This window comes from Pseudoalteromonas sp. S1727 (assembly GCF_005886375.1).
Taxonomy (GTDB): domain Bacteria; phylum Pseudomonadota; class Gammaproteobacteria; order Enterobacterales; family Alteromonadaceae; genus Pseudoalteromonas; species Pseudoalteromonas haloplanktis.
Genome location: NZ_PNDT01000033.1, coordinates 1 through 40,986, shown reverse-complemented (window position 1 = coordinate 40,986; position 40,986 = coordinate 1). Strand labels below are relative to the sequence as shown.

Below are 40,986 nucleotides of genomic sequence, written 5' to 3'. Positions count from 1 at the left end.
AATAATACAACTTATAACAATCGTGTTAAGTTACTGACCATTTATAGCGACAGATAAATGGAGTGATAACAAGGCATAAATTTTGACATGTAGTTGTTCTACATGAAAATTTATAACGCAGTTAGCGCTTTATTTAGCCCGCTAGAATGGTTAAATATTTAAGTCGATTGGTATAACATAGGGGTTTAACGTTATACTAGGTATTTCTTCTTGGTTAATGAGGTATAGTCCTGAGATCTCATCATCAATCATAAAATCAACACGTTTGGCTTTTAATATATGCAATCGATGAGTAAGTAAAGAGACTCGTGCAATTAATTCTTTATAGTGAGTATCTTGACTTAACCGCTCAAACTCTGCGCCATAATACCCGCCACTATTAACTACAATGGTTTTTTATAGCCAGTAAATCCGATAAGCTATGCATTAAATAGCTGGTATTTTCATACCAAAACAATCGCATTCGTTCGCGCCTATAGGGGGTTGAAAAATAACTGTATGCGCCCTTGAGTCAGTGTAACTAGCCGCTGTAAGTAAGTCTACTCGGCCATTCTCAAGTTCCAACAAGCCCCGAGAAGATGATGGAAAACGTACAAATTCACTACAAAAACCTGCTTCAGTCAGTACTAAGCGGCTAATATCCACATCTATTCCTGCAAGTACGTGTTCGCCATCAAAACGAAAGGCGGCCAGGGTGACACAACGCCTACACGCAACGTTTTTTCCCAGCTAAATGCACCAGCGCTCAATAGTACGAGTAATAAATACATTAATTTGATAAATACAACCTGATCAGCGAGTAAAAGGTACTATTACAGTATTGAGTATCTCTATCAAAAAACAAAAAAAGCAGCTCGAAAGCTGCTTTAAAATCGGATTGTCACTTTAACTTATAACCTAAGAGTAGGCTTAGGCTACACATTAAATTAAAGTGCTTTCCATACATCCGCTACGCCTGGCTCATTTCCTTGAGTCCACCACTTAGCTTGGTATTTAGCACCTTGATGCGTTACTTCATCACCGCTATTGTAAACAGCTGCTGATTGCCATACCGCACTTCCTGTTTCATCTGTAGGTTGAGTAGTTGCTTCCCATACACCACCTAAATCAGGACGGTTACCCTGTGTCCACCACTTAGCTTTGTAAGTTACGCCATTGTAAACAACCGTATCGCCACCAACATATACTTTACTTGCATCCCATGTACCTGTAGGAGGCGTTGTAGTATCTGTGTTAGTTACTGTAACTGTAAAGCTTTGTGTCGTCGTAAGTTGACCATCACTTACCGCAACAGAGACTGTAAGATTAGTATCGGCATCTACCGTGCCGCCAGTTAGGGTCACATTAGCACCGCTGCCAGTTAATGTAAGGCCTGCCGGTACACTCCATGAGTAAGTTAATGCATCATTTTGCGCATCTGCGGCAACAACCGCAACGCTCGCTGATGTACTTTCTTCTAAGGTGATATCTGCAATTGCATCAACAACAGGAGCTGTGTTGTCCTCTCCAGATGTAGCAGCAATCACATTTACTACTACGTTTTTGCTTACCGTCGCTTTGCCATCGCTAACACTAACTGTTGCCGTAAATTGGGTGTCTTGCGTTACAGCTGGCGCTGTAATTGACAAGGTGTTTGTTGCTTCGCCTGATACGGTTAGCTCTGCTGATGCAGCCCACGAGAATGTAAGTGCGTCATTATCTGCATCTGTAGCAGATGCACTTACTGATGCAGACTCACCTGCATTAATGGTTACTGAGTTTTGTACGCTCAGTACTGGTTTTTGATTTATTGGTTGAACAACACCACCTAAACCATCGTGCATTGCATTTAAAATATCACCGTTGTCAGCATCAATTTCCCAAGCAAATAAACCACCTAGATTATACTGATTAACATATGCACCTTTAGCAAGTACAGAGTCACGGTTATCGTAAGTGATTAATTTACCAGTCGAACGATTCCATACATATGCAGCTTGTGCTTGATGATCATAGCCAACCTCAAAGCCATTAATACCAGTGCCAGATGCACCAATCATGTGGGCTTTAATACCTTTATAATCAATTACACCATCTTCCCACACACCTTGTGCTGTAGTGCCCGTTAATTTGCCATTGCCTGGCGCCGTCATTGGGTTACCATCAATTGTCGCGTTTTGCGGGTATACACCTTCCCAACCACGGCCATACATAGCAGCACCAACAACTATTTTCTTCGATGGTACGTTTTGCGCTAATAACAGCTGAACTGCATTGTCGGTTGTGTATGCTGGCCCTTTGCGTGGCTCGCCATTTTCATCAAGGCCGGTACCATTACATTGGCCTGCGCTCATGTGTTCACCACAATAAAGTGCTGTTTGATGGCCAGTAACATTGCTCCATGCACCGTAGAAGTCATACGTCATAGCAAAAATGTAATCCATATACTGACTAGCAGCTTGGTAGTCTACATCTTCAATTTTATCGTAACCGGCACCAATTGCTGATGTTAGCTCATAAGTACGCCCTGTTTCAGCTTCGAGTTTATCTAGCATGGCGCGTAGCTCTTGCATTAATGCAACATATGCAGGACCATCATTTACCGGATCGCCAATGTTTGGGTTCGGGCCGTCACCACCAGGGAATTCCCAGTCGATATCAACACCATCGTAGAACTTCCAGGTTCTTAAAAATTCTTCCATTGAGGCTACAAACGTGTCGCGGTTAGCTTTATTAGTAAAGCCGCCAAATGGGTCTGATAATGTCCAACCACCCACTGATGGTAAAATTTTCAGATCAGGATAACGTTGTTTAAGTGCCATTAACTGTGAATAAGTACCACGAATTGGATCTTTAGCATCAACACCTGGTAGCGCTTTTTGTACTGCAGCCCACGGATCATGAATAACCACTTCATAATCAGCAGAGCCCGCACATGCAGTTTCAAGTGCACGTTTAGGCCCCCCCGTCAGTGATGCATTTTCACCACAAATTGGAATAAAACCATACAAAATATGACTTAAGTTTTGTGCTGGCACATTGGTTACATCGTAATCACGGCCATAAATGCCCCACTCAACAAAATACGCACCCGTTACTAAGCCCTGTTTGATACCAATATCACGGTTGTTAGGATCAACATCCATAGGCAATGGTGCTAAATGACCACCGTCAGTATCGGCAATTACAATTGGCTTACCAGCACTGCGCGCACAAGTAGTACCGCCTTCACACAACTCAACATACAATGTATGACGACCCGCTTTATCATACGGGAATGAGATGGTTCCAGTCTTAGTACCCGCTGCAAGTGGCCCTTCATTGACCAGCATGTCATCGAAGTAAACTTTATAGCTGTCACCGCCATCACCACTCCATGCACTCCATTCAATGTTGATATTTACTTGCTCAACACGTGTTACAAGTTGCTTATATGAGCCATTACCTTCAAGGTCCACTTCAACAAACGAATATTGCTGTGGCTCCCAGTTGATGCTTGGTGTAGATGGCGCAGCAGACACTGTGCCTGCAAATAAAGCAACACCAATGGCTGCGGTTAACTGTTTGATATTCATATTTCTCTCTTATCCATTATTAATGTAATTATTTAATAAGTTTGAACTACAAAACTTAAGCTTTTATTTAAAGTTGAGTCCATACATTGGCTTGCCCAGGAGTATCCCCCTGAGTCCACCATTTAGCGCTATAGCGCTGTCCTTGATAGATTACTTCGGCACCAGCTTGATACGCTTTGCCTGCATTCCAGTCACTGTTTACATCAGAGGTCGATGTCCCTTGCCACGCACTTGAGTTATCAGGTTGTTCACCTTGATTCCACCATTTAGCGGTATAAACAACACCTTGGAAACTTGCTTGATCACCCGTTTGATAAATAGCACTACTGCTCCATGGCGTCACAACAGGATCCGTGATAGCGCTGTCATTAACGGTGACAGTAAAACTTGTTTGAGTGCTCAACTGGCCATCAGAAACCGACACAGAAACACTGTAATTTGTGTTTAGAGAAACTTCTGGCGCTGTGATCACAATGTTTGCATCGCCACCGGTGAAGCTAAGTGGCGCTGGCACTGACCAGTTGTAAGTCAATTGTGTTTGCTCATCATCAAATGCATGAAGGTGTAACGTAGTACTGGTATTTTCATCCAGCACTACATCATCTGGTGTATGAACAATTGGAGCCGTATTACTAGGTGCACTTTGCACACTTAATGTATAGGTGTAGTTCGCATTGCTGCTATAAACGTGATTGGTGAGTACATCACTGTTATTAAATACCACTTCACCAGCTTGATTTTGCACACCAATTTGTACTAAATGGGCATAGTCTAAGTTCAGCTGTGCTGCCAATGCTTGTTGCCAGTCGGCTTGGTTTTCAGCGGTTATTTTTAACTGCTGATTAATCACTTCTTGGCCATTTTCGTCAAACAAACGAGCCCATACGGTCTCACCTGCAATCGCATCTTGTCCTTGACGAACAAAATAACCGACACTCGTCCAAACACTCGGATCAGTTGGGCCAGCATCAGTCACAATGGTAATATCGCTACAGTTATAAAAACCTTCGCCTACAACATCGTTACGTTGCCAGCGGCTATATAAAATAGCATCGCCGCTACGCCCTTGCGGGATAGCAACGCTCATTTCGTAATAACGTTTACCATCGGTATCTTTGATCACTTCAATATTGTCATGATCTTGCACCAATTCTAGATCAGCCCATGTCAAAACATCGGTCGCAGTATTAAAACCAGGCTTAGTTAAATAAAACTTCCAAAAGCTTGGGTTATGCGGCGTTGCTGCAAGGTAACGAATTTGAATATCACCATTAGCATTAGGCACTACATCACTGCGCTGCCAATGTGGCGAAGGTAAATCCATACCGCGTTTAGCATTGTCGCCACCGGCGCACAAAGAGCCATTTGGTACGCTCGTTTCTACCGCAGCTTGATTTAAGTAATCCGGTGTATTTACAGAAAACTCAATATCTTGCACAAACTGCACCGTGCCAGATTCTAAAAATGCAGCACGACAAGCAAGGTTTGGAATATTAGTGCCATCTTCGGGCCACCAATAACCGCCATCGGTTTGGCAAATAGCTTGGCGTGCTTTAGGGCTGTCCATATAGCCGTGTGCGCTAACATTCGTAGGCAGCAAGGTAAGTAATACGCTACTTGCTACTGCTGATAGCGATAATGTTTTCAATTTAATTGATGTCATTGTGTTGTCCTTTAAAAAGACGCAAGTTTAGGGGTAAATAATTACCCCTTATTGTTATTGTGATTTACAAGCTACAACTCTTTGTCCAATCAGCCGTTGTACCCGGCTCTGAACTTGTCCACCACTTCGCTTTATAAACAGCGTTGTTATGAACCATTAAGTCGCCACCTGTGGCATGACTTGGATTGCCAGCCCAATCTGTTTGTGGGAAGTGTGGATAAACAGCAATTGCAGTAACTGCTACGCCTTCACATGTGCCTGACGTGTCGCCACCACCAGTACCTGGATCCGTAGTATTACCACCACCAGTTGTACCCTCAGGTAATTGCGGATACTCAGATTTGAATGCGTAAACTTTGCCATCTTTTTCAATAGTGAAGTTACTTGGGCCGGTAATTGGCATGTAGTACATCACTTGTGCATTTACTGTTTTACCAGCACTGAAGTCTTTTGGCTGACCGCCCCACTCATTGTTAAGTGTGATTGAGAAGCGATGGAACTCATTCTCAAAACCACCAATGTTGTTACCTGCCGCATTCGAACCACTTACTTCCACCGCCATACCCAGTTTTTCTTGCGCATTCCAATTTGATTTAAAAATAGCCGAGGTTGATACAGGCACATCAAATGAGATTTTCGCACCGCTTAAATCAAGGCCTGAGTTATTTGTAAACGCAAAGGTTGGGCTAATTGGGTAGTTATCATCGCCAATTGGGAAGTCTTTCGCTTCAAAGGTAATATCAACCGCTTCAGCTGGAACAACAAAGTTAGGATTGCCGCCATGCACATCATACGCCACACCACTTTGGTTAAACTTGTCATAAGCAAGTGAGGTTAAAGTAGAACCCATGAAGTACTCGCCTTTAACAGAGTCATAATCAAAATCACCAGCAAGCTCCCAGAACATGATACCGCCAAGGCCATTGTTAATGACGTAATCAACTTTAGTTGCCATCGATTCTTCATCTTCAATTGATAAGAATACTTTTTTCTGTGCATTCCATAACCAAGGTGCAACGGCAACGCTGTCATAATGACGCGTATAAGTGCCTGTAAGCTGATCATCAGGATCTGTATCTGGCGTTAAACCATAAACCCCCAAATACGAACCAACAATACCGTTTTCAAGGTTCTTCACATGCCATAATGGATTAGAACCCGCAGGCATTTCTTGACCAGCATCGTTTTTATCGTGCCAAAGGTTATCAATACCGAGTGCGCCATTGCCGCATTTATTCTTCTCACCAACGCCTGTACCTTTAGCACAATCTGCTTGATTTGGTAATGCAGCTTGCCCCCACAGACCATTAGTACCGCCACTTACATCTTTAAAACCACGCGTGTAATAAGGTAAGCCGATATTGATTCGACCCGCAGACATCGCACCACGGAAGTAGCGCACAGCCCAATCAGTATTTAAATAACCAATCCCTTCAAACTCTTTAGTACCGTATACGTTCCACTGAGCAAGCTCTGAATCTAAGCCGGTATCAAATAAAGCTGCATTGTGGCCAACATGTGAGTTCCATGCACCGTGTAAGTCGTAAGACATAATGTTGACGTAATCTAGGTACTTAACTGTTTGGAATGTTTCCATACCACGGAGTAAATAACCTGATGACGGAGACGCAATCGTTAATAAATAGTGTTTACCAGCTGCTTCGCCGGCAATATCTAATTCTTCACGAAGCTTTTTCATTAATACTTGATACGATGCATTCAAGCCTGCACGACGTGCATTTGAAATAGGAAAATCATCAGGATGGCCTGAGTCATTCATTGACGACGGGTATTCATAATCAATATCAACACCGTCAAAACCATACTTTTCTATAAACTCAACCGAGCTTTTTGCAAAAGCATTAATACCGGCATGGTTAACAGAGCCATCAGCGTTAGTGGTCATGGTATAAAAACCACCGCTTTCAACACGGCCAGTTTCATCAAAATATCCGCCAGTTTCAGCCCAGCCACCAACAGATACCAATGTTTTTACATGCGGATGCTGTTTTTTATATTTATTTAATAGGTTGAAGTGACCTTTATAGGCAAACTCAGGGTCCATTTCTGCGCCAACAACACTAGGCCATTCCATATTTGTAGCAGGGTTGTTCGCCGCATTTGGATCCCCGATTGACACTTTATTATTGGCATCAACATGAGCAAACGCATAATTAATATGAGTAATTTTATCCCATGGAATATCATTCACTAAGTAACTAGGTTGACCATTTGCGCCATTTCGCCAGCTAGTGAAGTAACCAATAACACGACGCGGATGATCTGCACCCATGATCTCACGACCATCAGCATCATATACTGTACAATACGGAGTATTCACACCCGGAGTTTGATAAAGTCCTTGCGGGCGACAGTCAGTGCCAGTGATAGGACCGGTATTTTCTTCAATTACAGTCAATACCTTGGTCGTTTGCGCTGTTGCACCTTCGTTATCCGTTACCGTTAACGTAAAGGTTGCCTGACCTAAAGCAGTTGCTTGCCACGCGTAACTACTTGATGCAGAGCTCGCTTGATGCACATCAACACCATTAGCAGCAAAGCTTAGTGATGTTACTTGTCCATCGCTATCACTGCCTGACAGTGCAAATACCACTTGTGAGCCAACAATAAGCTGATCAGGTAATGTGCTAAACGAAATTGATGCCACTGGCGCTTGATTAACAGGATCAACAACATCTGACACACTGATTGTATTGAGCACTGGTGTTGATGTCGCACCTTTATCATCCGTCGCAACAGCACTGATCTGATGTGACCCCGTCACAGCCTGCCAGTTAGTGCTAAACGGCGCACTGTTATCAATCGCAATAGAAGTACCGTCAACAAAAAACTCAACGGCTGCAACAGTACCATCGGCATCCGTTGCTTGCGCAGATATGACAACGCTGTCTTTATCGTTAAATAAAGAATTATTCGCTGGTGTCAACACAGTAACAACTGGTACTTGGTTTTCTGTGACAGCGCTGTCACAAACACCCAAAAGTTTCCACTCTTGGTATTGACCAGCATTGTCCACCGGATTTGATTGTGTCCACCACTTAGCCTCATACGCACTATTTTGTGCTTGTACTTGGCTACCACCTGTATGGGTTTGACCCGCCTGCCACTGCGTTAATACACTGCAATCTACAGCCGCATGCGCACTTAGGCCTACAAAACTAAGTGACAGAGCACTTAGTTTAAACGCATTTTTTATTATCATTTGTGAGCTCATCAGCTCCTCCGCCCAGGGTTAAAATATAACATTAATTTTACAATTCGTTTTTAAAACTACCATAGTTTCCATACACGTCAACTTAATTTAAACACTGACAGTATAAAAAACAGGTATTTCACTAATAAAAAACAACTAAAAACAAACAATTTAGTAGCTATTTATTATTAACAAAAATCACTTCCGTGTAAAGAATGGGTAATTTCGCATATAAAACATGAACGCAAGGTTAATTTATAGTTACAGCAATAAGGATGAGTATTTTAGCGCTACGCAGCCCTTTTACGGGAACGTAAAGTGCAGTGAAAATGAATGGAAATAAAAAATTTGTGGGCTATATAACTACAAAACCCCGCATAGAAAAAAATTATCTAAGCGAGGTTTTGTTAAAATTGACGAGCTTGCTATTTTTGTAAAAAACTCAAAAGCCCTATTTGATCACAGCTTGATTAAGCAGCAATTAAATAGGACTCTTGTCCTGAATGTTTTTGGTTACGCTTGTATGCGCCTTTCCCTTTTTTCGCCTTAACAACTTGTGGTTTAAAAATTTTAGATGTTACTAATGCAGCTAATGCATTATCACGGATCACCCCGCGACCCGTATCGATCGTAGTATGGTGAGACTGTTTGCCTCGGTGTTGTTTTTTCATAATGTTTCCTATTTAATAAAAAATTAATCAGCAAGTACGTTCATCGTACTTGCTGCGGATTGTAGGAGTTGTAGGCTAATTTGCAAGCTGTTTTTTATCGATTTAAGCGATTATTTTTAAACTCAAATCAATTTAAAATCGCCTTGCATTACGGCAAAGTGACCAGGGAAAGAGCAGAAAAATTTATAAGCTTTATCGGCACTTAATTGCGCGGTTGAAAATTCAATTGTGGTTGAGCCACCGCCCCCAACAACTTCAGTTGCAGCAAGTACTCTAGGATCGCCAGTTGGCACATAGCGATTTTCTACACCTGCTTGCATACCTGCAATTGCGATGTCTTTAACATCAGCGCTGGCTGTTAATACCCAGTTATGGCCCATTACATTAATTGGTAAGTTACCTGAATGAGTAAGGGTCAATTTAACGCTCTTGCAACTTTTATCAACTTCAAGAGACTGAGTTGAAAACTGCATTGCATCATTTGCAGAGATACTAAGCTCGCAATTGCTTGCGTTTGCAACAACAGAAAAAGCCAAAGAGCTAAGTAATAATAAAGATCTAAACATGAGAAAACCTTAAATGAGAATAATTAGCAATAGATTATATTGATATTAATTCTCATTCAAGGTTTATCGTACCGATTTAAAGCGAAAACTCAGTTTGGCATAATAAGTCATGCCATCAAAACCATAAGGCAGTGCCCTAACAGGGTATTTAATGTTTCAGACTAAATAGTATAAGAAATCAGCCCTCTTCTTCCCAAAGCGCTAACTTTTCATCTTCAAGCATCAATGCCATAGATGCAATACTCGTTAAGCTTTCATCCAATCCTTTATAAAGCAGAGGAAAGCCATCACTCAGTTGCGCTGGATCTGGGTGTTCTTTAATCGTATCAGGCCACATTGCAATGCTTGCCAATAAGTTTAAGGTGGCTTCAAAATTATCAATAAACAGCTGCCCATCCGCTTGATTTGCAACTTGCTGTTTATCTGCGGTTAATAAAAAGCCAAAATCACTTTGCCACACCTCTTGGTTAACCATATAGGCTGCTAAATACCCAACACACCATTGCTGCAACTGCTCACTCGGGGCTTTAGCATCATCGCCATGAGGATAAATCACGCTTAATAAATGCTGCTGCGCCACTTGTGCCTCGGTCACATTATCCAATAACGTGATCATCGCCTCATGTTCAGCTGAGCCTGTCATTAAGTGGGTATAAATAGGATCATTTTTATCAGCAATGTAATTTGCTATTTCTGACTCGCCATAAAACTCTGAGCACGCCAATAAACCACTAATAAAGCCAATTACACTGTCAGTGCTCACCACTTTTAATTCAGGGTGCTGACTTAAATAGTCACTCAAAACTAATATACTTTTTTCATTAAGCATTATTCACCCTCAGGTCGTTATTCAATTTGTTTATACACTAACCAACTATTGGTTTTTTTAAAAGCAAATTATTCGAGTCTTAGAATTGGGAAATGACACGCAATCTGTGTGCCTCGTCCTTGTTGGCTATCAATTTCAATCACCCCTTGATGATCATGAACCATGGCATACACTAAGGTCATGCCCATTCCTGTGCCCGTGCCAACTGGCTTTGTCGTAAAGAATGGATCAAAAATATGTGCTTTTACATGCTCACTCATGCCGCAACCATTATCCCCTACGGTAATACATATTTGTTGATTGATAAATGCCACTGTAACCATTATTTTTGATTGAATATCAATAAGGTCATCACATGCATGTTTGGCATTAATTAATAAATTGACCATCACTTGATTAATCGCGGCTAAGTTACACCACGTCATTGGTAATGGTTGATAGTCACAGTTAACCTCACAGTTACCTAATTGATTTGACAATAATTTCACTGCGTTTTTTACCGCATCTGTCATATCTGCTAGTTGCTTTTCATTATCTTTGGGTCGAGCAAAATCCAGCAAATTACGCACCGTTTGATTTATTCGCCTCAGCCCTTGACTGCTATCGGCTAATAATTCTTGAATATCATCACGCAAACCATGTAATGACTGCGATTCACTCAACACGTTTAACTGGGTCATTAACTCACGCTCACTTAAAGCGCCTTCTAAAAACAATTGATTAATTTCAAGTAAACGGTAAACCGTGCAATTACTGCTATGCAAACTTTCAATGTTGCTCATCGCATAAGCGAGTGGGTTATTGATCTCATGAGCAACTCCTGCACACAACGTGCCTAAAGTCGCCATTTTTTCAGCTTGCACAAACAATCCATGTTGATGCTCTAACGCCGCAACTTTTTTTTGCAGCTCTTGATTTAACGCAACCAGCACTCGGCTTTTATCTGCAAGTAATTGCTCCGCCTGCTGCCGAGCCGCCTGCTCGCGTAAAAACGCCTCTCGGTAATTACTCGGTGGTGGTGTCATAATGAATTGCTCCATCCCTCGCGCAGATAATTCGCACGTAACAGCATACTTATTTGGTGTGAGTAACATTACTCACTAATGCACTAAAACTAGCATAGTTTCTCCTTATTCGCTTTAATTCGAAAAACGCGCAGCAACAGGCTATGGTTAATAATAACCTTTAACTTTGCGAGGCTGCTGTGGAGCTAACAACGAATCAATCACAAACAAAACAAATATTATGTGTTGATGATGATGAAATTGTCCTGCGCTCGTTATCGCGGTTATTAAAAAATCACCAGATCAACGCCTTAACATGCAGTTGCCCTATAGAAGCATTAGCACTTGTAAAACAACATCAGTTTGAAGTGATCATTTGCGATATGCGAATGCCAAAAATTAATGGGGCGCAATTCTTCCAGCAAGCCAAGCAGCTTGCCCCTGACACACAACGCATTTTATTAACCGGCTTTGCAGATATAGACACCACACTTGCCGCCGTAAACGATGGGCAAATTCATGGTTATATGCAAAAGCCGTGGCAAAATGACTTATTACTCAGCTGTATTATCGATAGTATGGAGAAGTACCAATTAAAAAAACAAAATCACGCATTGCAACAGCAAATCAATACTCAGAATATCGCTTTAAAAGAACTCAATAACTCACTAGAGCAACGCGTCGAAAAACGCACTAAGCAGATCAAACAAGTGCTGAAACAGCTCGAAATCGCTAACGCCAGCGAAAAGAATGAGCACCGCTCTACGGTTGAATTACTGTATAACTTTATAAATGCCAACCCTTATTTAGACGGCACCAAAGCAGAGAATATAGCGAATACTTGCACGCAAATAGCAAAACAACTGCAGCTTCCCGAGAAAAATATCGAAATGGCCGCTATGGCAGGTTATTTAGCGCAAATTGGCTTACTAGCGATGGATCCGCAACTATATGAACATCCTTTACATGAACTGAGCGAACAACAACGCAAGCGCTATTACACTCACCCTAGTACAGCGCAATTGATGTTAATGCCCGCGACTCATTTACACGATGTATCCGATGCCATTTATCATCAATACGAACATTATAATGGCAATGGCCTGCCAAAAGGACTGAAAGGTAATGAGATCCCACTAAGTGCTATGATCCTTGCTTTAGCACGTGATTATTGGGATGCGTATGAACAATGCCAACAAACAGAGGCTAAAAAGCACCAACATGCTTTAGAAACGGTCACGCAATTTAGTGGAGCCTACTACCACCCCAAATTAGTACGCGCTTTAACCGAATGTAGCGTCAAGTGTATAAAGCAACAATCAAAAGTCGGCTCCATGCAAATCATCTCAGCACAACAGCTCGCTGTAAATATGGAGTTAGGCCATGCTTTACATAGCCATAGCGGTATTATGTTACTACCAAAAGGCCATATTTTTAGTGCCAAGTCGATCGAAAAACTGCAACAGCTGGAAGCTAAAAAACCTTCCCCATTTAGGATCATGATCAAATCATAACGATTTAGTGATCCTATTTAATCTCGCATTCGTTACAATAGCGTTATTAAATTTATTCGTTCTTTGCTTTAAGGAGCAATCTGTGTCGCGATTTTCAGCCGTTACCGATAACCCTCATGATCAGCGTTTTCATCAAAAAACAGGCATTTTACTGACCAACTTAGGGAGCCCAGATGCACCCACAGCAAAAGCGTTACGTCGTTACTTAAAAGAATTTTTATCCGATCCACGCATTGTCGAGATCCCCCGCTTAGTCTGGATGATTATCCTGCACGGTATTATTTTGCGCGTACGTCCTAAGCGCTCAGCCAAATTATATGAAAGTATCTGGACTGAAAATGGCTCACCTTTAACTCATATTACGCGCCTACAACGTGACAAACTCGGTGCTCACCTAAAAAGCCAAGGCTATGAAAATACTGAAGTCGTAATGGCGATGCGCTATGGTAATCCATCGATTAAAGCAGGTTTAGAAGAACTACGCGAAAGAGGCTTCACGCGGATTGTTGTACTGCCTTTATATCCGCAATACTCAAGCCCTACAACTGGCTCAACTTTCGATGCGGTATCAAAAGTGCTACGGACGTGGCGCTGGGTGCCTGAGCTACATTTTATAAATGGCTATCATAAAAATACGGCTTATATAGAGTCGCTAGCTAACAGCATAAGTGAAGACTTACAAACCAACGGCACCCCACAAAAAATCGTGTTCTCGTATCATGGCATGCCTAAATTGTTTTTAGAGCGCGGCGATCCATACTATTGCTTATGCCTGCAAACCACTCGTTTAGTAATTGAAAAACTCGGACTCGATAAAGACTTGGTCGTGAGCACTTTCCAAAGCCGTTTTGGCAAAGCCGAATGGCTCAAACCGTATACTGATGCCACGTTAGAAAGTTTTCCTGCTCAAGGTATTAAAGATGTGGCTATCATCAGCCCAGCTTTTAGCGCTGACTGCCTTGAAACACTTGAAGAGCTAGAAACAGAAAACCGTGAAATATTTGAACATGCTGGCGGCGAAAAATACCGTTATATTGCAGCACTAAATGATCGGGACGATCATATTAACGCACTAGTTGATGTGCTAAAACCGATGCTATAACACCCTGAGTAGGCATTAGCTAATGCCTACTCAAAATTTAACACTGCCTCGTAATGCCTTGGTATTACCATGCTTGGTTTTTTTATCCATGCGTTTACGCTGTGAACTTCGGCTGGGCTTGGTGGCACGACGTGCCCTTTGTACTTTAGTAGCCGAGACAATCAACTCTTTTAAGCGTGCAAGTGCATCTTCTCTGTTTAACTCTTGAGTACGGTGACTTTGCGCTTTAAGCACAATCACCCCCTCTTTTGTAATACGGCTATCATTAAGCGCCAGTAAGCGTTCCTTATAAAACTCAGGAAGTTTTGAGCGGTTAATATCAAATCGCAAGTGGATCGCACTGGCTACTTTATTAACGTTTTGCCCACCAGCCCCTTGCGCACGAATAGCACTGAGCTCCACTTCCCACTCATCAATTGTTACAGCGTTTGAAATAATTAACATTAGATTCAGTTACATTTGGCAAAAATGCATTATAGCATTTGCAGCATACAGACCAAAATAGGCTAATATAGATAGCGGCTAAAGCTATATTAAACGTTTACACTATACTTAACCTGAATTCAGGTAACTCAGTTTTTTAGGCTATATTTAATCTTTAATGCAATAACGGGAATAAACAAAGGATCTAACTATGAAAAAATTATTATTATCAATCAGCTTATTAGCTATGAGCTTTTCAAGCTTGGCGATAGACATCACCGAAAGTGATCTGCAAGGGTATATGAAAGCACTGCCTGCAGTCGTTGACTGGTCACAAAATCAAGATTCTTTAAAAAGCATGGATCTAGGTAGCATGTTAGGTGGCTCTGAAGGCGGCACTGGCGCAATGGCATTAGGCGCGCTTGGTATGATCAAAGATAACGATTTATACAAAGAGTTTGCGGCATTAACGAATAAATATGGTTTTACTCCTGAGCAACTTATTTCTGTAGGCACAGAAGTATCAATGGCTTACTTTGAAAACATCAAGGGTAACCTATCACCAGAAAATAAAGAAAAAGTAAATCAGCTGATGGGTGGCTTACAAAGTATGAGTGGCTCAAAAGATAAAAGTGCCAGCTCAATGCTAGGCTCGGTCGCTAATTCAGCAAATGCTGCAAGTACAGACACACCTGTTGTGAGCGAAAACAATTTAAACCTAGTGAAAAAATACATGCCACAACTGCAAAAACTATTTGCAATGGTACAATAATAACCACTGTTCCCAATAAAAAAGCGACCTTGAGTCGCTTTTTTATTGGTTGTAACTAACATAGCTGAAACTTATACTGGCAGTAATTGCTAGCCACTTTAATTATTGATTTTATGCCACTTAACGCTCTGCCACACGCTACAACTGACGACCAAAAAAAGCAATTGTGCGTACTACTTGCACTTATAATCAGTCGTGCATCAAACGGCTATAATAATTCTACTCAGCAAATCACCAAGCGCCTCTTCAATCATATTAAGAAAGGTTACTCATTTTCTCAGGCAGAAGTAAGCAAATACACGAAACAGCTCGAAGCAGACGATCTCATTTGGAAATTGCCATATGGAAATAGCTTTCGTATCTCAATCAACGCTATTGCCCATGTCGTTGTTAATGTTTGCCAGCTGCCTAACTTATTAAATGCATTTGTTACAGAAGCAACACAACGCTGTTTTTACTACGATAGCCATTGCGATTTCTTGCAAGTACTATTTGATTACATTCGCCGCGAACGAAGTGGGGAGCCTCACTCCCCCATTGATTTATCAAAAGAAATTGATTTTAAGTTTATTAATTTACTCGCGCAGTCACAATATAGCAGTCAAGTGTGGCACTGCTTGCCCACACAATGGCAACAATTATGTTTAGAAAACTTTATTAGTGGGCAGTTTTTTAACCTTAGCGAAGAGCCGGCTTGGCCCACACTTGTTAGCCAAGCAAGTCCTGCACTTCCAACTAGAACACGCATTTACCTAAATGAAAACTTAGCCCTTCTATTACAAGATAATCACTTTGCGCAATTGCTCGATGACAAACGGGATCGTGTGTTAGCCACCTTTGTTGAGGCAAATACCAATGCCATTAAGGGTAATTGTATTGATGTCGCACTTATACAATATAAAAGTGCATTAACAGCATTTAGAAAGCTATTCGGAAAAGGAATATATCCAGCTGAACTGAGCGGGTTATTGTATTCGCTTTGCTTATTTATCAGCGGGAGTGCTGCTGATCTTAAACAGCTCAACACCTGCAATAAGTGGTACAAAAAAAACCTTGGAGAATTAAGTCATGCCAGCCAAGCTATCGATTATCTGCTTGAAGAAGACTTAGCTCATTATCAACATCATCGCCTAGTCAGTAGCTTACATTATTTGCTTAATAACCCTAATGCATTGGCACCTTTATTTTGCTTATTACTAGCGATTATTAAAAACGCCACAGACGAGCAAATAAACCAGCTCCGAGGTGAAACTGCGCTATTAACACAACTTAAAAGCACCGTAAGTCGCCAACAACACTGGTTAGCAACACAATGTATGCACCTTGTTAATTGGCTTAGTGATGATACTGCACTGCCTAGTAGCGGGCTGCTGCAGCATTTTACCCGTGTACCGCAATGGCAACGTTGGCTTGATGAAATTAGTCAAATAAACACCCCGACTTGCCAGCAACGCATAATTTGGCAATTGGATGTCACGCATTTAGATTTACCGATTATTCAAGCTAAAGTGCAACAACTCAATACCAAAGGCGAGTGGACCAAAGGCCGTAAAGTAAATGCCCATGAACTGATTTACAGCCAATATGAAGACGCATTAACAAGTGCCGACCGACAGTTAATTCAAGTACTCAATAACCACGCTGGGTTTGGCTATAATGATATACAGGCAACGGGTGCAGTATTGCAAGCATTGATTGGCTTTAAAGGGCTTGAAGATCATAACGCCCAACCACTGAGCCTAATTAAAGGTGAGTTTGTTATAGAAATTGCACAAGACATCAACGATTGCTACCGCCTTGTGATGCAACCGAATATCCTTGATGTGGATTGTGATTTTTTACTACTACATAGCCATGCTCACTGTTATCAGGTTTTCACTTTTGATGATAAACAACTAAAATTACAACAATTACTTGAACAACAACCTAACAACCTAACTGAAGAAAGGTTGCCGCAACTTAATACTGCTTTACAAGTACTGGCCAACGAGCACCATATAAGTAGCCAACGAACTGAATTTGCCCATATTAATAACGTACGCCAAGGCCTTTGTGACATCGCCGCTGTGATTTCACTCACTCAGTTAGGTATTAATGTTAATTTTTATATTATGCCAATTGGTGTTGATGGCCCTTGGCTCCAACCTGGGGTAGGTGCAGTAACATTAGCACACAGTGTGGATGAGCAATCCGACAGCATTGTTATCAAACGCGACTTAAAAGCAGAGCAAAAAGCACTACGAAAACTCTTAAAAAATATGGCTGGGATCTTTGCAGATCGACAAGCGCCGCATTACAACAAGTCACTGCAACAGTTTTACTTACCAGAAGATATAAGCCAAGCAATAGAGTTGCTTGAAACTGCGCAACAACAGCAGTCTTTACTATTAAGCTGGGATGAAAATAGTCAAGGCATGAAGGTCGCAAAGAGCAAACACCTATCACTTAACTTAAATGACGATAATGACTGGTTAAGTGTCAGTGGTAACATTGCATTGCCTAGCGGCCAAGTATACGAATTGCAAACACTACTCAAAACCCCACGACGCGGCAGTATTTTAGAGTTTTCAGAAGGGAACTCACTTTTATTGGATCAACGATTAACTAACTTGCTAAACCGCTTAGAAGGTATGCAACACCTTGACAAGCATAGCCCAACTGATGAGTTAAGGATTGCCAATGCCCGCGCCTTACCATTACATAAAACCATTGCCGATTTAGGTGATGTCACATTTGGTGATAGCTGGCAAACTCGCTTAGCTAAGTTTGAACAAACAATAGAGCCCAGTTTACCAGTGCATTTAGTGAATGTGCTGCGAGATTACCAACTAGTCGGCGTTAATTGGTTAATGCAATTGGCAAACTGGGGACTCAATGCCTGTTTAGCCGATGACATGGGACTGGGCAAAACACTGCAAACCTTAACCGTGTTACAAATGCGCAGTAGTCAAGGGGCCAGTTTAGTCGTTGCGCCAAAATCAGTATGTCATAACTGGAAAGTCGAATCCGAGCGATTTGCTGCGGACTTACATGTAAAAATCATTGAAAACGCCACCGCATGCGATGACATTCTAGCAACGGCAGGCAAACACGACTTAGTGATCGTCAGTTATGGTTTACTACCACTGATTGGTGAGCAACTCGCGCAGTTTTCATTTGCAAATATAGTGCTTGATGAAGCACAAGCGATTAAAAACCCCTTAAGTTTACGAGCCAAAGCAGCATACGCACTCAATGGGCAATTTAAAATCGCACTCTCTGGCACACCTATAGAAAACCACTTGGGGGAGCTGTGGAGTCTATTTAACTTTTTAATGCCAGGCTTTTTGCACACGCTGCCCGTATTTAAGAAGCGTTTTGGTAATGCCGATAAAAATCAACAGCAAGCCGACACGTTAAAAACCCTTATTGCACCGTTTATTTTGCGTCGAACTAAGCAAACAGTGTTGACCGAATTACCAGAAAAAACCGAAATAAATTTAACCTTTGCACTGAGCGATAAAGAACAAGCGCTCTACGAAGCAACGCGCTTAAATGCACTTGAACAAGCGTCGCAAGGAGACAGCCAATACATCACTATCTTAGCGTCTTTAACTAAATTACGCCGCGCCTGTATTGCACCACAGTTACTGTTAGAGCACAGCAAGTTACCATCGAGTAAACTCGACACCGCAGAGGCAATAATTACAGAGTTACTAGAGAATAATCACCAAGCACTGATCTTCAGTCAGTTTGTTGATGTACTTAAACTCGTTGAACAGCGCTTACAACAACGCGGCATAGAATATTGCTACCTTGACGGCAGTATGAGCAGCAGCAAACGAAAACAACAAGTTGATAAGTTTCAGGCAGGCAATGCCCCGTTATTTTTAATTAGCTTAAAAGCTGGCGGAACTGGACTTAACTTAACCGCCGCAGATTATGTATTGCATTTAGACCCCTGGTGGAACCCTGCGGTAGAGCAGCAAGCCTCTGATCGCGCTCACCGCTTAGGGCAAACTCGTCCTGTCACTGTGTATAGGTTAATTGCACAAAACACCATTGAAGAGAAAATCCTACAATTGCATGAGCATAAACAAGCACTAGCAGACAAAGTACTTGCAGGAAGTGGCGATGCAGGGCAACTATCGAAAGACCAATTGCTGGCGTTATTAAGCAACAATGATCTTTAATGTAAGATTATTCTTGGTGTGCCAAAGTAACCGCAAAAGCACTGGCGTCTTCAAGCCTGCTCAGCATTTTGGCACTAGGCAGGCAAATATCTTGCACAAAATGCAACACGTGTGGCTCAGGCTCACAAAACAAAATATCCAACGCTAAGCGATCTTTACCGTATAAACCACGGTGGATCATATTTGCTGAAAAAATCAGTAAATCCCCCGCTTGCATTTCTATAACCTGGCCACTGGCTAGATCATCACTTGAGTGGTGCCCGTTTTCAGATAACCTCGTCGCCAATTCAACAGGGGTATCCCAACGACGGTGAGAGCCCGGCACCAGCTCAATTCCGGGTTCATCCTCAAGCGCCACCCGACAATGAATAACCTCAGGCCCCGATAACGCAGCTTGCTGCTCAAGCAAACTCAAATGGTACTGCATATCACGATGCCAATAGTTTTCTTGCTCAGGATTGACTGGGTTGAAAAATAACTGGGTATTCATAAATGCCGCTGGGTCTAAAATTGAATCAACTTGCGCCATCAACTTATGACTGGCGATAAATTTAAACAACCGCAGTCGTTGAGCATCATCTAAGTAAGTGTTAGCCGTCAAATAAGCACTATTAACCGCCTTAGTTTGATAAAACTGTTGATTATCAGCAATCCATTGTGTATGAAAGCAATTGATCACCTCATGCACTTGCGCAAGCTCACGAGCAGTGTAAAAACCTTTAATATAAAAAAAGCCATGTTGCTCAAATTGCGTATTGATCATCAGGCTAATTACCCTTAGATTTTAAGATGGATTGAACTGCTTGGGCTAATTGTGGCACCACCTCTTGCTCAAACCAAGGGTTTTTAGAGAGCCAAATATTATTACGCGGGCTGGGGTGTGGTAGTGGCAAAATAGTAGGCCAATACTCACGCCACGATTTTACTAACTCAGTAAGCGATAAATGTTTAGTCTGAGGAAGGTGGTACGCCTGCGCGTATTTACCCAGCACTATAGTCAGCTTAATATTAGGCAATGCAGCTAATAATTGCGCACGCCAAGCAGGCGCACACTCTTTGCGTGGAGGTAAATCGCCAGACTTGCCTTTACCGGGGTAACAAAACCCCATTGGCAAAATAGCAATTTGAGCCGCATCATAAAAATCTTCTTGATCCAACCCCAACCACTGACGCAACCGCTGACCGCTAGCATCATCAAAGGGTACCCCTGTTTGGTGCACTTTGAGGCCTGGCGCTTGCCCTGCAATTAAAATCCGTGCGCTAGGGTTAAACTGGATCACCGGACGAGCCCCCAACGGCAAATCAGGTTCACAGATCACACAATTACTAACTTGAGTTAATAAGTTACTCTGGCTCACTATTTTGCCCTATTCGCCACAATACACCACTTGGATCATAGACCACAAAATCAATCATATGCCATGGCTGTAAAGTAGGCTCTGTTATTGTAATACCATACTTTTGGGCCAAGCCTGCGCTTTTTAGTTGCGCATGCCATGCCTGCACATCCTCAACTAAAAGGTGCATCATAAAGTTTTCGGCATGTTGCTGATTATAAAAATTTTGCAGTAAGAAACTGCAATCACCCTGATAAAAATAAGCCATTTCAGGGCTTTGCCACGCTAGCTCAAAACCCATTTGCTGATAAAACTCGCAACTTAACGCGTAGTCTTTAGCAGGTACAAATGCTTTGATCTCCTCACAACTCAAGTTTGCCATGCAACCCTTTTCCTTAAGTTAGTATAAATATGATCTGTAATAATCTAACTACGCTTGCTCAGACCACACTGCAAATTCATTGCCACTGGGCTCTGTAAAATGAAAGCGACAACCACCTGGAAACGAAAAAATCGGTTTAGTGATCGTCCCGCCGTGTTGTTCAACTTTAGCAAGTGTTTGACTAATCTGCTGGCTATAAAACACCAATAAAGCGCCGCCATGTTGCGTTAATGAACAAATAGGTGCTTGGTAAAAACCGCCATCAAGTCCCGCTGTCACAGCGCTAAACGCCGTATATTCAGGGCCATAATCAGTAAACTGCCAATTAAACACCGCTGCAAAAAAATCTTTCGTTGCAGCAAGATCTGCCGCAGCAAACTCAACATAATTTAACTTTTCATGTATAGCCATAACGGCTCCTAACCAAATTTATATAACTGACAACTAAGCATACAAGCAGCTGAAAAATTTGCGAACTTTTCAATTAAAACAACAGATAATAAAAAGCAGATCATAATTTTACTAAGTAATTATAATTAAATTTTGGGCAAGTAGCTTAGCACAAACAACAAAGTGAATACGAATCACTATCTTTTCTGTATCTAGAATATATAATACCCGCTTTATTCGCTCCCCACTTTGGGCCTTTGAGGGATCATTATGCACGCTCAATCTGTCAAAAACAGTCAAACAGTCTCGATAACCTCGAAACTAAGTCATATTTATCAAGCTCATAGCTATCGAATAGCGGTGTTCTCACGATTTTTAGCTGCCATACTAGGTGGTTACACCTTTACAGCAGTATTCACCTCTTTACTGAGCATTACTTTGCCGCTAAAAAAGTCAGACGCTGTTTTACTTAGTGTTAGCCTCACTATTCTTATTTATAGCTGCGTATTTATTTGGGTGTTTGCAGTTAAATCACTGATCAGAATATGGATCACTATCTTACTAACTACAGCAGGGTTAGCGCTGCTCTTATCTGTACTAAAGGGCTGGTTATGAAAGAAAACTTTTTTCGCTCTATGACCTGGATGCATACCTGGGTTGGCTTGCTGGTATGTTGGTTACTGTATTTAATTTTTTATGCTGGTACTTTAAGTTTTTTTCGTGACGAAATAACGTTGTGGAATCAACCTGCGCTACATCATGTCCAAACAACTGAGACACGTATAGCACAACAAAAATCACAGATCATTGCCGGGTTTGATTACCTACAAAATACCGCAGCAGATTCGCCACGTTGGGGCATCTATTTACCCTCGCAGCGCGAGCCGCAGCTTAATTACGCCTATGAAAAACCACGCCCAGAAGGCCAGCGATTTGGTGGTTGGCAAGATCATTTTATTGATCCGCAAACAGAGCAAACCATCGAACAACCAAGAGCCACAAAAGGCGGGAACTTTTTTTACCGACTCCATTTTGACTTACACTACCTAGATGTACGCACAGCCCGTTGGATAGTCTGCTTTGCCAGCTTATTTATGTTGGTAGCGCTTATCTCGGGCGTGGTGATCCACAAACGAATTTTTAAGGATATGTTTAGCTTTCGTGCTAATAAAGGCAGCCGCAGTTGGTTAGATGGTCATAATGTATCCTCAGTTTTAGCGCTACCTTTTCATCTTATGATCACCTATACCGGATTGATAACACTAATATTTATGTTATTTCCATACCCTGCAATGACCGCCTACGAAGACGGTGTGCGCGGTTTATTCAATGACGTACTGCCAACCAATGTGCGCAGTAAAAGCAGTCCAGAGAGTGCGCCACTGACTGATATTGAGGGCGTTTTAGATCACGTTTATACTAACTGGCCTAATGCTGATTTAACGCAAATATCTATTCGTGACCCAAACAAAGCCTCAGCAACAATCACTGTGCGCGCTTCTACCGGCACACAGCTACGGGATCAAACTCCCACTTTATTATTCAATGGAGTTGATGGTAGCTTAATTGCAAAAAGTGCTGCCCAGCTGAGTAATACAGAAGTGTTTTACGATTCAATGACTGCACTGCACACAGGGCGTTTAGCCAACCCGCTACTGCGTTGGTTATACTTTTTATGTGGCATTGCCGGCTGCGTCATGATCGCAAGCGGCTGTATAATGTGGGCAAAACGTATTCGCGAGCGGATGAAAAAACAACAAACCGCATCGTTCGGTTTAAAGCTCGTTGAAGCTTTAAATCTCGCCACGTTAATGGGCCTACCACTAGCGACTTGCGCTTTCTTTATTGCCAATCGACTGATACCAATTAACACCGTAGAACGCGCTGATAAAGAGATTCTAGCGTTCTTTTTGACCTGGCTTGCTGTTGCGTTATTTGCCTTATTTAAACGCACCAAAGCGCAATGGCGACAACTTGCTTGGCTCAATGCTGTTGCCTGTATTGCGGTGGTACTCATCAATGCACTGACAACCGACGGTAATATAATCAGCTATTTTCAAAACGGCCAATGGGCACTGTTTAGCTTTGACTTATTATGTATCGTATTTGCTGGGTTATTTGTGGTTCAGGCCAAAAAAATACCTACTCAAACCCAGATTAATACACAGATGCAGGGTTCAAGGCGCTCAGCAAAAACTAAGTTACAGGAGCAATCATGATGCATGAGTTACTGCAATTTAGCCTATGTTTACTGGCATTTAATTGTTTTGCTTTAGCAAAGTTCAATCATTATCGAGAGGTATTTAAAACTCGCCCAAATGAAAAGCAGAGTAAACAATTTTTACTTGCGGCTTGGATCAGTATTTTACTAAGTTTAGTATTGAATGTGGCCCAACATAGCGGTTACGGTGCCTTGTTATTTTGTGGTTATATTGCTGTAAGCCTCTTAATTTTAATGATTTTTTATAGCTTCAAAGCATCATGGGTAAAAGTGATGAGTATGCTAAATATCAGCGTAATCATACTGAGTGGACTATTTTTAAGCGTTTTTTAAGCTTAGTTAGTAAAATTATGATCTGAGCATAAAAAAAGGCAAACTAAATTAGTTTGCCTGCATAGCCAGTAATCTGGTTATAAAAAGTAGGGGGATACACATGTCTACAAATAGCTTAGGGCAGTTGCTACTCAAGCTATGTAGGTATCTTACTCATTTCATGTGTCATATTTATTACTGCAGCAATTTTTTATACACAAAGATTAATTAGCTGCAGTAACAACCACACAACATCTATAAAAATAATTTACAATCAATTGGTTGGGCTTTGCTTTACCATAATTAATTGTTCAGTATTAAATCCGCGTTGTTGTGCTGCGGCTTTAAAATCAGCTATACGTTGTTCACTCACTTGGGGTGTACGTGCTAACAACCACAAGTAATCTGTGTTATAACCAGACACATACGCGTACTGATAATCTTGCTGATCTAACCCAAACACCACATACGAGCTATAAAACGGCCCAAAAAACGACACTTTCAAATGCCCTTCATTATTACTGGCAACAAATTGTGCTTTACCTTGCGCCTCACTCCATTCATTATCTTGTGCATTAAAACCACGGTTTAATACCGTTACACTGCCATCTTCATTAATAACGTAATTTGCGGTGACGTTTTCTAAGCCGCGCTCAAAAGAGTGATCTAAACGAGCAATTTCATACCACTTTCCTTGATATTGCTCGAGTGAAAATGGGCTTACAGGGCTAACTTGCTCTGGCATACCAGTACACCCGCTCAATAAACTGCCAACAAATAAAGCAAAACCAATAAAATAATGATTTTTCATAGTCGCATCCTTAATAGTTGATCTTTAGTTTACGTAATAACCAGCAAAAAAGTTCACTAAATACTAGTGGTTATAAAAGGCATAGGTTAGGATCATCTTTTTACTAACTAAGTGAGCTAATAATGAAGATATGGGTTGATGCCGATGCCTGCCCGGTGGTGATCAAAGAGATTTTATTTCGCGCCGCAGAGCGTACGCACACTGAGACCATTTTAGTTGCTAACCATGCAATGCGCATCCCACCCTCTAAATATATTAGCCGTTTGCAAGTATCATCAGGATTTGATGTTGCCGATAACGAAATAGTAAAGCGCATAGCCGCCAATGATTTAGTGATCACCGGTGATATTCCGCTGGCCTCTGAAGTAATTGATAACGGCGCTCAAGCACTCAACCCGCGCGGCGAGTTGTATACCAGTGAAAACATTCGTTCATTGCTTAATGTACGTGACTTTATGGATAGCATGCGCTCAAGTGGCGTTGAAATGGGGGGCGGTCCTCCACCATTAAGTCAAAGCGATCGCCAAAATTTCGCAAATAACTTAGATCGCATTTTAGCGAAAAATAAATAATGACAGAGCAATTTATAGGCTTTGGCGAGCAACCTTTCAAAGTCGCAGTTTACATTGCTAATACGCCGCCTATGGCAGAATATAACGACCTTTGTACCTTATCTCCGCTCGCCACAGGTCAGATCAACACAATCAACCAAGCATGCGGTAATGGCTGGCGTAAAGTCTTTAACGTGTATGCAAAAGTACTGTTTGCGCTACCAAGTGAGTTTTATCAATTTGCAAAACTCGCCCCCACTTGGCAGCAATATCGTGATACTCACTTATTGCAAAGCAATAGCCAAACGGCTCTATTATTTAGCCCACCGCAACTGATAAATTCCACCACATTGCATATTATCGCTGGGCGGACCTATGCCAAAGCATTAATAAGCCAAGGGTTATTAACAGCACAATTGCAGTGGTTAGATGAAGAATTTGCAATAGATAGAGCAAATAAATTAATTGTGTGCCCCTACTTTGACTATCGCCAACTGAGCAATATAAAAATAGCTCGGCTTAGCCAATTAGTTGCCGAGTGTTTTTAATAATATGGCGCAGTAACACTTTGTTAGCTAAGCTTAAAAAAGTTAACAAAGCTAGGATGATCTCCACACTATGAAAATACTCGTCGTTGACGATATGCCATTAATGCGCCATGTATTGATTAATATGCTCAGAACACTTAACTTTCCAGATCTAGTCGAAGCCACAGACGGCCTTCAGGCACTAACCTTCTTAAAAAACCAACATTTCGACTTGGTGATCACCGATTTACACATGCCCAAAATGGATGGGAAAACCTTACTCAACCGAATTCGTGATGATCAAGAGTTAACGGCGCTCCCCGTACTTATGGTAACCTGCGAAGACAATTCAGCAGCAATCAAAGAAATTATTGCCGCAAAAGTGACCGGTTTTATTATCAAACCCTTTAATTTAAACGTGTTAGATAACCAACTAAAAAAAGTTTTAAAGCAACAGTGAGCTCATCCACGCAGCCCTTAAAAAGGATGATCAATCATCACCCACATATTTGTGCCTTCGTCTGATACCGCTAAATCAGTTCGCACGACTAAACCTGCTAACATAGCTCGCAAACCAACACCGTAATCAAATTTAATGTCTTCGGTCAGCGTGCCAATATCATACTCAGGCGCAACTCGGCCAGCTTCAGCAAATGCTACCAATTGAAACCAATCTAGCTTTAAAAACTTCAGCCATTGTACATCTTCAATAGGATTATATTTAAGTGTGTGGCGATATTCTGCTGTGGTATAAATGGCTGCCTTGTCGTGAAAACGGTAAAAATCGTACCCTTTCATTCTTTTAAAGCCACCTAACGTAGCCCCTTCGTTATATGGTGCTGCATCGGTAATTACGGTTGAGCCATCGGCATTATTAAGCACATTCCAGCTAGGTGAATAGGCGGTCCAAAAGTTAACTGCTAATACCCGCTGGTGTGCATATTCAGTCTCGCCAAAAGAAAAGAACTTACTGGCGCTAAATTGCCATAAATTCCAATCATATTCTTCATCGCCCCAAGGTGATGACGAAGTGTAAGACACATACTGACGACTACCAAAACTGGGGTTAGTAGCAAAATCGGTATTGTCATACAACAAACCAAACTCCACCGCTGACATATCACCACTGAGCTGCTGCGATTCAAACTCAAAACTCTGAAAACGACTAAAGTAACGCGTGGTGGCAACCATCGCCCCTGACGTTAGCGGATTCCACTCTTTACCACCCGAAGGTTCAGAGACCAACATCCCGTTCTTTAACCTGTAATCAATTATGCCACTGTCTTTAGTGGCACCAAATGGCAGCGCATATTCAAGCTTCATATCAACCCAATTAGAATCGCCATCTGCTTCTAAATATTGCTCATTGCTTGATTCATTACTGCCAGGTGTTATTCCACCAGGGGCAACAGGTTGGCGAGCGCCGGTATAGGCACGTTGATCAGGAAAATACGCAAACAAGCCATTGGCACTCAAATACCATCGTTCACTATTATTGATCCGGTAATTAAACACCCCAGCCCAAAAACCATGGCTTACATCCCCTTTAAATGCAGTAGCACCAATACTCATTTGATCTTGATGCCAACCTTTAAGCATTCCCCCTACACCCAAATTAAAGCCCATGGTTTCGGTGCTAAAAAAGTACGGTAATATGAGGTTCTCTTGCACTTTATCGGGGGTTTCTTCACGGTTAACACTCGATTTAACTAGGCTGACATCAGCATGAGCCAATCCCATGGAACCGCTTAGCAATAATAAAGCCACAACATTCAGTTTGTTTGCCACTGTAATTTTCCCTATCCCAGATCATCACTTTGGGTTGATTTTTATTCACCCAATTAAAGATACCAGCTAGTTACTAAACTGCAAAGTTGCTACTTATTGAATTACTTAAATATTGCTTAAATCATCATCGCACTGAAGCTAAGATAATAGCCACGCCTGAAAGCGCTGGACTGTTGCAGTCACCAACCACGGGGATGTAAGGTTCGGGCGGCGGGATACGAGCGGCGAGCAAACCTTAGCTCTTCCTTGTAGGTCGTCATTTATGGCGACAATGTCTAATATTGAAAATTGACGCAAAAACTTTGTGTTTTCCTCTAAAGCGCAGCGCCTCATAAACTCTGTGGTGAATAAATTACTTAATTATTTTATTGCACAAAGAGCAGTGAATGAGAAGCCAAAAAGCTACGGTTGACGAGCCACGAGCGACGGGCGGAGAGCTTCGGATTAACCCTAGTCACTTTCTAGACCCTAGCGCCTTTCTCTTGCCTGTGATTGTTTTAAAGCAATTTCACCACCGAGCTCTCCGAGGCGCGCCCTACACCGAGTAGTTAATAGCGCGGGCGACTGGTCGCGAGCAGCGGGCTACTGATTAACCCTAGCTCCTAGTCATTTTCCTAACACCTAGCGCCTTTTTGCACAAAGAGCAGTGAATGAGGGTAAATGAGAAGCCAAAAAGCTGCGGGTGACGAGCGACGGGTTACAGATTAAACCTAGCCCCTAGAACCTTTTATTGCCTTTTACTTACACCGAAGAAACCTAAATAAACGCTTTCATACTTGGTAACAGCTCAACCTGCTCACTCAGTTCGCCAGCTGCTTTATTAATAATATTAATACATAAACCAATGTGTTCTAGTTCACTATTAGACAAGTTATTTGCAATAGCAGTCGCTTTGGCCATATTTATTGCCCCTAATACTGACTGAATTGTTTGGCTCATCAGTAGCTGCATACGCGCAACAGAAATATCAAACTCATCAGCAAAATCAGCTAACATATAAGCCGTTATTTCATTACTAAAATTACCCGCGCCTTGTGAATTATAGTCACCTAGCGACATTGCATAATTCCTTGAAATAGCGGGCTGTGAACCACCTTTTGCACAATCAATGCTCGTCTGTTCAATAATCGCTTCAATATTTACCAAATCGTAAAACGGTGCGAGCTCTAAGCCACTTTTACCAACAAAAAAACTAATATTTTTGCCGTGAGCATCATAATTACGCACTAAAATATTAAATGTCATCCAACGAATAAGTTGCGCCTGATATGCTTGCACATTCGCGGTTTCAATATTAAACAGCTTAGGAAAAGAAACACCATCTCGAATATAAATACCATCACCTTCATCACCGTGCTGGCGCTCGTATTTGTAAGAAGGCGGCAAATTAGTCGCTTGGCACCCATCAATAACATGACGACGTAAAACTCGGTTTTGTTCTTTAACAACACGCCTATCAAAACGATCAATAACAAAGGTTCGCACTTCACCATAGCTACGCAATTCAACGTCTGGCACATCAAGTCCTGCGCCTCTTGCCAGTAACATAGTAAATAACTCATTTACGGCAATGAAAGGCGCAGCACCCGTTTCAAATTTAAAGATTTTATTAGAGCATAACTGGCCTTCACCAAACCCTAATCTTCCATCTATTTCGAGTAGATTAAGCTTATCTTGAACCCCAGCAACAGAGAGTCTCGTTCGCCCATCCCACAGTGTAATGGCCTCGCCTGCTTGCTTAAAACGGCTAAGCTTTTGACTTAACTCCTCATTAGTTATTTCGCGAAAAGAGGTTTGCTTTACAGCACTATTACTTGCCTTAAACGACAAAGCACCTGACGTCTCTTCCCCAATTACCTTTATTAAACCAAAAGTATTATTCTTAGAAATGGTCGTGCTACTGATGATCTCTTCAAGGCCTTTGCCTTCCGGCAATAAATTTTGTAGGTAATTGCGCACTGCACGAGAGTCAAAATCGCCATTGAGTGGCAAATGAGGTGAAACAGCAAAACCCTCGTTGCTCCAATTAGCCTCATAAGTAAATGAAATTTCATTTTCAGAGCCTACTGCTAATGTAATCTCAGCCACCTTTTGCGATTGACCGATAAACACATCTAAACTATTTAGGTTAGTACCACTGTTCATCGCTCACCTCTTCATTGCTGTGAGCTATATCATCACTAACAAGGCTAAACGACAACCCTAAATACTCCATAACTTTAAGTACATTATGCAGTTGCACGGTTACATCACCTTTTTCTATTTTTATTAAGGTTGGCTTAGAAATAGCAAGCGCGTGTGATACATCCATTAATGTCAGCTTCATTCCTGTGCGTTTTGCAGTAATGGCTTTAGCCAGCTGCATGGGCGAAAATGGCTTAGAAAGCTCAGGCATTTCAGTACGCTTAACAACTCTTCCGAGTGTTTTTTTGCTAAGGGTGTCACTCATATTTGGTCAACTATAATTTACTTATACAACCGATTTTAGGACACCCAAAGCAAAAGTCAACAATACTTTACTTTTAGATTAAAGCATAAATTAACCAGACCATAAGAAAGTTATATTTTACTTATGGATAATTGAAATTTAATTAAACCCCATAAGTAAACTTAAATTGACTAGATAATAATAAAGCTGGCGAGTTGAAGTAGCAACGGGTGACGAGTCGCGAGCTATGGGCTGCGGAATAATCCTAGTATTTCCTTGTAGGTCGTCATTTATGGCGACAATGTCTAATGTTGAAAATTGACGCGCTAAAGCACGACCTACTTTCGAGGTACGGGCTTCGGCAATAACCCTAGCACCTAGTCACTTCCTTAGGGGCCTTTAAACCCTTTTTGCCTTTAACTAATCTTTAAACCAGCGATAAAACCCGAACACACCAATAAATGCTAAACAGCCAACAACTACTAATTGCCAAATTTTGTAGTTAACCTTTTCCTCTTCATAAGAGGTAGACATCAAAGAAGTATTCACATTCGATACAGGTGTTAGCGTCATAGAGTAATTAATTACTGGTACTGCAATCAAATTCACTTGAGGCTTAGTAACCTCAGGTTTATGCAAGTGCATGTTTACTTTAGTCGGTGGTTGCCACTGCGCCTCAAACCTTGCTCGCTGCTCAGCTCGATTTTCGCTACACCAAACAAAGTCTGCTTGTGTCATGTCTTTAGTTCTACAACGATCAGGATGTTGGTAAAACTGGTTCCATTGCAAACGTTTACTATCACTATCGTATGTTTTACTGTAAACCGTAGCGTCATAAACCTTTTTATTTAATAAATCATTTGCCGATGAACGCGTGTACGTTCGTGAACTCGAACGAGTTCTCACCTTAGTTGGACTTTTGCAATGACGACCTAGCTGTTCAAATAATGCTGAAGAGCGCTTACGTAAACGCTCCCCCTGAGTTACTGTATAACTCGATCTCATTCGGTCTTTAATGTTTTCTCGCTCAGCCTCAATACGCTCACATTGTGCTTGTGAATATTGCTCTGCGGCCAATACGTCACAGCTCAGAATCCAGCAGATAGCCAATAAAATCCTTTTAATCATGTTTGCATCACTGTTGTTAAATTAGGGTTAGCGTACCATTTTTTATACTAACGGCAAGGTTTTCAATCAAAGAAGCCGATGCTTATTATTTGCCTCATGTAATGAAGCGAATAATAGCTTTAATTGCCTCATTTTGGAGTTTGCGTGTATCAAGCTGCGGGCTACTGATTAACCCTAGCTCCTAGTCACTTCCCTAGAGCCTAGCACCTTTACCACAGTAGGCGTTAAGCTTGCTGACGCGAAAAGCGTAGCTTTTAAATTGAAAATATTCGTTATGTCGCGTTGGCGACGGCAACAAAAAAAATAACCGCCGTGCATAGCGCATAAGGGTTAAAAAACACTTCCATTTGTACCTATTTATCTAGTATGTTTAATGCTCAATCGAAAAGGAGAAAACTACATGGATGATCAATTATCTTTGTTTGATGAAATACCAGATAAAAACGAACATGCGGGATCACCGCAAGAGTCTAACCGTAAGTTTTGTACTGAACTCGAAGAAGAGCTAACGACTATTGGCTTTGCTGAATGTACTGACAATCAACCTCAAATACAAAAATATATAAAGCGGGCAGCCTACCAGGATATGTATGGCGGGACACGTCACAGCACATTTTTAATACATCACAAGACTAAAGGTTTATTAAGAATAGAAGCTCATAGACAAGTACAAAGCGGCTCTGTGGATCAAAAGTTTCCATTCTTTTATGAGTCATTAAGTAATGCACCAGAGGAAACGGTGGTTATTGTGTTCGATGGAAAAGGCTACAAAAAAGAGGCGTACAACTGGTTGTTGACACAAACCAAAAACCATACAAATAAAACATTCAAAGTATTTTCCTCAAAAGAAGATTTTCTTAGTTACCTAATCGGCTAATTTATGTCGCGTTGGCGACGGCAACCAAGGGGCGCATAGCGCCGTACGTCCCTTGGAACCCCACGGCGCCCCGAGCATTTTGCTACTTCCTCAAAACCTAAATTGATATGAACGTAAACGCCGTGTAAGGCACATCCATGTGCCAGTCACGGCTTCGATTGCTTCCATGCAATCAATTACTCATCAATTGAGGTTTTTCGGGCAAAATGACGGGGGAATTGTCTTAGCATTAGCCTTTAATTCAATAGTGAGTTAATGCTTGTTTACATTGCATTTTTTAGTAAACTGAGTGTTCGCAAACAGGGAGTGGGTTTATGCAGCAGATTGGTATTTACGAGCAGTTAATTACACAAGTAATCAAGCAGAACTTAAATCGTGATCAATTTTATGTCGGTGAGCGTCAACTGGAATCGGCTGAGGCTGCAACGTGGCTTTCGCGCTTTTTAGGTAAGTTGGTTGAACATGCAATTGATGCAATCCCTAATTCAGACGAGCGTTTGCAAGAGCAAATTAACCTCGCAAACAACCTTGTACTGTGGCTTAAAGATCATATTCGCGATGACGAGCTGATCAACGAAAACCTTATCGATAGCCAAGGTCGTATTCTCACCGCGTTGTTTAATACCCAAAACCCTATTGCGGCAAACCTTAAAGATTACTCCAAAGATATATTCCCGCTAACAGGGCTTACCCAAAGCGAGTTATTTAGCGGCGCTAATGCAGGTATCTCGCTCGAAACCGAGCTAAAGCGCGAGATTAAATCGGCTGATACTATTTACTGGCTTGTCTCATTTATAAAATGGACGGGGCTGCGCATATTTAAAAATGAGCTTGAAGCCTTTACCAAAAGTGGCAACAAACTCAAAGTAATTACCACCTCGTATATGGGCGCAACAGATGCTAAAGCGGTTGAGTTTTTAGCAAGCCTACCAAATACAGAAGTAAAGCTAAGCTACAATAATCAGCAAGAGCGCTTACACGCAAAGTCATACTTGTTTATGCGTAATACGGGGTTTCATACTGGTTATATTGGCTCGTCTAATTTATCGCATTCGGCGCTTACCAGTGGCCTTGAGTGGAATTTAAAAATTACCGCACAAGAGATCCCGCATATTATAGCCAAAACCAAAAGTACGTTTGAAACCTACTGGGAATCAAAAGACTTCGAGCTGTTTACAGGCGCAATTGAGTGTAAAGAAAAGCTCATAAATTCACTTAACGAGCAACGCGGTAACGGCCAAGCAAGTAACCAGTTTTATTTTGATATAACCCCTAAAACCCATCAGCTCGCTATTTTAGAAAAGCTAAGCGTAGAGCGCAGCGTACATAACCGCTTTAAAAATTTAGTGGTCGCCGCAACAGGCACAGGTAAAACCATCATATCGGCGTTCGACTTTAAAACCGTTTACGACAAAAACCCAAACGCACACTTTTTGTTCGTAGCCCACCGTGAAGAAATACTCAAACAAGCGCAAAGCGCTTACCGTGGTGTGCTTAAAAATAATGACTTTGGCGAGTTGTGGGTGGGTAACTACAAACCACAACGTTATAACCAATTATTTGCGTCAATCCAAACGCTGAATAGCCAAATTGAGTCGCTCAATTTAACCAGCGATTACTACGACTACATAGTAATAGATGAGGTACACCACGTAAGCGCTGCAAGTTATCGCGCAATATTAAACCACTTTACGCCCGCAATATTACTTGGCTTAACCGCTACACCAGAGCGCCAAGATGGCGCCAATATACTCGATGATTTTTGTGGCGTAATAGCTGCTGAAATTCGCTTGCCAGAGGCAATAAATCAGCGCCATTTATGCCCATTTCAATACTTTGGCCTTGATGACGATACCGACCTAAGCCAAATAACATGGCGAGGTGGCCGTTACGATATCAGCGAGCTAAGTAACCTTTATACTGGTGAGAACAGCCGCGCTAACAAAATAATATCGAGTCTTGCTGATATAGTGACTAACGTTCAAGCTATTAAAGCGTTGGCATTTTGCGTAAGCCAAAAGCACGCAGAGTTTATGGCATCTAAATTTAACTTAGCAGGTATAAACGCCGATGTTCTGATCAGCAAAAACACCAATGATCGCGCGGCCAAACAACAAGCACTGCGCCAAGGCGAAATACAAATACTCTGCGTGGTCGATATTTTTAACGAAGGTGTCGATATTCCAGAGGTCGATACCCTGCTATTTTTACGCCCAACTGAAAGCCTAACGCTGTTTTTACAGCAACTCGGCCGTGGCTTGCGTTTACCAGATAATAGCCAAAAGCAATGTTGCACCGTACTCGACTTTGTAGGCAATGCCCGCCCAGAATACGATTTTTCCAGTAAATTCCGCGCACTCATTGGTAAAAGTAATCAGCCAATAAAAACCGAGATTGAAAACAACTTCCCGCATTTACCATTGGGTTGTCGTATAGAGCTACAGAAGCGCACACAGCAAACAATATTAAAAAATATTCAGCACGCTATAAACACTAAACGCCGTTTACAGCAGCTTATAAATAGCTATTCGCAACATACCAATGACGCGCTTACGCTAAGCAATTTTTTACGTATAAACCCACAAGTCACGCTTGAAGATATATACAAACCAAAAGCCGGTAGGCTCGGCGGCTGGCACTGGCTTAAAGGTGATGAAATTCTAGCAGAGCAAGCCGACATTTACGCCGCGTATTACCGCGCTATAAACACTCAATTACTGAGCTGCGACTCACTCAGCTACTTATGCTTTTTGCGTGATTTATGTGAAAACGATTTTAACTTTACCCCAATGCCACAAAATCAACAGTACGCGCTTATGGCGCATTACAATTTTTGGGATACCACAGGCACGAGTTTAGGCTTTAAAATCCTTGAACAGAGCTTACAGGCACTTAAACACAAAGAACTACAGCAGGAACTCGCACAAGTGATTGCGCTGTTAATAAACCGCATTCACCAGCAAGAAAGTGATTTAACGTGCTTACCTAATCACGCAATAAAATTACACAGCCGCTACACACGACAACAAATACTCGCAGCGTTTGGGGCGCACTTGTTTGATAAAAAATCGACCGCCCGCGAAGGTGTTTTAGAATTTAAAAACCAAAACCTAGAGCTACTATTCGTCACGCTCAACAAGTGCGAAAAAACCTACTCGCCCACCACGCTATACCACGACTACGCAATTAGCCCCACCCTGTTTCATTGGCAAACGCAAAACAGCGCCCGCCCAGAACACGGCCGTGGCCTTAGTTATATTGAACACCAGCAAACAGGCAAAACCATCCTGTTATTTGTACGTGAACAAGGCAAAGACGAAAACGGCCGAACTATGGGGTTTGTAAACTACGGCGAGGTTAAATACCAAAGCCACAACGGCAGTCAGCCGATGAATATAACGTGGGAGCTAACCAACCCCATGCCAAACGAAATGTGGCATGAAGCTGGGAAATTAGCGGTTGGGTGATAATTAAAAATAAGGATGTTTAATGAGCCATAACTATAAAATGACGAGGGCATACAATGAGCAAAACTGGATCACGAGTATTGATGATGTTCAAAGAGGCCTAAAATGTAATTGTACTTGCGTTGATTGCGGATCACAGTTAATTGCCAAAAAAGGAGCTGTACAAGCAAACCATTTCGCCCATGCTCCAGATGATAAGAAAGCAAAACACTGTAAATGGAGCTACGAAACTGAGCTTCACTTGTTAGCCAAAGAAGTACTTAACAACAATAAAAAACTAACAATACCAATTGGTAACTTTGATCCTTATAACTTTACACTTATTTTTGATAATGTTGATATTGAAACTCCCATTGATAATTCAAAACGAATTCCTGACGTGATTGGTTATTCAAAGGGTGAGCAGATTTTAATTGAAATCGCAGTATCTCATTTCTGTGGCACTGAGAAAACTAGTGAATATAGAAGGCTAAATAAAAACGCTATCGAGTTCGACTTTAGTAATTTCGTTCCTTCCTCTGAAGTAATAACATTAGAAGAAGTGAGTGACTTATTTGAAAACTCAAATGCAAAATGGCTGAGTATTGCTCCTGCTGGATTTATAGGAGAGCTATGCCATGCACATGAACGTCAATCAATTAAAGATTTAATGTTTGAAAGAAGGGAGTTTTTAAATAAATACGAACAAGAAAAGACAAGTTTATATTCAGCCGTAACGTTACTCAAGGAACAACTACAAGATTTATCATATACCAAAAATAACCTTGAGGTTATTGTAAAAAACGACGAAGAGAAAATTCGTAGTGCTTATAGAGTAGAATATAAAGGGCTTGTAAAAAATATTAAATATGCTTCACATAAACTATCTCAAATCAATGAAAGCATAAATCAGAGGTCAAATATAAAAAATAAAATCGATGAGTATGAAACTAGACTAAAAAGTGAACTGAATCTGAAAAACCAAGACTTAATAAGTAAAAAGAAAAAACTACTGGAAGATATTAATCAATTAAACAGTGTTAAAAATTTTACCATTAAAGAAAATAAAGAAAATGCTATTAAGGCTTTTCAAAAGGAAAAAAAGTTATTAATTGATCAGTTTAATAAAAGCCTAGAGAGTGAAGTCAGTGAACTTTCTTTCAGGAAGTTAAAATTAGAATCCGAAATTGTGCAGTTATATGAAGACAGAGATGCTGTTCAATTGCTAGTAAATGAGAAACAGTTGCTACTAGAATCAATCACAGTACAAAAATACGAAATCGAGAGTGAAAGAGAGCGACTAGAAATACTTGAAAGAAATATTATTAAACAAAACCGTCTATACTCGACCGCCGCAAAAAATATTGCGAGAATCACACCTGATTTAAAAGAGTTAACACGCAAAGCTGGAATTCCTTGGCCCTTCGCACATGACTTAGTTGATGAGCTGAGCAAAGAAATTAAGCCATAAATCTTTTAAAGTTTAGGGTCTTAAATAATAGGTCAGATTTGACGAACAAAGTACATAGAGAGTTTACCACAATACTAAACAAGCTCATTTGTCCAAATGTAATTATAGTTGAACACCATCAAAGACATTAGTAAATAGATTTGAGAAAACTTTCTCAAATCTAACTAACAGTCACCAATTGAAAAACTGGTAACTGCCGTATCAATTCTGAGGAGCTAGTACTGTTAATGCTATAAAGTTAATGCACTTTCAGTTAGATATCCAAAGTATGCTCTCCTTTCTCATAAAAGGGGCCGACTCCATAAGTTTTGTTGTTTAGAGATTCGTCTACCATTGATGTTGACATAATTACTTGGTAATCGGTTTTTAATTCACTACATTTACTCGCCAATATTCGTTGGAAATTTTTGCTTCTTTCTTCTGTCATCCCCTTATCTTCTATATTATCAAACATGGTAAAACAAGGTATTCTAAACTCGCTATCGTTAGTTGCGGTTAGAAGAACAGCAAGATGAAATGCATTTTTCAAAAGTACATTTGAGCTAGCTGAGAATTTAGCCCTTCCATCCAAGTGCATACTATCTGTTGCAAAATTAAATTCGAATTTTTTAGCGTTTGCAAATGCCTTATCTTCAACTCCAATATCTTTCGCTAATACATCAATTACGATCTCAGAAATACTGTTAAACACCTTTCTTTTTCTTCTAATGCTAGAAGTTTCAATAAGTTTAAGCTTATCCGATAATTTAGTAATATTTTTTTGTAATTCAGATTTCGTATCTATTTGTTGCTCTATATCTTGAGCTAACTCTATTTTATCTTGATAGCTTTCAATTTGTGCCTCTATAAAGCCTTTTTCTTTTGCTGCTTTAGTTATCTCAATCTCATAGTCACTTGCAAAGCTATTTAATTCGTTAAACTTAATTTTGTTTCTATAGTTTTCTTCGTTTATCCGCTTTAGGCTGGCTGTTAGCTTCACTTGTTCTGTTAGTTGCAGTTCTATCATTCTTCTAGTTTCGTTTCTTTGAAAGTTTAGTTCGTTGATAGATTGAATATAGGACTCATTGATTTGTAGATCATCACATGCTCTACATAATTTGCAGTTAGAATGTTCAGCTTGATCAGAGAGTTTTGACAGGCAACTTGGACAGTACTCAAATTCAATTAATCCAATATGGTTAACTGTAAATTGTGACTGTTTCAAAGCTATTTCACGTTCATCTAGTGTTTGAATAAACTCCTTGCTTTCTGCAATGTCATAAGAAATTGCAATAATCTTTTCATCTATAATTGATCTTTCTTTTGAGATTAAATTTAATTCATTTCTTACTTCTCGTAGTTCATTTTTTAATTTTTCTGACCCTGCAGGGATACTTTTTTCTATTTTATCTGACTTTACAGACTCTACCTCAGTTAATTGATGATGAAGACTTAAAATTTCAGCCTCTAGTTCTTTAACACTGGCTGGTATATTAGTTCTTCCCAAAATTCGATAAATTGCTTTTAAATCAGTATCTAATTTATCAAATCTTTTTTGAGCTTCGTAAAGCTTTTGACGTATCGTGTGAGCTTCTAAGTTGTCAAAGCCAAATAAGAATTCACCAATAGCAATACGCATTGACTCACGGTCATATGTAAATGATTCGGATCTAAAGATATTTGATGCTGGAGTATCTTGGTCCACATATAATAATCTTAATAATTGATGGACAGTTAGTGAGTCACCATTAGCCGTGATATGCTGCTCATATCCTAATAGCTCAAAAATTTGCATTGCAAAACTGTTACGGTCTTTACCTTTTTGATATTTGTAGACAGTCCACTTATCTAGATTTAATTTACTCTCTTCATAGCCGCCTTCATAAATTGAAATAGGGGGTTTATTAGATTCACCTTCAATTTCCCGCTTGAAAGTATAAGCTTTTTTGTTAATTAATAGCTCAATAAAAACCTGATCACATCCTAATGCTTCTTCTTTCCAGCTATCTTTTTTTATATCTCCGCCCAACCCGTAAGAAATTAGCTCAATTAAGGTTGATTTACCTGTTCCGTTTTCACCACGAATAACATTTAACCCTGAATGAAATTTTTCATCATAAACAGAGCTATCTTTCTTTGTTATTTTTACTCTTTCAATTTTTAATTTCGTTTGGTTAGTCATATCTATATTCCAAAAGTCCTGTTTTTAATTTGAGGCCATTCTTGCCATTCCAGTTTGAGTTGATTAGTGCATCAGTCAAAATAGAAAAACAGTCTGACTTTGAAAATGAATCTTTACCTAATTCATTGTAGATAGCCTCAGGTAACTTTTCCTTATTTAATGAAACCACACCATTTTTTATTTTATCTATATTAATTAGATCTTTAGATACAAGAATTGCTATTGCTTGTTTTTGAATCGAATTTAACTCAAAAAAAACTTTCTTTTTATTCGAAATGTGCTCAAAAGACTTTTTGTTAGATGGCAGAAACTTTTTAAATTTTTTTATATCTGTTGGCCAAGGTTTTATCTCGTTTAATAAGTGTGGGAAAAGATAGTAAAAATCAACAACTCGAAGCTTTTCGAACTGTATATCTCCTTCTATGTGTAAAGTAAGGTTTAATAGCCTGTACATACAATGATTAACATCAGTTAAAGGGTGATATAAAAGCATAGTTAAGCCCATTCAATGTGGCAGTTGCCAGTAAGAAAATATAACATTCCGTGGATTATATCTGCATCAATTGAAGGATCTGCTTCAATGACTTCATCGACAAATGGTTGAATAATTAGATCTGAAACTGCTGCATCAATAAATATACGAGGATGTCCTTCTTTAATATAAGGCTTTATTTTAGAACGAAACCTTTCATTAATCTGTGATAGAAGGTATTTATGGATGGCCATATGTTGGCTAGATAATTGATATCGTGCAAATCGCCTTGCAAACCTTGTTTTTAAATATGTAGCATCTTCTATATCTGCTTCCCTAGCCCCTGCTATGAGTTTATTTTCTAACCCTATTATTTTACGACCTGGTCGTGGTCGCTTATAGTCATCAAGGAACTCAACTAGATCTTGAAACTCAGGGCTTTCTTCAGTAATGTTTTTGAATTTTTCGACTAGTTTTAACAATTTATCAGGGTTAGGTTTTGGAGCGATAAAGTTGAAGTTCTGTTGTGTACCAACAACAAACTCTCCGCCCCCAGTATCAACTCTCTTGATTTCATTATTTTTTATTGTGAGAGCTGATTGACTATCTTGGTTCAAATTACTCATTGCCACTAGCCTTTGTCACTTTACCAACATTAAAGGGGGCACCTTTTGTTTTAATTTTTTTAATTTTATTTTCTTCAATTATTATTTGATCTATGGATGAATCATCTGTTCCTATCAGAGCTGTTCCACCTCCAGTGTCAATGTCTTCAATTTCATTTCTTGTCACATCAAGCTTTTTTTCTGACGGACGATTTTTCGATAATTGCTCTTTATTTTGTTGCCTTAATTCACTAACAAAAACTACACTAATAGCCAAAATAAAAGCTAAAACTACTATTAACATATAACCAATATCATCTAGCCAAGTATTATTGGCTTTCTCCAAAATAAGTTTTGTAATTGAAAAGAACAACCCTAAACCTAATGTTGGTAATGGGGATTTCTTTGCTGTAGTTTTTAGTATTTCAATAAAATTAATTTCCATTTCCTTCTTCCTAATATTTAAACCATACATAAGCACAAACGTCATAAACACAAATCTACCAACACACTCCAATTCCCCGTGATCACACCCGAAAGTTATAAATTGATGAGTAATCACTTGCATGGATGCAAGTTAAGCCGTGACTGGCAC

35 protein-coding genes are annotated in these 40,986 nt (G+C 40.6%); 13 read left to right on the top strand and 22 right to left on the bottom strand.

The genetic code is table 11. The features are described from left to right. Positions 1–426: 426 nt before the first annotated feature. The 8 genes from CWB85_RS09910 to CWB85_RS09875 form a co-directional block, all read right to left on the bottom strand. The gene (locus tag CWB85_RS09910; protein ID WP_283235130.1) at positions 427–693 is read right to left on the bottom strand and encodes a transporter substrate-binding domain-containing protein; all 267 of its coding nucleotides are present in this window, start codon (positions 691–693) and stop codon (positions 427–429) included. 233 nt (positions 694–926) lie between these two features. Further along, on the bottom strand, positions 927–3,554 hold the full coding sequence (locus CWB85_RS09905; RefSeq protein ID WP_138554772.1) for a glycosyl hydrolase family 18 protein: 2,628 nt from the start codon (positions 3,552–3,554) through the stop codon (positions 927–929). A gap of 67 nt (positions 3,555–3,621) precedes the next feature. Then, positions 3,622–5,217, bottom strand: a complete 1,596-nt coding sequence (locus tag CWB85_RS09900) for a lytic polysaccharide monooxygenase (RefSeq protein ID WP_138554771.1) — start codon at positions 5,215–5,217, stop codon at positions 3,622–3,624. Between the two features lie 64 nt (positions 5,218–5,281). Then, positions 5,282–8,452 (bottom strand): glycosyl hydrolase family 18 protein, encoded by a 3,171-nt coding sequence (locus CWB85_RS09895; protein WP_138554770.1) that lies wholly within the window; start codon positions 8,450–8,452, stop codon positions 5,282–5,284. 449 nt (positions 8,453–8,901) lie between these two features. Beyond that, positions 8,902–9,102, bottom strand: coding sequence for an alternative ribosome rescue factor ArfA (gene arfA / locus CWB85_RS09890; protein WP_138554769.1), 201 nt, complete (start codon positions 9,100–9,102; stop codon positions 8,902–8,904). A gap of 122 nt (positions 9,103–9,224) precedes the next feature. Beyond that, positions 9,225–9,668, bottom strand: coding sequence for an azurin (gene azu, locus CWB85_RS09885; RefSeq protein ID WP_138554768.1), 444 nt, complete (start codon positions 9,666–9,668; stop codon positions 9,225–9,227). A gap of 178 nt (positions 9,669–9,846) precedes the next feature. After that, positions 9,847–10,497, bottom strand: a complete 651-nt coding sequence (locus tag CWB85_RS09880) for a UPF0149 family protein (RefSeq protein WP_016706405.1) — start codon at positions 10,495–10,497, stop codon at positions 9,847–9,849. 68 nt (positions 10,498–10,565) lie between these two features. Further along, complete coding sequence (locus tag CWB85_RS09875) at positions 10,566–11,522, bottom strand: sensor histidine kinase (RefSeq protein ID WP_029215949.1); 957 nt, start codon at positions 11,520–11,522, stop codon at positions 10,566–10,568. 179 nt (positions 11,523–11,701) lie between these two features. On the opposite strand from CWB85_RS09875, the gene nosR reads away from it, so the two are divergent. Together nosR and hemH are read left to right on the top strand one after the other, a co-directional pair. Beyond that, positions 11,702–13,015 carry a response regulator c-di-GMP phosphodiesterase, NosR family gene (gene nosR / locus CWB85_RS09870; protein ID WP_016706407.1) on the top strand — a complete coding sequence of 438 codons (1,314 nt, stop codon included), beginning with the start codon at positions 11,702–11,704 and terminating at the stop codon, positions 13,013–13,015. 82 nt (positions 13,016–13,097) lie between these two features. After that, positions 13,098–14,117, top strand: a complete 1,020-nt coding sequence (gene hemH / locus CWB85_RS09865) for a ferrochelatase (RefSeq protein ID WP_016706408.1) — start codon at positions 13,098–13,100, stop codon at positions 14,115–14,117. Positions 14,118–14,147: 30 nt separating this feature from the next. On the opposite strand, the gene arfB is transcribed toward hemH, so the two are convergent. Next, positions 14,148–14,561: an alternative ribosome rescue aminoacyl-tRNA hydrolase ArfB gene (gene arfB / locus CWB85_RS09860; protein ID WP_016706409.1), complete on the bottom strand. Its 414-nt coding sequence runs from the start codon at positions 14,559–14,561 to the stop codon at positions 14,148–14,150. A gap of 190 nt (positions 14,562–14,751) precedes the next feature. On the opposite strand from arfB, the gene CWB85_RS09855 reads away from it, so the two are divergent. Beyond that, positions 14,752–15,312 (top strand): short-chain dehydrogenase, encoded by a 561-nt coding sequence (locus tag CWB85_RS09855; protein WP_138554767.1) that lies wholly within the window; start codon positions 14,752–14,754, stop codon positions 15,310–15,312. An 86-nt stretch (positions 15,313–15,398) separates the two neighbouring features. After that, complete coding sequence (locus CWB85_RS09850) at positions 15,399–19,484, top strand: DEAD/DEAH box helicase (protein WP_138554766.1); 4,086 nt, start codon at positions 15,399–15,401, stop codon at positions 19,482–19,484. A gap of 7 nt (positions 19,485–19,491) precedes the next feature. Here the strand turns inward: CWB85_RS09850 and CWB85_RS09845 are convergent, their stop codons facing one another. From CWB85_RS09845 to CWB85_RS09830, 4 genes are read right to left on the bottom strand one after another with little or no spacing between them, the layout of a single operon-like run. Continuing rightward, positions 19,492–20,247, bottom strand: a complete 756-nt coding sequence (locus CWB85_RS09845) for a phytanoyl-CoA dioxygenase family protein (protein WP_138554765.1) — start codon at positions 20,245–20,247, stop codon at positions 19,492–19,494. A 4-nt stretch (positions 20,248–20,251) separates the two neighbouring features. Next, the gene (locus tag CWB85_RS09840) at positions 20,252–20,842 is read right to left on the bottom strand and encodes a uracil-DNA glycosylase family protein (RefSeq protein ID WP_138554764.1); all 591 of its coding nucleotides are present in this window, start codon (positions 20,840–20,842) and stop codon (positions 20,252–20,254) included. Beyond that, entirely contained in the window at positions 20,829–21,203 is a 375-nt protein-coding gene (locus CWB85_RS09835) for a VOC family protein (protein WP_138554763.1), read from the bottom strand. Before CWB85_RS09835 ends, CWB85_RS09840 begins: the two co-directional genes overlap by 14 nt. Positions 21,204–21,251: 48 nt before the next feature. Further along, entirely contained in the window at positions 21,252–21,614 is a 363-nt protein-coding gene (locus tag CWB85_RS09830; protein ID WP_016706415.1) for a VOC family protein, read from the bottom strand. A 249-nt stretch (positions 21,615–21,863) separates the two neighbouring features. On the opposite strand from CWB85_RS09830, the gene CWB85_RS09825 reads away from it, so the two are divergent. Genes CWB85_RS09825 through CWB85_RS09815 form a run of 3 tightly spaced genes read left to right on the top strand, consistent with a single transcriptional unit; the run spans position 21,864 to position 24,147 of the window. Continuing rightward, positions 21,864–22,208: a hypothetical protein gene (locus CWB85_RS09825; RefSeq protein WP_016706416.1), complete on the top strand. Its 345-nt coding sequence runs from the start codon at positions 21,864–21,866 to the stop codon at positions 22,206–22,208. Next, the gene (locus CWB85_RS09820; RefSeq protein ID WP_138554762.1) at positions 22,205–23,812 is read left to right on the top strand and encodes a PepSY-associated TM helix domain-containing protein; all 1,608 of its coding nucleotides are present in this window, start codon (positions 22,205–22,207) and stop codon (positions 23,810–23,812) included. The genes CWB85_RS09825 and CWB85_RS09820 overlap by 4 nt, the downstream gene beginning before the upstream one ends. After that, complete coding sequence (locus tag CWB85_RS09815) at positions 23,812–24,147, top strand: DUF3325 domain-containing protein (protein ID WP_138554775.1); 336 nt, start codon at positions 23,812–23,814, stop codon at positions 24,145–24,147. The genes CWB85_RS09820 and CWB85_RS09815 overlap by 1 nt, the downstream gene beginning before the upstream one ends. A gap of 253 nt (positions 24,148–24,400) precedes the next feature. On the opposite strand, the gene CWB85_RS09810 is transcribed toward CWB85_RS09815, so the two are convergent. Further along, positions 24,401–24,937, bottom strand: coding sequence for a lipocalin family protein (locus CWB85_RS09810; protein WP_016706419.1), 537 nt, complete (start codon positions 24,935–24,937; stop codon positions 24,401–24,403). 122 nt (positions 24,938–25,059) lie between these two features. Here CWB85_RS09810 and CWB85_RS09805 point away from each other — a divergent pair, with 122 nt between their 5' ends. The 3 genes from CWB85_RS09805 (at position 25,060) to CWB85_RS09795 (ending at position 26,475) form a co-directional block, all read left to right on the top strand. After that, a complete protein-coding gene (locus CWB85_RS09805; protein WP_138554761.1) occupies positions 25,060–25,509 on the top strand; it encodes a YaiI/YqxD family protein in 450 nt (149 codons plus the stop codon). Continuing rightward, positions 25,509–26,036 (top strand): DUF6942 family protein, encoded by a 528-nt coding sequence (locus CWB85_RS09800; protein ID WP_016706421.1) that lies wholly within the window; start codon positions 25,509–25,511, stop codon positions 26,034–26,036. Before CWB85_RS09805 ends, CWB85_RS09800 begins: the two co-directional genes overlap by 1 nt. Positions 26,037–26,106: 70 nt before the next feature. Next, positions 26,107–26,475: a response regulator gene (locus CWB85_RS09795; RefSeq protein WP_016706422.1), complete on the top strand. Its 369-nt coding sequence runs from the start codon at positions 26,107–26,109 to the stop codon at positions 26,473–26,475. Positions 26,476–26,492: 17 nt separating this feature from the next. Here CWB85_RS09795 and CWB85_RS09790 read toward each other — a convergent pair whose 3' ends face one another. From CWB85_RS09790 to CWB85_RS09775, 4 genes are all read right to left on the bottom strand, one after another. After that, positions 26,493–27,803 carry a BamA/TamA family outer membrane protein gene (locus tag CWB85_RS09790; protein ID WP_249314826.1) on the bottom strand — a complete coding sequence of 437 codons (1,311 nt, stop codon included), beginning with the start codon at positions 27,801–27,803 and terminating at the stop codon, positions 26,493–26,495. Between the two features lie 756 nt (positions 27,804–28,559). Then, positions 28,560–29,948 (bottom strand): HipA domain-containing protein, encoded by a 1,389-nt coding sequence (locus tag CWB85_RS09785; RefSeq protein ID WP_138554760.1) that lies wholly within the window; start codon positions 29,946–29,948, stop codon positions 28,560–28,562. Beyond that, on the bottom strand, positions 29,932–30,252 hold the full coding sequence (locus tag CWB85_RS09780) for a helix-turn-helix domain-containing protein (RefSeq protein WP_138554759.1): 321 nt from the start codon (positions 30,250–30,252) through the stop codon (positions 29,932–29,934). The genes CWB85_RS09785 and CWB85_RS09780 overlap by 17 nt, the downstream gene beginning before the upstream one ends. Before the next feature lie 399 nt (positions 30,253–30,651). Further along, a complete protein-coding gene (locus tag CWB85_RS09775; protein ID WP_138554758.1) occupies positions 30,652–31,359 on the bottom strand; it encodes a hypothetical protein in 708 nt (235 codons plus the stop codon). A 400-nt stretch (positions 31,360–31,759) separates the two neighbouring features. On the opposite strand from CWB85_RS09775, the gene CWB85_RS09770 reads away from it, so the two are divergent. From CWB85_RS09770 to CWB85_RS09760, 3 genes are all read left to right on the top strand, one after another. Next, entirely contained in the window at positions 31,760–32,236 is a 477-nt protein-coding gene (locus tag CWB85_RS09770) for a PD-(D/E)XK nuclease superfamily protein (protein ID WP_138554757.1), read from the top strand. 314 nt (positions 32,237–32,550) lie between these two features. Further along, positions 32,551–35,703 carry a DEAD/DEAH box helicase gene (locus CWB85_RS09765; protein WP_138554756.1) on the top strand — a complete coding sequence of 1,051 codons (3,153 nt, stop codon included), beginning with the start codon at positions 32,551–32,553 and terminating at the stop codon, positions 35,701–35,703. Positions 35,704–35,725: 22 nt separating this feature from the next. Next, positions 35,726–37,153 carry a hypothetical protein gene (locus tag CWB85_RS09760; protein WP_138554755.1) on the top strand — a complete coding sequence of 476 codons (1,428 nt, stop codon included), beginning with the start codon at positions 35,726–35,728 and terminating at the stop codon, positions 37,151–37,153. Between the two features lie 253 nt (positions 37,154–37,406). On the opposite strand, the gene CWB85_RS09755 is transcribed toward CWB85_RS09760, so the two are convergent. From CWB85_RS09755 to CWB85_RS09740, 4 genes are read right to left on the bottom strand one after another with little or no spacing between them, the layout of a single operon-like run. Then, entirely contained in the window at positions 37,407–39,314 is a 1,908-nt protein-coding gene (locus CWB85_RS09755; RefSeq protein WP_138554754.1) for an AAA family ATPase, read from the bottom strand. Continuing rightward, positions 39,307–39,807, bottom strand: a complete 501-nt coding sequence (locus CWB85_RS09750) for an ABC-three component system middle component 5 (protein WP_171039001.1) — start codon at positions 39,805–39,807, stop codon at positions 39,307–39,309. The genes CWB85_RS09755 and CWB85_RS09750 overlap by 8 nt, the downstream gene beginning before the upstream one ends. Before the next feature lie 2 nt (positions 39,808–39,809). Then, positions 39,810–40,412, bottom strand: coding sequence for an ABC-three component system protein (locus CWB85_RS09745; protein WP_138554752.1), 603 nt, complete (start codon positions 40,410–40,412; stop codon positions 39,810–39,812). After that, positions 40,405–40,836, bottom strand: coding sequence for a hypothetical protein (locus tag CWB85_RS09740; protein ID WP_138554751.1), 432 nt, complete (start codon positions 40,834–40,836; stop codon positions 40,405–40,407). The genes CWB85_RS09745 and CWB85_RS09740 overlap by 8 nt, the downstream gene beginning before the upstream one ends. Positions 40,837–40,986: the final 150 nt, after the last annotated feature.

Bases quoted from the DNA above. Each gene is read 5' to 3' on its own strand.
- CWB85_RS09905 (WP_138554772.1), bottom strand. From the start codon at position 3,554: ATGAATATCAAACAGTTAACCGCAGCCATTGGTGTTGCTTTATTTGCA.
- CWB85_RS09900 (WP_138554771.1), bottom strand. From the start codon at position 5,217: ATGACATCAATTAAATTGAAAACATTATCGCTATCAGCAGTAGCAAGT.
- CWB85_RS09895 (WP_138554770.1), bottom strand. From the start codon at position 8,452: ATGAGCTCACAAATGATAATAAAAAATGCGTTTAAACTAAGTGCTCTG.
- arfA (WP_138554769.1), bottom strand. From the start codon at position 9,102: ATGAAAAAACAACACCGAGGCAAACAGTCTCACCATACTACGATCGAT.
- azu (WP_138554768.1), bottom strand. From the start codon at position 9,668: ATGTTTAGATCTTTATTATTACTTAGCTCTTTGGCTTTTTCTGTTGTT.
- CWB85_RS09880 (WP_016706405.1), bottom strand. From the start codon at position 10,497: ATGCTTAATGAAAAAAGTATATTAGTTTTGAGTGACTATTTAAGTCAG.
- CWB85_RS09875 (WP_029215949.1), bottom strand. From the start codon at position 11,522: ATGACACCACCACCGAGTAATTACCGAGAGGCGTTTTTACGCGAGCAG.
- arfB (WP_016706409.1), bottom strand. From the start codon at position 14,561: ATGTTAATTATTTCAAACGCTGTAACAATTGATGAGTGGGAAGTGGAG.
- CWB85_RS09855 (WP_138554767.1), top strand. From the start codon at position 14,752: ATGAAAAAATTATTATTATCAATCAGCTTATTAGCTATGAGCTTTTCA.
- CWB85_RS09845 (WP_138554765.1), bottom strand. From the start codon at position 20,247: ATGATCAATACGCAATTTGAGCAACATGGCTTTTTTTATATTAAAGGT.
- CWB85_RS09835 (WP_138554763.1), bottom strand. From the start codon at position 21,203: ATGGCAAACTTGAGTTGTGAGGAGATCAAAGCATTTGTACCTGCTAAA.
- CWB85_RS09830 (WP_016706415.1), bottom strand. From the start codon at position 21,614: ATGGCTATACATGAAAAGTTAAATTATGTTGAGTTTGCTGCGGCAGAT.
- CWB85_RS09825 (WP_016706416.1), top strand. From the start codon at position 21,864: ATGCACGCTCAATCTGTCAAAAACAGTCAAACAGTCTCGATAACCTCG.
- CWB85_RS09820 (WP_138554762.1), top strand. From the start codon at position 22,205: ATGAAAGAAAACTTTTTTCGCTCTATGACCTGGATGCATACCTGGGTT.
- CWB85_RS09815 (WP_138554775.1), top strand. From the start codon at position 23,812: ATGCATGAGTTACTGCAATTTAGCCTATGTTTACTGGCATTTAATTGT.
- CWB85_RS09810 (WP_016706419.1), bottom strand. From the start codon at position 24,937: ATGAAAAATCATTATTTTATTGGTTTTGCTTTATTTGTTGGCAGTTTA.
- CWB85_RS09805 (WP_138554761.1), top strand. From the start codon at position 25,060: ATGAAGATATGGGTTGATGCCGATGCCTGCCCGGTGGTGATCAAAGAG.
- CWB85_RS09800 (WP_016706421.1), top strand. From the start codon at position 25,509: ATGACAGAGCAATTTATAGGCTTTGGCGAGCAACCTTTCAAAGTCGCA.
- CWB85_RS09795 (WP_016706422.1), top strand. From the start codon at position 26,107: ATGAAAATACTCGTCGTTGACGATATGCCATTAATGCGCCATGTATTG.
- CWB85_RS09785 (WP_138554760.1), bottom strand. From the start codon at position 29,948: ATGAACAGTGGTACTAACCTAAATAGTTTAGATGTGTTTATCGGTCAA.
- CWB85_RS09780 (WP_138554759.1), bottom strand. From the start codon at position 30,252: ATGAGTGACACCCTTAGCAAAAAAACACTCGGAAGAGTTGTTAAGCGT.
- CWB85_RS09775 (WP_138554758.1), bottom strand. From the start codon at position 31,359: ATGATTAAAAGGATTTTATTGGCTATCTGCTGGATTCTGAGCTGTGAC.
- CWB85_RS09770 (WP_138554757.1), top strand. From the start codon at position 31,760: ATGGATGATCAATTATCTTTGTTTGATGAAATACCAGATAAAAACGAA.
- CWB85_RS09765 (WP_138554756.1), top strand. From the start codon at position 32,551: ATGCAGCAGATTGGTATTTACGAGCAGTTAATTACACAAGTAATCAAG.
- CWB85_RS09760 (WP_138554755.1), top strand. From the start codon at position 35,726: ATGAGCCATAACTATAAAATGACGAGGGCATACAATGAGCAAAACTGG.
- CWB85_RS09755 (WP_138554754.1), bottom strand. From the start codon at position 39,314: ATGACTAACCAAACGAAATTAAAAATTGAAAGAGTAAAAATAACAAAG.
- CWB85_RS09750 (WP_171039001.1), bottom strand. From the start codon at position 39,807: ATGCTTTTATATCACCCTTTAACTGATGTTAATCATTGTATGTACAGG.
- CWB85_RS09745 (WP_138554752.1), bottom strand. From the start codon at position 40,412: ATGAGTAATTTGAACCAAGATAGTCAATCAGCTCTCACAATAAAAAAT.
- CWB85_RS09740 (WP_138554751.1), bottom strand. From the start codon at position 40,836: ATGGAAATTAATTTTATTGAAATACTAAAAACTACAGCAAAGAAATCC.